Source organism: Neorhizobium sp. JUb45 (assembly GCF_004343585.1).
Classification (GTDB): Bacteria; Pseudomonadota; Alphaproteobacteria; order Rhizobiales; family Rhizobiaceae; genus Neorhizobium.
Map to the genome: position 1 here is coordinate 1 of NZ_SLYW01000009.1, position 57,671 is coordinate 57,671.

Below are 57,671 nucleotides of genomic sequence, written 5' to 3' on the forward strand. Positions count from 1 at the left end.
GAGGAAGATGGCCTATTCTACTGGTTCAGCCATGAGGATGGCAAGCACAAGCTGCATGTCGCCGACACCGCCAATGGCTGGCTTGGACCGTCACCGTCCGCGCAGGGCGAGGGCAGGGTGCGCCTGGCTCAAGGATCGTCCGACCGCAACCACATTAACGAATGGGCACGACAGTTTTCTTACGTGCCGGGCCAGCGCGCCGGCGCCGACTGGAATTTTGAAACACCCCGTATGGTGCCGGGCACGATGACACCCTCGTTGGTGCAGATGCCGGATGCGACAAAGCGCGAGCTTTACGAATATCCGGCGCGTATTTCCTCGGTCGCCGAAGCCGAGCGTGCGCAAAAACTGCGGTCGCAGGCGTCGGAAGCGGATCATGACCGGGTTTATGGTGCCTCTACATCCCGCATCATCGAAACCGGCCGCCGGTTCACACCGTATGAAGTCGCCCATCCTGATCATGCCTATGACGAACATGTCGTCATCAAGTCGGTGCAGACGGTGGTGGATCGCTCTTATGAGACCAACAGCAACGAACCGGAATATCGCAACGAGTTCGAAGCGGTCCCCTCACGTGTGCCGATGACACCACATCGGGAAACGAAGCGCCCGCGTATCGAGGGCACGCAGGTGGCGATTGTCGCCGGGCCGGAAGGCGAAGAGATCCATCCGGACCAGTATGGCCGCATCAAAGTGTGGTTCCCGTGGGACCGCAAGGCCAAGAAGGATGGATCGGATACGTGCTGGGTACGTGTGGCGCAAAGCTGGGGTGGTGGCACATGGGGTGCTCAGGTCATTCCGCGTATCGGCATGGAAGTGATGATTGCTTATGTCGACGGCGACCCGGATCGGCCGCTTGTGACCGGCGTTGTGCCCAACCCCAGCAATTCTGTTCCTTATGACCTTCCGGCCAATAAGACGCGTATGGTCATGCGCTCGAACACGCACAAGGGGCAGGGCTTCAACGAAATGACGTTTGAAGACGAGGCCGGCAAGGAGAACATGTTCTTTCATGCCCAGAAGGACCAGACGACCCGCGTGCTCAACGACCGCACCAAGCGTATCGATCGTCATGAAGTGTCAGCCATCGGCTCGAATCGCACGGTTGAAGTCGGCGGCAACCAGAAACACGAAGTCGGCGGCTCGATGAACACTGTCGTCGGCGGCACCGGGCCGATGGCCATGGCACTGATGGGGGCCGTACAGGGAATGGCTGGCCAGACTTCGGGACTTTTGGGGCAGGTAGCCCAGATCGCCGGCGCCAGCAATCCAAGTGTTGCAGCTTTCGCCGGCACTTTGGCGCAATCGGCGCTCGGGTTCCTTGGAGAAAGTGGATTGGGCAGCCGTCAGGGTGTGGTGGCTGGCTCCAGTCCTCGTGCCGATGCTGGCACAGCACTTGCGGGATCGGGTTCAGGTGTCGGCAATGCAGCCGCAAGCCTGTTTCCGCTGCCCGGCATCATGAACACTATCGTCGGTTCGTTCAAATCCGATACCGTCGGCATAGCCCGTGTCGAGCAGATCGGTGTGTCGAAGGTGACCAATGTCGGTCAGACCGCGATCGAGAACGTCGGCAAATTCAAGAAGGTCATTGTTGGCGAAGAGTTCGTCATCGAGTGCGGCGCTTCAAAATTCATCATGCGCAAGGATGGCACGGTGATCATTCTCGGCACGCATTTCAATTTTACGGCGTCTGGGCCCACGCAGATCAATGGCAGCGTTGTCGATCTCAATAAGCCTGGCGGAGGTTTCTCGGAGGCAGCACCTACATCTTCGGATATAGCAGCGAAGGGCTGAGGCTCTAATGTCAGTTGATAACCAAACTCCATTTCCGGCTTTAGCCTTTCGCCACTACAACTTGAAAGGTGAATTGCTCGGTGTCGTTGTATCGCGGGGAACGTTCAGATTGAGTAACGGGGGACCGTTACAGATTGACCCCGTTCAGCGCCCATTGGTGATGGCTGACACTTATGACGGCGACCCTCATCAGACGCCGCAGATGGCTTCCACAGATCTTGCTCCCTTCAAGCCGGGAACTGACGTCACGTTCATAGGAGCTGCATTTCCTCCAGGCGGTGAAGCAACTCCGTCTTGGACTTGCGGCTTAAAAGTAGCAGCGCTGGAGAAGCGGCTGCGGGTCTATGGACCGCGCGCATGGAAGGCGAAGACACGGAAGACGTGGCTTGGGCTTTTAGATCGTGAAAAGGAAGATGCGCTTGACGGCTGGGAACTGACACAGCCAGAGCCGGTTACTCACGTACCAATCGACTGGCGCCTAGCGTTCGGAGGTCAAATTGAGGGCCGTGAGACGATTGAAAGAAATCCTATCGGACGCGGACTTGTTGATGAATCTCTTTTCCGCGAGAGACCGGAGTGGCCAGCGCCCCAAATCGAGGACGAAAATCAACCAATCCGTCATGTGTACGATCGGCCGCCACCGGCTGGACTAGGCCCCATCTCCCCGTTTTGGCAGGACCGCATTGAGCGAGCGGGAACATATGATGACCACTGGTTAAACGAGCGGCACCCATTATTGCCGAAAGATTTCGATTTCGCATTTTGGCAGGCAGCCCATCCCGATTTAACCGCTGCAACATGGCTTGAGGGGAATGAGCCGTTTGAACTTGATAACCTGCTGCCTCAACGAGAAAAACTCATCGGAACGTTGCCATCAATAAAGCTAGAAGTTGTTCTCGATCAGGGCGATGGTCCGGCGCTCGGTCCTATGGTCCTCGATGGTATTCACTTCGACTTTCGACCAAACATAGGACGTGTTTTTCTAACGTGGCGAACAGGATTCCCTTGGCCGAAACGGCAAGGGTTACCGACCTTGCGGTATCGCACTAACGACAACGGTGCGGCATGACCGACGGCTCGCTGCACCTGGGTACAATCAACGTAAACTCGTATAGTTATAGTCCGACGCCCAACGCTGCCTTGGCCGCGGAACTTGGTATGCCTAGCTCAACTCTGTTTTTCAAACCGGATAGGGCGGGGGGGTACGTCGACTACAGAGCGACTACTGGAGCGGATACCCAAACAGCATGGTTTGATGACGGTGATGACAGTGGTGGATCAACACCCGCCCCTACAGCAGCGGATCCAGCCCCGCCCGAGATTATCAACGATGACAGTGAAGCCATAGCAATTTGCCTGTCACCAGACGTTTGTCGTGCGCCGAATAAGCCTACACCATTCATGACTTATGGGACCGCCAACAATGACTTCAACTACTCACCCGACGTGTTTTCAAATGGCTTACGAGTAAAACATCAGCAGTCAAAATTTTCATGTTGCTTTGGTGACGAGGCGGGGATTGGCCTTGGATGCAAATCGAATACGCTTGGAGATGTTGTCGAGCCTGTAACGTCATCGCAAATCGTATTCGTGAACGGGATGCCGGTTCAACGACATGGCGACCAATGCACCTTGAATGCTGGAAACACTGTAGGGGAATATTGTTACGTCGGCGCCACAGACGTAGCAGAAGCACCTCCTGCTTCAGATGAGCAGGATAAAGCTTGGTATGAAAACGCATGGGATTGGACGGGCGAGAAACTCAACGAAGCAGGACAGGCTATCAGCGAGTTTGATCAGAACAATGGTCGGATCGTCACTAGGTCTGTAGGCGGCCTACAGGCAATCGGAGGCGCAGCTGAAACGCTTGCCGGAGCAGCGCTTGCAGGTGTCGGCGGTGTGGCAACGGGTACCGGGGTAGGTGCTGCGCCGGGTGTGCCAGCGATGATTGGTGGCGGGCTACTCGTTGTAAATGGCGCTGATAATTTTCAAGCTGGGTTGCGTCAAGCGTGGACTGGTGAATCGACTGCCACCGCTATTGCCAGTGCTTCAGGCGATGTCGCAAGACTTGCCGGCGCATCCGAGCAGACAGCTCAGACGGTGGAGAACACCGTTGGTATGGTGCAAGGGGTTGCAGGCGGCACTGGTGCATTGGCAGCGGGAATGCGAGTTACTGGTCGTACGGCAGCGACTGCAGGTGCGGGTGGGATGCTCAATCCTTCTTCTAAGACTGTCGGGCGCGCAGTTGCAGAAAGCGGCGAGCAGGGAGCGAGGAGCACAAACGCACTTGGTGAGGCGCACAACGCCGCAATTTACGCCCGATATAGAGAACTCTTAAATGTAACGGAGCAAGCAAATCCGCTGGTTGAGAGCTTGCGTAACACTGGGAAGCTTCCGCCAAATTACGTTACAAAAGCAGACGCCGCAAAGGCTGGCTGGGCTCCGGGCAAGGCGGTTGGAAATTATGTGCCGGGAGGCCAGATTGGCGGAGATGTTTTCGACAATACAACCAATATCTTGCCCCCGGCAGCCGGCCGAACTTGGCAAGAAGCTGATGTAGGGCTTGTCAATACAATGTCTCGTAAAAAGCAGCCTGGAACTCGACTTCTTTATTCAAATGACGGCTTATTGTATGTGACCAGCGATCACTATGATACTGTCACATCAATCGGTACGTGGAAATGAGGTATCCAAATGAAAATGAGTATCGACGGAACTGAAATCCGCGAATTAGGTGATTTTTATCAACAATTCTACGATTTGATCGACGTTAACCCGAAACAGGGCCGCAATTTGAATGCGCTTTGGGATCACATGAGCGGTTCCGTCGATCGCCCCCTGCATCTTGTTTGGGTCAACTCCGAGAACTCGAAGAAAAACCTAGGCCCTGAATTTGAAAAGCTTATCGAAGTGTTCGAGCGCACCCGTGCTCAGGACATCGCGTGGGGCCTTGAAGAAAAGTTCACGTACGAATTGGAGTAGCGCCAAGCAGGCGAGGGCTTTGTCCAGAAGCGATCAAAAATGATGCTGATGAGATGCGCGCAAACGTGAATAAGCACAGCGCCGCCTTATCACCGATAAGAGGTACTTATCGATGGTCAGGACACCATCTGGCGATCATACCATGTGAGGAACCCAAACTTAACGATAGCGTTCCTGTAGGACTTCGTTTACCATAAAATCAATGGCTTACGATTTCGGCAAACTGAAAATTTCGAACATTTTAGAACCGGCGTTTCGCGCCGGCATCGCCCTCACGCGTCTCGACGAGCGCATCGCCCGCTCGCCGGTCGGGCAGGGCTGGATCGCGCGTACCCACTTCACCGACGCCTGCGCTTCGCTGTGGATCGACGGCGAACTCGTGCACCTCGAAGACCTCGTCCTGCACGACGCCACGAAGGATATTCGCACGCCCACCCATGAACTGACAATCGCCCGCGACGTCCTTCGCACTCGTCGGCGCATATCCGGCCAGTCCGCTGACTGGGCTTTGTCGGCGGATGGTATCCGAACTTTGCGACAGACGTCGGACATCAACGCGGTAGGCCCCGAGGCGTCGACGGCAGACGTCATCCCGCGCGCGGTCCCGGCGGATCCGGAAGGGGAGGGGGAGGAAGACGACGCGGAAAACCTGCCCGGTGTCGACTATGCCGCGATCGATGCGGTGCTGGCCCGGTCGGAAGCGGCGATCGCGAACGCAAGGCGGCCCGGGCGTGGCAGCGGCCAAGACAAAGATCCGATGATCTACGATCTCGACTGGGACGAGGATGCACGGCTGGACGAATGGCGCGGCGTATTGCGGCAGGTGCAAGACCTGCCGGCGGTGCTGCAGGCGATCGTTGCCCTCGATGCCTGGAACGAGCTTTCCGTGCTACAGCACGGCCCTTGGCTCGGTCGGCTGCTGGCCGCCTCTATCCTTCGCGAAGCCGGCATCACCACCGGCGCGCATCTTGCCGCCATCAACCTTGGCCTGAAAACCATTTCGGTCGATCGGCGCCGGCATCGTGATCGGGAGACCAGATTACTCGCCATTGCTCACGGCCTGATCGCGGCCGCCGAGATAGGACTCAAAGAACATGACCGGCTGACGTTGGCAAAAACGATGATGGATCGAAAACTGGAGGGGCGGCGGACGTCGTCCAGACTGCCGGAGCTGGTCGAGCTGGTGATGGCAAAGCCGCTGGTCTCGGCAAAGATGGTGGCGAAGACGCTGGAGGTGACGCCGCAGGCGGCGCGGCGGATTGTTTTGGAACTGGGCCTCAGAGAGATGACGGGGAGGGGGAGGTTTCGGGCGTGGGGCGTGATTTAGCTGGCCTGTCGGCGATCGCCCAAGGTGCCGTGCTGAGGGTCTGAGACGGTCGGATTTTAGAAGGTGTACTGGGTTAAAGGAGCAAGCGCTCTATGCGCTGTAGCCAATCCCGCCGCTTGAGAAAAGCTGCATGCAGGCCTGCAGATCCAGAACGAATGATTTAAGAAAGCCGGATCAGAGCGTGGTGAGGGGGCATGCAAGCACATCTTTGGACAGGACGTCCTCCGGCCGAAAGAAGCCTTTTTCCAGGACGGCCGCCCTCGCGACATCGACGTCGGGCGCGAACCATACGACGGCGAGATCCAGAACGGCTCGTGAGCAGCAGACATAGAATAGGCGCCGCGTCCGCTCGATTGCAGAATCCTTGCCTATCGCGATGTTCTCAATGTCTGTAGGCGACAAGTCGGTGATGCCGAAGTACTTCCCGTAGGAAAACGACCTCATTGCCTCTCCCTCCTCGTCGTCGAGGAGGACCATGACCCTGTCGAACTGGGCGCCCTTCACACCTTGCTGAGTGGAGAAAGGAGAGAGGTCGTCGAGGTAGTTCCGGTAGCCAAAGAATTCCTTTGCCGGACAAGCCAGGAAGGCGAGCAGAGGCGGATACTCGGGATCGTGCTCGAGGTCGGGGGCAACTGGCAACGCCAAATGTTTCGCCAATCGTTCATCGACGGTCATCAACGACGTTGCGACGGCGTGTTCAAGCACCTGCCGGACCGTCACATTAGGATCTGTAAACAGGCGCTTCAATTCGGTCGTCGCCGCGTGTAGGCGCTTCAGGCTGTCTACAAAGCTCTCGCCGTCAGGCTGCCCTGGGAGAGCGTTCCCGCCCTTCAGAATCGATACGATCTCAAATTCGTCGCCGTCGCTTAGTGCATTGGCTAGAGGTAGGAGATAGTTCAGGAACGGCCGGAGCGGCCAGGCCGTGCCGTCTGCCAAGCCTTCCTTGAGGCTTTCGGTCGATCTGTCGTGCAAAGCCGAATATAGGCTCGGGAAGCCCAACCGGCTTGCGGCAGCACGATGCAGCAGAACAAGCATCCGAACGTCCGCGTCCTTTTCATCGCTCTTCCAATGCGGATCTGCATTCTTACGACTGAGGTATTCGCGGACGTCTCCTATGCGCGCCGTACGGTGCTCATCAGCGGGAAGGATGAAGATTCTCGCTGTCCCAGCCATGGGTATGTCGCCGTCGCCCGACCGCTCGGTCCTGCCGCCTGTCTGGACGAGCCGGTCGTCTTCGGCTCGTATGGCGTTGATGACCTTAAGTACGGCCTGGGGACACCGGAAATTTTCCGGCTTCTTGATCTCGATCCAGCCGTCTTCGAGCGAAACTGCGCCGGCTCCTGTGGAAAAGATCTTCTGCATTGGGTCGCCGAAAAAACCAAGGCAGAACTCATGATTCACGGTAAGGGTCACCGTTCGAAGCGCTTCTATAAATGCCGGCATGGTATCCTGGCTCTCGTCGACGAACAGGACTGGATACTTCGCGGCGAGAAGATCTCGGAGAAGCTGCTTCTCCCCAAGCAAGGTGGGCACGAGCTTGAGAATGTCTGCGTGCCCGAGGATGCCGTGCCCGTAGTCGCTGCCGGTACCGTAGGTGAACCTCTCCAGATAGGAAACCACTTCCTTCTGCTGGCGTAATCTCGTCATAGTGGCTTCTATCTTAGGCCGAGAGGCGGCCCGAGTTCTAGGATTTGCTTGGCGCGCTTCCTCCTCGGCGATCTTCTCGTCGATTCGAACGAGGACCCAGTCACGGATGTCCGACTGGAAAGGCTGGATCAGCGACCACAGGAAGCTATGGATCGTCGAGATGCGGCAAAGCGGGTCGTCGCCGACGTCGCTTCGAATCTCGTTCACCGCCACTTCGGTGTAGGTGATACAAGCGATATGCTGCCCGCGCATCCGCAGTTGATCGCCCCGCGTCTCAGAAACATACCCCAGCGCCTTGATCAGCGACGTGGTCTTTCCCGACCCCGCGCCTGCGACCATCACGAAGTGCTTTGGAGGCCGGGCGCTCAACGCGTTGCGAAGTTCAACGTCGGCCTGGGTGTCCGGCTTGCCGCTCCTGCTCGTCATACCAATAGTCCTAGATTGTCCGCTTCCGGTTCCGCACCGTCGTTCCCGATGTCGCCAACGGCAGGAGCCGGCGTGAGCTCGCTCTCGAGCCACCGGAGACCCTCGGCGATGTATGTGGGGACCTTCCATTCCTTCGGATCCTGCTCCAGAAGCGACAAAGCAAAGTCGGTCTTGCGGAACCCTGATGCTGCAATCTTCTTGTTGAGCCTTTCCGAAATGGCAGCCAGATCAAGGTTCGCAGAACCGTTCATCTTGAGCCTGAGCGCCTTGCGAGCCTTGTCCTGAGACCAGACGAGATTCTCCAGCGCGAAGGCCTCTTCCAACGTCCGTCCGGCGATGGGTGCTACTTCCCCCCTCCATGAGACTTCTACTACGGTCTGGTAGGAGACACGTATTTGCGCGTCGTGCGGCGCGACCCTTGCCTGCACGCACTCATCGGTATCGGCAGCGAGAAGGTCGGCGATGAGGGTCTTGCCGGGCAGCCATTTAATGAGCGTTTGGTTCGAGGTCACAGCTCCCGGATGGCTAACGATGCAGGCAGTCCCAGGTCCGGGCTCGTCATCGTCGTCTTCCGGCTCCTCCTCCGCAGCCTCTGGGACTACCTCTGCTGCGGCTTCCACGTCACCGATCAGGTCTTCAAAGATTCCATCTGCGACCGGTGCGACGTCTGCTTCGATTTCGTCCTCCGGTTCAGGCGCCGCGCCCGGCAGAACACTATCGATGTCGGTTATGACGAGCGTGGTGATGCCCAGGAATTCCACCAGTTTCCGGAAGCGATGGCCGAAGGCGCCGCCGATCTCAAGCACGCTGAGATACGCGGCTTGCAACCCCGGAGCCGCCTTCGCGATCATTGCAGGCAGCAGGAGGCGCTCGACGTTGCCCTCGACGAGAACCGCGGCGTCTGCGAAGAACAGATCGCAGTGCGTGAGCTTTAGGTAGCGTTCTAGAAAGAGCCGGGTCCGTGGCTTAGTGTCCCGATAGAACTCAGACAGGTTAAGGACCTGCGAGGTCTGCGACGCGCCCGGCATGCGTCGGAAGTAACGGATCGGGCGGAAACCCCTCTCGTACAGGATATGGGACGAATGCGTGGAGACCACGAGCTGGCTGGTGTAGTGCGCTGCCTCCGGGCCCTCGATCTTGAGGATGTCGAGCACCTTCCGCACGAACACCTGCTGGAGCTGGACATGCAGATGGGCCTCCGGTTCCTCGATGAAGACGAGATGGACAGGCGGCCTGCTCTCCTCCACCTCCATCCACCTTGCATGAAGGTCCAGCAGTTCCACGACCATGTATATCAGGTTCTTGAAGCCCAGCCCATTGTATCGGTCGGGCAGTGTCGGAAAGACGCCGTGCTGGTCGGCTTCTCCTAGCGCGTAATGCACCCTTGTTCCGTCCTGCGAGCTCATGATCGCAGCAGGATTCAACGCGGTCTTGATAAGCAGGCGCGGGTTGCCCAGACCCGGGTATCCAAGCTGGGACAGACGATCGAGAGTGGGTCCGAAAACCCTACCGAGGTGATCGTTGAGCATCGTTTCGGAATCTGCCAGGGCCCGCTGGGCGTCGAAGTCCTCGGTACGCTGCTCCAGGTTCCGCTGGTAGAACCGTCCAAGAACTCTCGACAGTTCTTCGGAACGGGTCCCGCCTGATGAATCCGAGAGATGCCGCTGCGCGTGCAGGAAGTCGACCTTTACGAGTCCAGCCAGAATCTCCCTTCCGCCGCGTCCGTTGTCTGAGGAGATGAGACGCGGCACGTATCCTGGCAGATCGCGGAACTCGCCGTCGAAGCGCGCCTTGTCCAAGACATAATAGCGAAGGTCGAATCCTTTCCGCAGCCGCGCGCCTCCATCGTCGCGAAGGTAGTCACAGAGTGTTCGTGGCGAGGGATGGTAGGCGGGCACTCCATCCGCCGCGGGGCGTGCGTTTGCTGCAGCGGCAGCATGAGCAGCCTGATATTCGTGGCGCAGCGTGGCGGCGTCGATCGCCGCGAACTCCACACGGATGCCGACCGTGCTGCCGGTGAAGGAGAGGTTCGGTAGGAGATCTGCTACCCGATGAAGATTCCCAGGTTCGACCTCAAACCAGATGTCCATGGAAATCGTCGGAAGCACGCTGTCTGGCAGGCCGGCTCCAAAGTTGTCGATGGAATCCCAGCAGTCCGAGCTGAAGTCATGGATCGAAAACCGTTCCCGCGACGCCGCGATGAAGAGTTGCAGCGCGTGCGTCGCCGACGTCTTTCCACTGTTGTTCGCCCCGACGAAGATCGAGATATCCGAGGCCAGATCGATACGGGCGTCTTTCAAGCGTCGGAAGTTACGGATACGAAGAGTTTCAATATGCATCAAACAATCCAGCATCAGTGCCATTCTGGATTGCACAATAGTCATTGATTAGTTGATTCGTCACCGTTCTGCTGCCATCGCCGCTAACGAATTCCGACTTTCGATCCAGTGCTTGGGAAAGTCTTCCAGAAAAGATCCAGGCTATGCAAAAGGCTGCGCATGCCGTCACCTGACAAAAATGCCAGATTGACTTCATACGCTGCGGCTGACGCTGTTGCGTCAATCCTCTAATTCGGGCAGTAGGCTCCCAAGAGCAACCCACGGCGGTAGCGGTGAAATTCGTCAAGCGGGCGTTCCGAGACCATCAAAGGAAGGGGGGGCCCTGCGAGTGCTTCGCCAATGATTTCCGCATCAGGCCCATACTTTGATATTCCGGAACGTGGCGGTCGCAGGCAGCGCGCGGTCGTTCATGACACCCGCGAGGGCCTCAGATCGAGGGGCCCACAAGTTGGCGTGGAGGCGCATGGGCAGATGAGGAAGCGGCGTCGGATCCCATCCGACTCGCTGGTGGATTGCCTTACCGTCCACCGACCACGTTATGCAGCCCGGGCGCCAGTCTATCGCATACAGATGGAAGTCGGAGGTTGCATCGAACCCGAGGTCGATCCGACAGGGCGAGCCGCGATAACCAAATCCGATCGCTGCGCCGTCGTCGCCCGGATTGAAGTATACATTCAACAGCATGCGTCGCGGATCGTCGCCCGTCAGCTCGATATCAATCTCCTGCCGTGGCAAAGCCCGATGCAGAAAGAAGCCGGTAACAAGCCCGGCTCCGCAGGCCGGCCTGATCTCGGCTTCGAACCGACCGTGTTCAAAAGACCGCACCGAGGCGAAGGCTCCCGAGCGATATTTTCTATTGCCGCTTTCAACCTTGCTCAGCACGAGCTGGGCGCCGTCGGCGTTCTGCAACAGACCATCGGGATTGAACGCAGCACGATTGCCGGGAAATGTCTCGGTCGCGGCTGGAAGTATAGGCGTGGGTTTAGTCATCGCCTCGTTTATGAGGCAGTCGCCCACAGGGTGGATGCTTCGCGCGGAGGCTGTCCGGGTCGGCCAGGCCCGGTCAGGAACCAAGGCCCAAGCAGAGTCGTCTGTCAGACGCTCGGGACGGATGCCGTTGACTTGTCTCACGGGCTCGTGCCGATCGTCGCGCAGGATCCGCCATGACCTAGGAGCACCCGCGGGAAATGCATAAGGCGGTGGTGCGAGACCGAGCAAAGCGCACAACGGTTGCCACATTGCGTCGCTGGGTTCCCGGGCGTCGAATGCGACAGTGCGTGATGGCGGCAGTATTTTGCGGTTTTGCTGGCGATCCAGCCTTGGAGCCCCTTCGAGCACGAACCTGGAGTCGGACCGCGCTGTCGATGCAGCGAACGCCTTTGCCGAGAGTGGCGCATCCACGAGCGCGTCGAATGTTGTCAGTATGGATGCCAGATCTTCTTCACCCAGCTCTTTCTCATCGCCGTCGAATACCCGAACTCGGAGCCCAAGCATTGAGAGGGCCATGGCCAGCCCTTCGCGCTCGCGTTTGCCGGTCCACGCAAAAACCGGCCCTGCTGCACTTCTCTTGGGGACCGGCGTTGAGTTCGCGTCAACGATCCCGGCACGCGCCAGATAAGGGAGGATGGAATGGGAATTGTCTGAGCCTCCATCATCTCGCTGGAGGACAACAGGAGAAGAGAGCGCAAGCGCCCGCAGCTTTTCGAGGCGGTAGTTGATCCACATGTCAACCGGCCCGACAACGGGCATTGACTCCAGCAGGGTCCGCGCACCTCTGCGGGACAGAACGTAGCCTGACAGGAACCACAAACCACGCAGCGGACGAAAAACGGCGTCGCAAGCATCCAAGCGCGCGGCCGTGCCGCCGGCGTCCTCGTAGGAGAAGTAGAGAAGGTCTGGTCCTCCGTGCCCCCCCAGACGCTGCCATGATGCGCGCCATCCTCGATCGATGGCCGCAGCAGCACCGCGCGCGAACCATATATCGTCTTCTAGGACTAGAACGTGTTCCTGCTGACCAGAGGCAATCGCCTTCCATGTTTCTATGTGCGACCGTGCGACGGCCACTTCCTGTCGGGTCATCCGGACTGGTTCTGAGGGGTCGAAGCACTCTTCAAGCCTTGTGTCCGGTTGGACGAAGAGCTGATGCGCCAGCCGGTAAGTCTGATCAACGTCGGAGGTGGATGCAACTTCACGACCGTCTCGTGCGTCAATGGCGGGAAGCCTGTGCGATATCGTACACAGCGGGAGACCGTCGAAGTTCTTGTACCGGTTCAGCTCGCGCATCGTCCGGCGGAGTCTTCTTGGCTGCCGATCAAGGTTTATGATCATAACCATTCCGATCCTGCCCGCTCCAGTACCGAATGCTGAGATCTGACCGGCCGGAATGACGCTCCACAATACGCGAGAGACACGGAAAGCTAGCGCCCGCATTGGACCGAAGACGTCCTTGAATCCTTTTGTAGACCTCATCGCTGACTGACCTCAGCAACCATATACGTTGCGCCAATTGCGAGAGTCGCCTCGGTAGGAGAGATCCCATCTCATTTCCGCTATCGCGTTCCAATTACGCAGGAGCTCAAAATCAAAGGGAAGGCCGGCTTGCTCGAGCTCCCAGGCGTGAATCACTAGAGCGATGGTGAAATTACCGGGCCCCGTCGTTGCTTGGATTTCTGGATCATCTTCTGCGCCAAGGAGCTTGGACGTCGCACGGTCAAGAGCTCGATGCAGGATCGGGTGGCCGGATGGCGAGGCGATGGGGTCGTTGTTGACGTAAAAATTCCTGCTACCCTCCGGCAGCTCTGGACGCCAGATATCGGCTGCAGGCATCATTCCCCCGGCCGTGATATCGTAGCAAAGGGGCTGTATCTTGAGCTTGTCGTTGCGAAAGATCTGCCGCCACTCGTCTCCCAGTAGGACATCGTCTGCGTCGACGTAAAAGCCGCCCTCGGCCAGTATGAAGCACATGCGGAAATAGTCGCAACGCATTGCAGGATGGCTGCAACGCGCAAACGCCTGCCGCTCTCTCTCGCTATAGGTATCGGCAATGTAACAAGCGGCGCTGGCATCGTCGAACAGATGGAAATCAAATCCCTCGTCGGCAAGGCGGTCCCAGCTCTGGAGGCAGGCATTGACGTCTTCCGGAAGGTCGGTCAGATCGTGCCAGTATCTCAGCAGCCGCCTGGGAATAAGCGGCGCGCTGCTGGCGGGTCTTTCGTCGCTTCCGGCCGGAATCTCAACCTGCCGCAGCATCAGGTTTCTAATGGCGGCGGAACGGGCAGGCTCGTCCTTCTCCAGAGTTCGTGGGTCGAAGTCCATTTCTCGCGAATCCGTCTTCACATAGTTCGATTTGGGTTGTGCATCGCATTCGTTCCCGTCGTCGGCGCTCCAGCATCCAGGTATGCTAGATAACGTGGCGAGTCCTTCAGCAGATACGCTCGTCCGTCGACCACGAATCCATCCAGTCCGTGTTCGACGGCGTAGGCATCAAGATCAACCATGTTGTTGATGAATCCCTTGCCGTTGAAATTAAGAGACGTGTTGCAAAGCACTCCGTAACCGGTGCGCGATCGGAATGCTTCCAGCAGGCTGCACAGTTCCATGTTGCTGGACGGCGTCACCGTTTGGAGGCGAGCCGTCCCGTTGACGTGGGTGACAGCCGAGAGAGCATCGGTGGTTGCACGGTAGGTGTAGAGCATATGAGGGCTTTCACGGTCGCATCCGAACCACTTCTCGGCCTCGTCCTGCAGGCAGATAGGGGCAATTGGTCGGAACTGTTCGCGCTGTTTGATCTCGTTCAGGCGAACCCTTGTCGCATCTCGAAACGGAGCTGCCAAGATTGATCTGTTCCCCAGCGCGCGAGGTCCGATCTCATAGCGGCCATGCGCCCATCCGAGGATAAGGTCGTTAGCCAGCATTGCCGCAACCCGGCTATCATCTTTCTCATAGATGTCGTACCTGCTCGGGTCGATCGGACTGTCCGTCCGGAAATCACGACCCGAGTATACGCTCCAGTCGATCTTGGGATTGCCAGTAAAGTAGAACTGCGCATCGATAGCGGTGCCGATCGCCGATCCCGAGTCGTTGGCGACGGGGGGAACGAAGATCTCAGAAAAGAGATTGGTGTCCCTCCATTTGGAATTCCAGTCGCAGTTTAGACCGCAGCCGCCAGCGATCAAGAGTGGCAGCCCGCCCCTCAGATTCTCCCTAGCAAACCTGTGAAAGCGGTCGAAGATCGCATCGCTGTATATGCCTGCGAAGTTCCGGAACTCCGCGTCGTCGAGTCCAACATTGAGGTGCGGCGCGTCTGCAATCCGGTCGTAATCGCTGAGCTTTCGATAGGGATCGCGCAACAGGAAGCTCATCAGTCGCTGCTCCTCCGCCGTGGGGACGTCGCGTGTCGAGAACGATGCGATCGCCATCAACTTGCCGGCGTCAGAGGCGCGGGGGTAGGGCCCGTCCTTCGGAAAGGTGGGATCAGCCAGCCCGTAGAGAAGTCCGTACCGGTTTCCGGGCTGTGTGAGCGCATCGCCGATCAGCGTGATGTTGAGCTCCGGATCGATCTCGTAAAAGGAGCCCACCTCTCCTTCCCAAACGAGCGCGTAGCATGCAGTGCCCTTCGGGAAAGGTGACATGCCGAAGGCGCAAAGAATATGCGATCGCTCGTGCGACGAAGAGAAGTAGTCGACCCTGCCTCGAAGCAACCGTCCCTTGTCCACGATGGTGCTCGAGCCCGAGACGCCCCGATAGCCCGAGTTACTGTGCGATCCGTGAAGATACTCGTGATGGTCGCGGGGCCACCACCCTCCCATGCATATGACATCCGGCAAATCATCAAGCTCGCCAATGGCGTCGAGGATGTCGGCTACTGACACATACGAGTATCGGTAACCGGAGTCCTTCTCCGCCTCGATCGAAAACATCAATCGGGAGTCCCGGAGATATGCGATCGCGCCGTCGTGGCCAGGATTGTATGAGAGAATTTTCATCTTGAGTCTTGATCGTTGAACCGCCATGACATCACGCGGCCAGGTGCAAAATTGCAACCGCTCTTAGAGCGGATCGGCACTAAAGTTGTGATGCGACAGCTTTAAGCTGTGGATGGCGACAATGCTTGTGGGAGGCGGGGATATTTGCGCTGGCTGGCGAAGTGCAGACGTTTTTAAACGGCGGCCGTCCAGCTCGTCTTGATGCACGCCACGTATAGTGACTCGGATCGAGACCTAGAGGAAGGATGTCAGCTTGCGCATTTGGACGAACTCGCCTCTGTGATACGTGCGGCGGATTCCGACGTGCTCGAAATGGTGGAAATACTCGATGCCGCCGGCACCTTTGCACTTCCCTATGCCGGCAATCGAGAGGTCATCCTTGTAGGATGTGTCCTTTGTTAGCATGGCGTCGGTTTGATCATCGCCAAAGCCGCAGCCACTATCGGTACAAGCGATCGAGATCCCGGCCTCGTCGCTAAAGACCGGATGCAGTAACTTCGACCTCTATGGAAACTTCGAGGCTGCGCTTCGTGGGATCGAGTTCTGTCTTATCAAAAAAGCATTGATCGAGTTGAAAATCAGCTCTTAAAGGATGATTTAACGGCCCGAATTCGTCTTGGAGTTGTTCAAACTTCCGCGAATGTCGAGCGTCATTCGAATTCTGTTGGAAGTTTCGTCTCGGGCAAAGATTCCTGGCTTCGGATCTCCTTCGAAGTCACGAATATTTGCGACGGAACTGCTCTCCAACGTGGGTGTCTCAGCCCAACTGCCGGATAAATGCAACAATCCACTGAGACCGGTCCAGTGGGGCGATCTCTCGATCTGAAACGGTTTCCTGAGTATACAACACAATTACATGTGGAATGCCGAGGTTGGCGGGTTAGCCGTCGCGAGTCTATAGCTATCATCTGCAGATTCGCTTCCGACGCCATAGTGGATATTAGAGAGTAAGTATCTGGCCGTGTTTGGAATATTTCACGCTGGTGTAGCCAATGAATGACGGGGCCTGCTGTTCGACAGCGCTTCTGCATATCCTCAAAGCCGACGCTAGTTCATGTTGTCTTTGTCTACATGACAGGTAAATACTGCCAGCCTGCGACCAACCTCTTTCGGGCTGGTACAGGCACGTCTCCGACCATTGCTCGAAAGCGTGATCAACTGTCTATCAAGGGGTATCGAGACGGCAGTGATCTCAAACGCCAACGAGAAACTTCACTCCCCATGCTCAGGCCGTTTACATCTGAGGCTCCTGCCGGAAACAGATTCTGTGGAAAGTTCGAAATTGGTTCTGACGCGAATTGATCCATCACAACAACTTTATGTAATTTATAATGATCTCAAAAAGGGACGGCAGCGTGTTTAAAGAACATGAATATGCCTTGTTAGGCGGATTGAACCGATCCAACGTTGGCCGGCATTTGGGGAGACTTGCTGCCTTGATTTCCGCCGGTATCGTTTTCCTCCTCCTGTCGGCAGTCGATATCGCTGCCCGCTACGGCCTCCCTGTGAATCTGCCACCTACAGTGCTGTCTCTTGTCGGTGCAAGCATGGTATTTGGAGCACTGTATTGGTTTTTTGATCGCTTTCTGTGGCGTTGGCCCATTCTTGGGCGAATATTGAAAGTCCCGGATATCAGCGGCAAATGGGACTGCGAAGGACGCACATTCAACCGAGCGGACGGCACATTCCGAAACGACTGGGAAGGGAAGATTACCATTGTGCAGTCATGGGATAAGCTGTTTGTCCGCCTCAAAGGCCCTCAGTCAGGCTCCCATAGCATCGCCGCAGCGATAACATGTGACCCGATAGAAGGATATCACCTGCTCTACAACTATGTGAATGAGCCCAAAGCAGGCGAAGCCGATCTGAAGTCCCATCGGGGTTTCGCGCAGATTACATTCGCGGGCGATCGCCAATCGGCCGAAGGTGAATACTTCAACGGCTTTTCGAGAGATACCTTCGGAACCCTCAAACTGACGAGGGCTGAGAATGGCTCGTGATGTAAATAAACGGCTCGAACAGCTCGCGAAGCGCCGCAAAGGGACTGATCGTCTCGGAGAGCTTAATTATGCTGAGCAAGCAGAGGTCCTCAATAAGAGCATTCTGGACGAATCTTGGCAGAAACGCGCTCTGGACAAGCCCAATACGCGTTACGCCTTGGGGGCCATGCAGGCCGTTGATCCAGAGTACACCCGTATCAGTTTGGATACGGCAGAGCGCGTAGGCAATCAACTTCTTACCAGACTGGAAAATCACGGGCTTTTTGTAGAATTCCGGATCCAGGGGTCTGTCGCGCTGGATGTACATATCCGCGGCGTGAGCGACGTCGATCTGCTGACGTTGGACAGATATTTCTATTCCTACAATCGATTGGGACCGAAAGGCGGCAGCTACAGCGGCCTAGGGACCACAGAGTCCTCCCAAGAACGCCTGATGAAAATCAGGTTGAAATCGGAGGTAGCGCTAAAAGACGCCTTCCCAGCCGCAACGGTCGATAAATCCGGCGGCAAGGCAATTGCCGTTTTTGGAGGATCGTTGGCACGGCCGGTAGATGTCGTCCCTTCCCATTGGTACGATACGGCGGAATACCAGACGTCGGGCCGCGAAGCGGACCGAGCCGTGACCATTTTGGACAAGAATGTTCCTACAACCATCGACAACTGGCCTTTTCTTCACATCCAGAAAATCCATGATCGAGATTGCTCAGTAGCAGGGGGGGTGAAGAAAGCCATCCGCCTTGCCAAGAATGTAAAAAACGACGCTGAAACGGAAGGCACTACGATCGCCCTACCCAGTTTTGACATCGCCTCTATCATGTATCATGCCGACCTCCAGGTGCTCTCGCGAGGGAGCATTTACGAGCTTTCTGTACTGGCTGAGGCCCAACGGCACCTCAATTTTCTTTCCAATAATCAGAGCTACGCACTGACACTCGAGGTGCCCGATGGTTCACGGAAAATCATCGACAAGGTCGAGAAGTTCAACGCATTACAAAAGTTATCATTTGAATTTGATGACTTGGTGCGCGAGGTAGCTAGAGAACAGGGTAGGAATTTAGGTCTTATTCCTAGCCTTCAGGAACAGCGCAACATCCTACAAGACAGCTATATTTTGTAGTTAGACGCGAACACGGGTGGGTTTCGGCGTGACGTTTGACCTCACCATCGGCGCCGAAGGTTGAACGTCGCCAAGCCGAAGAAACCGCAATTTGATCAGCGTGTTAACCTGGCCGGATCGGAGGCTCTCTTCCACGGCGCAAGGTCACAAGGGTTGACTGCTACTTGCTGAACTGTCCCATGAACCTCTCCATGCCCCCTTTGAGGGGTAGCAGACGGCGTGATACTACTAGTCGGATCGGCTTTTTGCAGGGCCAGACTACTCAGGCGTCGCTTGCATGATCACGTCCAGATTGCTGACTGAATTTCGTTTCTAATTCAACGACAAGTTTCGACCAGCATTCCATGCAGTCTTCCGCAAGCTGAAGAGCATCTACGGAACCATTGGAAGTGACGATCACGTACTTTGCTCGAAGTACCTCACCACCCTCGGAGCCGGTAAGCCAGGTTGACGCCTCGTATGTCTTGCCAGAGACGTGAGGTTGACTTCCGCTTCTAGTTGCTCGGTCGAGTTTGCAATGCTTGGTTCCATTACATAAATCAGCACAGAGTTGAAGACATCGATTTGTGTTGATGAAGTTGTCAACCTCCCCTGCCGTCAAACCAACTCTGTTTAGACGAATAATCCAATCTCGTATGTGATAGCAATGCATGAAGAACGAAAGCAAATCGTCTTCGTACAGATCGCGATTATGAGACTGGGCGAAGGTGCCGGTGTAAATTGCGCGAATCCTTGCGAGGTACCGTTCGGCGCGCTTCAGTTGCTCCATGAGAATCCCTCTTGTATTGCCGTGAGTCTGTCATAGAAGCGATATCCCTGCAGATCGAGAAGATCAAAGGTCGGCTCAGCTAGGGAGCAGGAACAGCAGCTATCGCTTAGCCCGTTTACAAACGGTCTGTCTGGAATCGGCCCCATATCCGTCGTTCCTCGGAAGACCAGCCCGCGCCCAATGCAGAGTAATCTCAGCGCGCTAGCTCTATTCAAGCAACTGGGTCGAAGGTTCATATCCGTTCACATCAGCCGGTACGCAATGGAGCTCAAGCATCAGCCGCATGTGCTGGATACACATCTGACGCGTGATGAATTCCTTGCCTTCGAGACTTATCCACATCTGTTGCGGTGGTACCGCGCCATCACAGCACGGCTGTCCGTGGCGCACGGTTGTCAGCCGCATATCGGGCGCATCCGGCGAGGTCCTGCTGACGCGGGTGACGCGCTTAGATTGGGTATTATTCCCCCAGCAATTTCTCTTGAAGAGAAACATTCTCCGCCTATTTTTGGCACTTGAAGATCGATTTCAACTGTATTTTTTACGTTATTAAAAAAGCTGCCGGGGACGGATGCGGGAACTCATAAGCGCTCAGCTGTGGCGTCTGCTCACGGAATTGTTCTTGCGCGGCTGTCATCTCTTCGTTGGGCTGCGGCATCACCTGACAAAGCATGACTGAAACACCGGAACGCTGTTACGGCCGCGACGCGGGTTGAGGAGTATTGATGAAGTTCGTTGAAGGTTTGAAAAAGATCATGGGTGGTGGCCGGTCCGAGACGGCAGCGATCATGTCGGCGGAAAGCGGGCTGACAGTCAATGACAGGCAGGCGATCATCGAAGATTTTGCGGCGTTCGAAGAGGTCGAGAAAGGGCTAGGGGCGGCGCTTGCGCGTTATGTCGTTGCCGGAACCGATGAAGCCATGGTGCTGCATGTCGTCAACCTGATGAACAGCGGCAAGGATGATGTGGTCTCAAAGCTGCACGCCACCTTTAACGGTTATGATCATCGTGACGACCGCAAGGCGGAAAACCAGCGTCGACGGGAGGCGCGGCAGGCGGTCCTCGTTCGCCCCGAAGGCTTCGATGCCGCGGCGATGCTTCGCTACATGACCGTGCATGGCAAATATCAGGGTCAGCACAGATGGTCGCGCCTTCCGGGCAGCGACAGCGCGCCCTTCTGGCTGCGCACCGCTGTCCAGATGATAGACAACAATGTGTATCATAAAGACGGCGGATCCGCTTTCCTGACGGCGCAACGTGCCTTCGACATGATGACTGCCGCCGGCATCCAGCCGAGTGTCGGCACCCTCATCGACTGCGCCTTCATGGACAAGGAAACCACCTACGGACAGAGCACCCAGCGCATGCTGGGCCTCCCCGGCCTTGACGAGGCGATGCTGGCCATGCCGGCCGATGCGATTGCGATGATCGGTACGCTGACGGCTGGGGCGCGCGAAATCATGGTGCGTTTCGTCGGGCAGGCCGGCCTAGTCGATCACGACCTGCAATTTTTCGATTTCGCCTTCGCCATGGCGTCCGATGGGTCCAAGGCGGTGCGCGAAGCCGCCGCGATCGCCCTCAAATCGGGTGAGACGGCGAAGGTGCAGGCGCGTGCGGAGGAACTGCTGGCCTCACGCAAGGCCGGCGAACGGCTGGCCGGTGTCAATATTCTGGCGGCGCTGTTGCGCGAAAAGGCACTGCCGGTGCTCGATAAACATGAGGCGGGGGAAAAATCCAGCGCGGTCCTGGCGGCGATCGCCACCACGCGCGCGACCTATGCGGCGGCAGGCGGACAGTCTGCCGCAAGCGACGACGGCCGCGTCGACGGGCCGGATGGTTACGTCGCCTTCGACGGTCGTTTTGTGCCGGTTCCGGCCTTCTCTATGGACGAGGACGCTCTGCCGGAGGATCTGGAAGCGGCCTTCCGGGATGTGCTGACCAAGGCCAATGCCGAGGCACGTGTCGATTACGACCGGACGCCGCCGGGCAAGGACTGGAACCAGCGGCCGGCCAAGCCGTTCGTGGCGCCCTTCGATCCGGCCGTCGCCAAAAATATCGTCGCCGCCATGCGTGGCGATACGCTGGATCAGGCGAAAACGAGGGCCGTCTGGGAAGCCATTGACGCCAACAGCCCCGATCACTGGATGCGACAGACCCGAAAGGCAATGGAAGCCGGGTTCAAGACCATTTTTGCCCGCAGCGACGTGCCGTTCCCGGCGCTTGCCCGTCTGTTGTTCTGCGCCTCCGACGGCCGGAGCTGGGTGCATATCCTGCGTGTTTTGCTGGGAGGCTCGGAATATTGGCTGCGCGGACCGGACAAGGAAATCATGGCGCGGCTGAAGGCCGGCACGGATATTCGTGTTCTGGCGCAGGTGGCCGATCAGGCGGGCGTGCCTGATGTGTCGCGGAACCTCAATGCCGTGGCGGAGCGGACCTATATCAACCTTGGCGAAATGATCGACGAGCCTGTCCCGTCCACACTATGGATGCTGCTGGCCGACGATTTCGCAGCGCTCGACGCAGCACTGGCGGGCGACGGCATGCAGGAACGCTGGACCGAGGATTTTGTCTATTCCTGGCTGCGGACGTTCCCGCACTTGCCGCGAAGGTATTTTCCACTCGTTGCCGATCGCGCCCTTCAGGCGGGCGTGCGCCAGCGTGATTTTTCGCGCTACCTTTTGCGTGAGGTCGCGGATCTGACACCGCTGATCGTGCCGATGCTGACATCGGGCCCGGAAACAAAACGCCTTGCCGCGGCGCGCTGGCTGGCCGAGCGTCGTGATGCCAGCGCCATCGCCCCGCTGCGCGAGGCGTTGAAGAAGGAAAAATCCGTGGCGGTGCGCGCCGCCGCCATGACGGCACTGGCCGCCTGCGGTGACGACACGTCGGATTTCTTCTCCAAAAAGACGCTGCTGGCCGAGGCCGAAAAGGGACTAGCATCCACCAAGGCGGATTATTCGGCTCTGTTCGATGCGGAAAACCTGCCGGTCCTGCATTGGGCGGATGGGCGCGAAGTTTCGCCAATTCTGGTGCGCTGGTGGTTCGCCCGCTCGCACAAGCTGAAACTTCCAGGCGGTGACCCGATGATCCACATGGCCCTGGAAAGGCTGGACCGCAAGGATGCCGAAAAGCTCGGCGCCGCGATCTTTTCCGCCTTCATTTCCTGCGACACGCAGCGACCGACCAGCGAGGAAGCTAATGCCTATGCTTCGGCTGGGGCCAAGCAGCGTTACAACTACACGAAACAGTGGCGCAAGGATTTTACCGAGGAACTTGCCTTTGCCGAACTGCGCCGCGAAAAGCTGGCAATCTATCTCAACAGCGCGCTCGACCATCGCGGCCTGCTGGCGCTGGCACGGTATGCGCCGCCGGCCGAAACCACGATCCTAGTCAAACGCTTCCTGAAGGATCACGGCAAGCGCCCGAACCAATGCCGTGCGCTGCTGGATGCGTTGATGGCCAATCCGGTGCCGCAGGTCTTGCAGCTCATGCTCACCGCCTCGCAGCGCCACAAACAGCCAGGTCTGCGCAAATATGCAGGTGAGGTGGTGACCGCATTTGCCGAAAGCCGTGGTTGGACACCGGCCGAGCTTGGCGATCGCACCATTCCTTCGGCCGGTATCGATGAGGATGGTATTCTCGAACTGCCTATTGGCGAGCGTACTTACCGCGCGCGGCTGACCGTTGAACGTGCCAAGAATGGCAAGGAAGAGATGAAGCTGGCTCTGGAAAATCCGGACGGCAAAACGATCGCTTCGCTGCCGAGCCCGACCGATCCGCAGGAAGCGGAAGAGGCAAAGGACGCCAAGAAGCTGCTTTCCAGCGCCAAGAAGGAATTGAAGCAGACGGCCGAACTTCAGGCCGGTCGTCTTTACGAAGCCATGTGTGCGGCCCGCATCTGGCCGCGTGAGGATTTTGAAGCCTTCCTGCTCAACCAGCCGATTGTCGGACGGCTGCTGCGGCGTCTGGTGCTGAGCGGATCTGACGAGCAGGGCAAGCTGGTCACCAGCTTCCGGGCGCTTGATGATGGTTCGTTTACCGATGCCAATGACGATCCGGTCGACATTACCAGTTTCGCCGGCATTGCCATCGCACATCGCGTCAAGCTCGGCGAGGAAGCGGCCAAGGCCTGGCTCACGCATATCGAGGATTACGAAGTCAAACCGCTGTTCGAACAGCTCGATCGACCAGTTCTTGCCGATGGCAAGCCGGACGCCACCGTGATCGACGACCGCCGTGGCTGGATGATCGATAACCTGACGTTACGCTCGGCCGCCGAAGGCCTCGGTTATATCCGGGGCCCCGTCGAGGACGGCGCCGGTTTCTACACCTATGAAAAGTCCTTTGCGGATTGTGGCTTTGCGGCCGTGATCGAATTCACCGGCAGTTATATCGGGGAAAATGACCGCGTCCTGAAAGCGCTGCAGGACATGCGATTTGCCCGCATCCTGCCAGGTGGCCGCGTGGTCTATGGTGGTGAAACGACGCTGTCGAAAGTGCCTGAAGTGCTGCTCAGCGAAACCTGGAACGATCTGCGCGCAATCGCCGACAAAGGCACCGGCTTTGATGCCGAATGGGAGAAAAAGGCATCATGGTAAGCACGGATCAGGCAGTTCTCAGACCCGCACCGGAAAGCCAGCACAAGGTGGAACTCGCAAAGCTCCTGGCGGCGGATACCGGGTTGAAGCCGCCGGGCTGGCGGCTTTCGGCCCGTTCCGTGCGGGCATTCATTCTCGGCGATGTGTCGCTTGGCATCACTCGAAAATTCTATGGCGACGATGCGCTTGTCGAACGGGCAATCGTCAGCCTGATGGGCGAACAAGGGCTGATGCTTGTCGGCGAGCCGGGTACGGCGAAGTCGATGCTGGGTGAGCTGCTCTCGGCCGCGGTGACAGGTTCGACACGGCTCGTCGTGCAGGGATCGGCGGGAACCACCGAAGAACATCTGCGATATGGCTGGAATTATGCTCTGTTGATCGCCGAAGGGCCGAGCGAAAAGGCGCTGGTGCCATCGCCCGTCCTGCAGGCCATGCGAGCAGGGGTAATCGTGCGCATCGAGGAGTTGACGCGTTGCCCGCCGGAAATCCAGGACGGGCTGATTTCCATCCTGTCTGAAAAGATGATCGCCATTCCCGAACTCGGAGAAAACGCGATCGTTCGCGCCGCCCCGGGTTTCAACATCATCGGCACCGCCAACCTGCGCGACCGCGGCGTTAGCGAGATGTCGAGCGCTCTGAAGCGACGCTTCAATTTCGAAACGGTGCATCCGGTCACCGATCCGGCCTTCGAGCGTGAACTGATCCAGCGCCGTTTGGCCGACAGGCTTACGCCGTCGGGAATAACCCCGAACATGCCTGGCGCAGCGCTCGATATTCTCGTCGCCTGTTTCCAGGATCTGCGGGCAGGGCGCACGGCAGAGGGGATCACATTGCAGAAACCGACGGCCGTGATGTCGACGGCTGAAGCCGTCAATGTCGCGCATGCGGCGGCGCTCGAAGCGGCCTATCTGGGCGATGGCACGGTCACAGGCGCGCATCTGGCCCGCCAGATCGGCGGCGTGGTGCTGAAGGACGACCCCGAGGATGGACGCAAGTTCAAGTCCTATGTCGATCACATCATCAAGGACAGGGCGCGTTCGGGTGGCGACTGGCGATCCTTCTACGACGCTGCGCGCGGGCTGAGGCTCGACTGAATGGAAACGCAGGCGGCAGAACGCGACGGTTTCATCAAGTACGGTGAAAGGCTGACGGCGGGCGAAAACGGTTTCGTTTTTTTTCCAATCCGCCACCATAGTCCTGCCTGCGCACTCAATCTCGCCTCTGCTTTTGCGGAGATCCGACCGCGGGCCCTGGTGCTCGAGATGCCGTCAGATTTTGCACCGATTCTACCTTTGCTGTCGCATCCAGACATTCGCCTGCCGATCGCCATCGTGTCGGTGGCCGAGGGTGAAAAATCGACAGACGAGCGGCTGCCGGTCGGCTACTGGCCGTTTTCGGCAACCTCGCCGGAATGGGTGGCGATCCGGCTGGCGCAGGACATCGGCTGCCCCGTCATCCTCGCGGACCAGCACAGCGGTGCACGCATTGCGGCAATGCGGGCGGATGTGAAGCGCCGGGCGGACGATGCGGATGGTGACGAGACGGAAAAACAGGAAAAAGCCGATGACACCGCGCCGTCGCTTTTGACCGAAGAACGGCAGCTTGCCTACTCGGACTATGCCGAGGAAGTGGTGCGGCGGTTGGGCGTGCGCGATTTCAACGAAGCATGGGACCGTCTGTTCGAAACACGTGTGACCGACAGTGACTGGCGCGGTTTTTTCCGCGATGTCGGCATCCATTGCATGCTATCGCGGCTGGCGACACCGGAGACGGAGATCGCCGCGGATGACACGCTGGACCGCGAAAAGGATATGCGCAACGCGATGGCGCAAGCGGCGGCCATTGCCGGGGAAGGACCTGTTGCGGTTGTGACGGGCGGCTTTCATACTCCGGTGCTAATTGATCCACAGGCAGGATCGGGGTCGGACAGGCGCAAAGCTGCGATGCCGGTTCAGACGAAGCCTTATCTCGTGCGTTATACGCATGATCATCTCGATCGCATCAACGGCTACGGCGCTGGCATGCCTTCGCCGCGCTGGTACGAACGGCTGCATGACCGTGTGCGTGATGGTGCCATCGATCCGTTTACCGAAGCGGCGACCGACATCGTGCTCGACCTCTCGGCACGGCTGCGCGGTGACCGGCCGAATTTCACGCCGCCATTGCCGGCGCTTTCCGCTACCCTGCAACATGCACAGGCGCTTGCAGACCTGCGCGGATTGCCGGGGCCAGGGAGGGCCGAAATTCTCGATGCGGCGCGTTCCTGCCTGCTGAAGGGCGAGGATCCACGTTACGGTTCGCCGCTCTTGGACGCGCTTCTGTCCGAATTGACCGGTGAAGGCATCGGCGAGGTGCCGCGCAGTGCAGGTGCGCCACCGCTGGTGGAGGCCGTTCGCAACCGTGCGCGCGCGCTGGGTTTCAAGATCGATGACGGTACCGAACGCAATCGTCTCCTCGATATCCACCGTAAGCCGCGGCATCTGGCGGCCAGCCGTTTCCTGCATGCGATGACTTTGCTCGGCAGCGGTTTCGGCCGCTGCGTGCGTGGACCGGACTGGGCGAGCGGCGCCTCCACCGATGTCCTGTTCGAGGAATGGGTCTATCGCTGGTCTCCGGCCGTTGAAAGCCGATTGGTGGCGCTGTCCGTTGATGGCGATACCGTCGAGCGGGCGGCGCAGGCGATTCTGTCACGCAAGCGGAGGGAACTGGGGGAGGACGGGAAAGATCGCAATGCCGTGGCTGCGATCCAGCTTCTTATCGTCGCGGCACAGGCAGGACTTGCTCGTTCCTGCGGGGCACTGATCGCTGCCATCGTGCCGGCGGTTGCCACCGATCCCGATCTCGGTCGCGTTGCCATCTGCCTGTCCATGCTCGACAATCTGCAACGCGGTCGAAAGGTGCTGGGGCTGGCCGGGATCAGTGGACCAGAGGAATTGCGCCTTGCTGCCTATCGCCGGGCTATAGACCTGTTGCCAAATCTCGAAAACGCCAAGGAAGAAGATGTGCCGCGTTACGTAACGGCTTTAGCAACATTGAACGAAATCGCCGAAGCCGGAGCGGGGGAGGGCGAACAACCGCTGGATCTTGATCTGTTGGATGAGGCCGTCGCCGCGTTGATGGAGGCGAATCTGGCGCCACGGGTTGCCGGCGCAATAACGGCGCTGGCACACCTGTCCGGCCGCGTTAGCGCCGAGGCGCTGGCGACGCGGGTGATCGGCCCGTTTCAGTTCAGTGTTGGCGAACCGCAGGAGCGCATTGAGCCTCTGACCGGCCTTTTGGCGGTGCAGCCGGCACTTCTCAAGCGTACCCCTCTTTTTCTGCAAAAGCTGGATCAGGCTCTGGCCACACTCGATGAGAGCACGTTCATCGAGGCGCTGCCGGCCCTGCGTTATGCGTTCACGGCGCTGGCGCCGAATGAAACCGATGCTTTGGCTGCCGTTATCGCTGATGCCAAGGGCGGCAAGCTGGACCTTGCCCCCCGACTGGCCGGTAGCCTGACAGAGGCGGAGATGCTCGCCAATATTCGGCTCAATGCCGGTTTCGCTGAACTTATGCAGGAAAACGGACTTGGTTCTTGGCTTGGGGAGGAAGATCGATGAGCGACCGGAAAGGCTCTGAAGAAAGCCTTCGCCGTTGGCGGCTGGTGTTAGGCCGCTTCGCCGAACAGCAGCTTTCGGGTGCCTGCTCGGCCGACGATCTGCGCCGTGATGCTGCCCTCGACCGGATCTATGGCGAATCCTATCGTCGCCGGGGTATCCGCACCGGTGGCCCGCAGGCCAAGGCGAAGAACCGCAAAGGCGGCACGGAACCGCCGCAGATGACCATGCCGGAATGGTATGGCGAGATGCGGTCATTGTTTCCGCGCTCAGTCCTTGAGCAGGTCGAAAAAGATGCGCTCGGACGGTTCGGCATGACCGAGCTTCTCAATGACCCCAAGGCATTGGCAGAACTGACACCCGATCCTTCCCTCCTGGCGGCGCTTTTGTCCCACCGTGGGCGCTCTGACCCTGTCGTGGCCGAAAAAATCCGGCAGGTGGCAAAACGTGTTGTAGAGGAACTGACCAAGCGGTTGCGGCTGCAGTTGAGCCGCGCCATGTCGGGTGCGCGGCGCCGTGGTGAAACCACAGCGCGCCGATCGACTGCCCGCGACATCGCCTGGAATGATACGATCCGCAGGAACCTGAAAAATTGGGATAGGGAGAGGCAGGTTCTGATCGCCGAACATTTGCGTTTTCACGCATCTGCGCGCCGTCATTTGCCATGGCGCATCGTGTTGTGCATCGACCAGTCGGGCTCGATGGCAACATCGCTGATCTATAGCGCAGTGATGGCCTCCATCCTTTCCACCCTCCCGGCGGTGACCGTCAAGCTCGTTTTGTTTGATACCACGATTGTCGATCTTAGCGACGAGATCGGCGATCCGGTCGATGTGCTGATGTCGGTCCAGTTGGGCGGCGGAACCGATATCGGCAAGGCTGTCGCCTATTGCGAGGCAACCCATATCGCCCAGCCGGAGCGGACAGTCTTCGTACTCGTGTCGGATTTCTGCGAAGGCGCGCCAGCCCGTAATCTGTTTGCGGCAGTGCGCAGGCTTGCCGCCTCGCGCGTGAAGCTTCTCGGACTGGCCGCATTGGATGACGCGGCCCAGCCTGCCTATGACCGCGATACGGCTGCGCGTCTGGCGGACGCCGGCATGGAGATCGCGGCCCTGACGCCGGAACATTTTGCCGATTGGGTTGCGGGGCATATGCGGTGAGCAAAGCCAAGATGGACACATCGGTGATGTTCGATGCCACGCCCCTGAGCGACGAGGTGCTCGAAGCCGCGTCTTCCAGAGGCTTGTTGCGTCGTGCCCGTCGTGACGTTGAAGCCGGGTTGGTGCGGATTACCGGACGAGACGGCGGAACCATTTTGACGGAGGCCGATGGCGAGACGGTACAGTTGCCTGCCGGCCCGCTTTCGGCGGCGCGTTGCAGTTGCCCCGCGAGCGGCCTTTGTCGCCATATCCTCGCCAGCATCGTGTTTATTCGCGAGGCGGAGGAGGTAAACGCTTCTCCAGCCGCTGAAGAGGAGATTACGCACACACAGGTCGGGCCGGGTGAGCCACTTTCCTCGGCGCCGGTTGTGGCCGCGGCGGAAAACGAACCGGGCGAGCCGGACCCCAAGCCGGACATCCCCGCGGAGATACGGGCGCTCGGCGATGCCACGATCGTCAAGGCATTCGGTCGTGCTGCCCATATCCGTGCGCAGGCGCTGATCGCCGCGCTCGAGCCCAACGATATCCGCATGGAAGCGAACGGCAACACTCTGCGTATCGAACTCGGCACGCATCCGGTCGTCCATTATCTTGCCGGCGGCGGACCGGCCGGAATGATTTCTAAATCGACCAGTTCGGAACGTATGGTGTTGCATGCGGCCGCGCTGGTGGCCGTCCTTGGTCCGGCAAATGACCGTAAGGCTGACGATCCGACAGAGGTGGCGTCGGATGTGGCGCCTGGCCTCGGGGCGGCGGTGTCCGCGGACAGTCTGGCCGATGCCACGCTTTTGCTTCGGCATGCGGCGCGGCTTGCTCTTTCGAAGGCACCAATTGGCCTCGAAGAGCGAACAGCCGACCTGACGCTGTCGTCGCGGGCGGAATCCATTCCCCGTCTCGCCGCCGAATTGCGCACGATTGCCGCGATGATCCGGCGGCGGCGTGAGCGGCTGGATGGGGCGGAACCCGCCGACCTTTTGCGCATGCTGGCGCGCAGTTATGCCTTGATCGAGGCACTGAAAACCCGACCTTCCGACCCTCTGCTGAGTGGTTTCGGTGGTGAGGCGCCACAGAAACGGGCGGCAATCGATCTTGTCGGCTGCGGTCTGCAGCTATGGCAGACAGACAGTGGTGCACGTGGAGTGACGGGTTATTACATCTCCGCCGAAGGTGAAAATTTTAATGCGACGCTGGCGCGTGGTGCCGGCAGTGATACGTCTTTTTCGCCAAGTGGAGCGGCAACCGGCGACCCCGTCTTCGGGCATTCGTTAGCGGCTTTGGCCGGACGAGCATTCCGTCTTGATGGTGGTGCTGCTACCAGCACCGGCCGCCTGCAGGTCGGCGGCGGTCGGGCACATGTCGATGACAGGGGCTGGGCTGCGTCGATTGGGGCGATTGATGGTGCCGTCCTTGACGATTGGCAGCAATGCGCCGCCCGGCTTGTCGCAAATTTCAGGCCTAAACTGGCAATGACGCCGCGCCGCGCCGTGCCACTGGTGTTGAAGCCTACGAGGCTTGGCGCCCTGCGTTTCGATGAGGTGTCGCAGGTTGGGTACTGGCCGATCGGCGACATGCATGGTGCGTGGCTGGAATTGGAAATCGATGGTGACGACCGCATGGATGCGAAATTCGAACTGCTTGGTGCGCTTGATGCACGCAAGCCGCCCTTGATTGTGGTTCTGGCGGAAGAACGCGGCGCCGAGATCCTGATGACACCACTGGGGTTCGGATCGGATGCCCTGACCTTGCTCGACCTGCCGCCTATTGCCGATAGACCGCCGGAGCAGAAGGCCAGCCTGCTTTCCCGTCTCGCCAAAGGTCTTTCGTTTTCCGGCACGTCGCGTCACGGCGGCGATGACAGTCTCCGCTTTGAAGCCATGTCGCTGCCGCGGGCGAAAAGCATGCGGCTGGTATCGGGCGCCTTCGACGGACTGTTGGCGCTGGCCGAATTGGGTGGGCGGATGGAAGACGCCGATCGCCTGCAAGCAATGGAACAATCGGGACAAGCTATGGAGGAGGCGGGTCTTATGTTGGCAGGACGATTGGTGGCAAACGTGGCTACCGCTCCAAGCGCGGAGAGGCCGGACCGCCTGCTGCGCGCAGCCTATGCCCTTGATCTCTTGACAAGGACTGAGCCGCGGCTGCCCTTCGTCAGGCCATTGCCTTGATTGTTCGTTTTCGTCTGATCTGCTTTTGCATTTTGGCGTGATCCGCTTCCAGCGAGAAAAATATGGGTTCGTCAACATCTTGAACAGACTTAGGTTGCCCAGTGCAAGATGGAAAAGCGGGTTAAAATCTAGTGGAATTCAACAGTCAGTCTTCATAAGGCCAAGCATGCCAGGATATCCTGCGGCAATCACTTCCTTCGCACTTGAGGCGTAAGTGCCAATAACAAAGACTACGGTGGACGGCCTGCTGTTTTTTCGCGAAACATGTAAACTTTCAGATGTTTATCGATATCGCATTGCGTGTTGGCGGTTCGAGTCCCTTCAAGGCGAAGGCGCCCGCCGGGCAAATGGCTTAAACTTCTCTGGAGTTCACGCTGAACGGTGGCTTTTCACCTCGACCCCAGCTGTACACGCCGTCGTTTGCCTTTCCTGAGCGGTCATCATTCTCGGCGAAGTCTCGTCGGCTTCGCACCAGAATCAGACGCTCGGCGTCTGTATAGAGCGCTCGGGTGGCTACGTCAGATCGTGGAGGTCTTTACCCAAAGCCCGCCCGAATCGCCACTCACTAAATCTCACCTCCAAACCTGCACGCTCTGGAGTGCAGCACATTGGGCCAACCAGGTAATGATCCGCTTCTGGGAATGGGCAGAGGCGGACCAATGGCCAAGCTTGCCCATCGTATGAGGCTTGTATTCTCAGAACGCCGCTCTGGACTGTCACCCTGATCCAAAAATCTGATGGGTCGCCGTCATATCGCCCCGTTGCCCAGTCGGAGGTTTCATTGGTTAGCACACTGCCGAGCAAGCCATATCCGTCCGAGAACTCGATCCCGGTCTTGACCCACCGTCTTTCGTCGAGCCTGACCATGAGGCCAGCTTGGTCGTAAAGATGTTTGAAATGTGCCTGGATCCGAACCTGGGCGGTGAAATCGCGTTGGGCCTGGAATGCGTAGAAGTGGCCGCTGTCGCGCACAAAGCCATAGTGTGTCTCTCGCCAAAAGTCCGTGTTGGCGTCGGTCGTTACGGAAAGTTCAGTATTCGAAGCTTCTGCTTTTGTGGGCTCATTGAGCCACCGTCCATTTTCAAGACTCTGCAACGGTGTCTCCTTATGACGACTAGCGGACTTGCTCAGCACATCCCCTGCAAAGCGGTTAGTTCCTAGAGAGCCCAATTGCTGCCAACAGGCAAGCTCTGAGAAGGCATCTTACGCTCTGGGCGGCCAAGGCGGTCTGAACCGCCGCGAGCAACTTGAAAGCGGGCTTCGTGTCGACGGGAGTTTGTCCCGTTCGCGGTATGAGCGGCGGCTGAGTCGGTCGGCCTCAAATTTTGGAAGAGGGCACGCCAGACCATAGCCTCGGATGTCGGTTAAGGGTCTTCGTCATCGCGCCATGGCGAAACAACGGGAACACTTCGATCATGACCGAAGCTTCTGGTCGTTGAGCCTGCGATAAGGGCTAATGACCAATGGAACACTTTCATGACATCTAAAGCCTCATCATTTTTCGGCTGGCATGTGGTCGCTGCCACTTTCCTCGTCGCTATGTTTGGCTGGGGGGTCGGTTTTTACGGACCGCCCATCTATTTGCAGATGGTGGTTCAGCGGACTGGATGGCCCTTCGCGCTCGTATCCGCCGCTGTCACGCTGCATTTTCTCATTGGAGCGGTCGTCGTCGCAAACCTGCCTCGACTTTATCGGCGTTGGGGCGTTCCAGTGACAACGTCTGCCGGAGCGGTTGTGCTTGCCATCGGTGTCGGCGGGTGGTCACTGGCCAGCCATCCTTGGCACCTTTTTGCAGCTGCTCTTCTGAGTGGGGCAGGTTGGGTTGCCATGGGAGCTGCGGCGGTGAATGCAATTATCGCTCCATGGTTTGTCCGCAAACGTCCGGCAGCACTGTCCATGGCATACAATGGAGCGAGCGTGGGTGGCGTAGTTTTTTCGCCCTTGTGGGTCGTTCTCATCGCTTGGAGCGGGTTTTCACAGGCTGCGATGATTGTCGGGATTTCCATGACCGCCACAGTCGCGGTCCTGTCTGCTCTGGTGTTTTCCAAATCGCCAGAAGCCTTGAGGCAGTCTCCAGACGGAGCGAAGTCAAACCAAGTGCAGACGATGGCAGCGTCTTCGCCGGCTCCATCCCTGGCACGCGGTTTGCTGTGGCGCGATCGTCGCTTCATAACGCTCTCAGCGGGTATGGCCGCCGGACTGTTTGCGCAGATAGGACTGTTGGCACATATGTTTTCGATCGTTGTTCCTTTCTTTGGTCCGCAAGGCGCGGGCGTACTGATGGGTGGCGCAACCGCTGCTGCAGTTGCGGGGCGCACTGGCATGGGCTGGTTTATGCCGGTTTCGGCGGACCGCCGTCTTATCGCTTCCGCAAGTTACGGCGTCCAGGTCATCGGCTCCGTCACGCTTCTGCTGGCAGGTGGAGACCATGCGGCTGCAATGATAGCCGGGGTCCTCCTTTTCGGCCTGGGCATTGGCAACGCTACGTCGCTCCCGCCTCTCATCGCACAGGTGGAATTTGACAAGGCCGATGTTTCACGAGTCGTGCCGCTGATCGTGGCTCTTAGTCAAGCGACGTATGCCCTTGCACCCGCCGTGTTCGGCATCGTCAGGACAATCTCCGAACCTGGCGTTTTTATACTGGCGGCGGCGATCCAACTTGTTGCGGTAGCGACCTTTGTTTACGGCCGCCAAAAATGACCGATTCGAGTCCAGTCCCGACCCCGGCGGCAAGAACCCTAATGTCCGTTTCTCTGTCAACGTGCCCTGGGAACGCGCGGTCGGCAATCTGGCTCAGATCGGTCGTTCTCCATACGGCGTACCGGCGTTTTCCGCTAAGCAGCTTCCGTGCGTTAGTTCTCGCATAACAGGGTCGGAAGTTCGAATCCTATCAAGACGTAAGACCTGCAGTAGCAGTGAATAGCTTAGCGGCTGCAGCAGGACGGCGCTGTCAATGCGGCATAATGGTGCCATTCGTTAGTGTCGTTTAGCGCGGCAGTAAGTGCTTGCGGCACCACCACCGACAACTACCTTGAATAAGGCACCAATGAGTGCCCGCTGCCTCTAAGTCGGCACGGGACAGTTTGGTCCCCGAAAAAGTAGCTTCAGGCCATCCGTCCAGATGCCGTAAGCCGGATCTTATGCGGGTATAATCAGCCAAGTTTTTCAGCTGACAAACGGATATCCAAATCCAGCAATAATTTGGATTTTCGATATTTTTTTATGCTAATTCACTCATATAGATTCGGGCGGGAAATGGCTAATCGATGAGTACAGGTGCGGGATTGTGGAAATGCTCGAACCAATGCGACAGCAACCAGCGTTTTAGCCGCCTTTCACTGGTTCAAATGCTCATTTCGTTCGTCGTGGCATTGTTAGCTGTCGGTGCGACTGGCTTTTCGCCCGCCTACGCTTTGTCTGCCGCATGCAGCACCTTGAATAACCAGAGTGGGACGACGTCGTACACCGGCCGATTTGCGGCTTCTGCCTTTGACACGGGCGAAACGATCACTGTGTCGTTTACTGATAACGGGACGGATCCCAAAACTAATCAAACTGCTTCTGCTAATATTCGACTTTCGACTTACGACCTTGCCGCAGTTTATGTCTACTCAAGTTATTCAGGCTCTCAAGGACAGCAGTCCGGCACCAACAACTCTCTAAGTACCTCAGGGCTTTATATTGCTTTGAACGCACGGACCTACCTCAGCGCTTTCTCCATCGTTTGCTCGGGCCAGCTATCCACACCAAGTGTGATATCTGTGAACCCCAACGCTGGCACGACGGCCGGCGGTACTTTGGTAACGATCACCGGGACCAACTTTACCGGTGCGACAGGCGTGACCTTCGGTGGGACGGCTGCGACCAGTTATACGGTCAACAGCGCCACCTCGGTCACCGCGGCAACCCCAGCGCACGCTGCAGGCTCCGTCGATGTCGTGGTGACCACGGCTAACGGAACGGCAACGCTTTCTAGCGGATATAGCTATACGGCGGCGAACCTGAGCCTGATGCCTCCTTCTGGAGCACTAAACTCAGGCACCGTCGGCACGGTCTTTTCTCAGACCATTACGGTTTCAGGTGGGAGCTTGCCCTATTCCTACTCTGTCAATTCAGGTGCGCTTCCAGCGGGCGTGACGCTCAACACTGCGACTGGTGCCATCGTCGGGACGCCGACGACGGCTGGCAGCTACAGCTTTGCTGTCACAGCAACGGATGCAAACAACACTGCAGCATCGGCAAGTTATACGCTGGCCATAGCTGCCATATCGGTGCCACTCACAGTCTCGCCGAGCTCGGGCGCTTTGACAACCGGGACAGTTGGAACGGCTTACAGCGAGGCCGTTTCGGTTTCGGGGGGTACATCACCCTATAGCTATGCCGTAACCTCCGGATCGCTTCCTGCGGGTCTGGCGCTGAATACCTCAACAGGGGTGATCTCAGGCACCCCGACGACAGGTGGATACGCCGCCTTCACTGTGGCGGCCACCGATGCCAACAGCGCAACGGGCAGTGCGAGCTATACGCTCGCCATTGCAGCCGTGGTTCCCGGCGCTCCAACGATCGGGGCAGCAACGGCAGGCGATGGCGGGGCGACTGTGTCCTTCACCGCACCGTCCGCCAATGGCGGAGCCGCGATCACCGGATATACCTTCACGGCCAGCCCCGGCGGCGCAACCGCGACCGGTGCGGCGAGCCCGATCACAGTGACCGGCCTGACCAATGGCACGGCCTATACCTTCACCGTCGTCGCTACCAACAGCGTCGGTTCAAGCGCCGCATCCGCTGCATCCAATTCGGTGACCCCGGCGGCGGCCGTTCAGCTTCCTGTTGCCAACAATGTCAGCGCGACGGTTGCGGCCAATTCGTTGGCCAATCCGATTGCCCTCAACATTACCGGTGGCGCTGCAAACTCTGTTGCCATCGCATCGAACCCCGCCCACGGCACGGCGAGCATCGCCGGAACATCGATCACCTACACGCCGACGGCTGGTTACTCCGGAGCTGACAGTTTCACTTATACCGCGACCAACACGGCCGGAACCTCGACGGCCGCAACTGTCAGCATCACGGTATCGGCCCCAACCTTTGCCTTCTCGCCAGCGGCTGGCACGCTGACGGGCGCAACGGTCGGAACGGCTTACAGCCAGACTGTTGCAGCCTCCGGGGGCGCTTCGCCCTACACTTATGCCGTAAGTTCCGGATCGCTTCCTGCGGGCCTGACGCTGGATATGTCGACAGGGGTGATCTCCGGCACACTGACGACGGCTGGAAACGCAAGCTTCACCGTGACGGCAACCGATGCCAACAATGCAGCAGGCAGTTCGGCCTATGCGCTCGCAGTGACGTCGCAAGCTGTAACACTCACCGTCTCGCCAGCATCTGGTGCCTTGACGTCTGGAACAGTCGGAACCGCCTATTCCGGCTCCGTCAGTGCAACGGGTGGGACCGCACCTTACACCTATGACGCTACCGGACTGCCGGCGGGCCTTACTCTCAACGCCTCAACCGGTACGATATCTGGTACTCCGACGGCAGCTGGCAATTCCTCTGTCGTGGTAACGGTCAACGATAGCAGCACTCCGGCCAATACCGGTGATGCGAATTACACACTGGCGATCGCGGCTGCTCCGGCCGTTTCCTTCACCTTCTCCCCCTCCGGCGGTGCGCTGACGGAGGCGATGGCTGGCGAAGACTATAGTCAGGCCATCTCAGCCACAGGCGGCGCAGCGCCGCTGATCTACAGCCTCTCGTCTGGAAGTTTACCGAACGGCGTGGTTCTCAATGTCTCGACAGGTGAACTCACTGGCCCGCTGGCCGCTGGATCCGAAGGAGACTACAGCTTTACCATCCAGGCGCGCGACAACAACGGTGATATAGGCACGGCTAGCTATACCTTGAAAGTTGCGCCTCGTGCCGTCACCGTCGATGACAAGGTCGTATCGGTTCCAGCTGGCTCTTCACCTGCAAACGTCAATCTGGCGGGAGGGGCGACAGGGGGGCCCTTTGTTTCAGGCGATCTGACGTTTGTGGAGCCAGCAAACGCCGGCACGGTCAGTATCGTCAATGGCGAGTTTGCCCAAGCAGGTGGCCCAACGCCGACCGGCTGGTACCTGAAGTTCATTCCCAACCCTGCATATGCGGGTCAGGTCCGCATCGGCTTCCGTCTCACCAGCGCGCTCGGAGTCTCAAATACTGGCACGGTCACCTACAATATTGGCTTTAGCCCAACTCAGGTCGCCGAGGATATCGACAATCTGGTGCGTGGTTTCGTGCAGACACGGCAAAACATGATAGCCTCGTCCATCAAGGTTCCCGGCCTGATGGAACGACGCCGTATGGCAACAGCAACCGATCCGGTCACGGCCCGCATGATGCCATCTGCAGAGGGTATGACACTCGGCTTCTCTACCAGCCTTGCACAGTTGGAGTCTGCAAGAGATGCCGTCGATGGTGGGGCAGGGGGATACTTCTCTTCGTTCAACATCTGGATCGATGGAACCTTCTTCGCCCATAATCGCGAGGAAAACGGAAACAAGTGGGGTAACTTTGCAATGGTTTCCGCCGGGGCGGATTACCTGCTTTCCGATAAGGCGCTGCTAGGAGTCTCTTTCCACTACGACCGGATGACGGATCCAACCAATGAGGATACGACCCTGACCGGCAACGGCTGGCTCGCCGGCCCCTACGCTTCATTCGAAATTGGCAAGAATGTCTTCTGGGATACGAGTCTGCTTTACGGCGGCTCTGCCAACGATATCGATACCCGGTTCTGGGACGGCACATTCGATACCAGTCGCTGGCTGTTCGACACCTCCATCAAGGGGCAGTGGAACCTTGATGAGGTCACGGTGCTCACGCCCAAGCTTCGTGCGGTCTACATGTCGGAAACGGTTGACGATTATTCCGTTACGAACGGCGCGGGTGATATCCTTGATCTCGACGGCTTCACCAGCGAGCAATTACGCGCCAGCCTTGGTGCAGAAATATCGCGGCAGGTCACGCTGGACAACGACCTCGTGTTGACACCGAAGATCGGCGCCACAGCTGGCTTCTCTGGGATGGATGGCGCCGGTGCATTCGCGCAGGTGTCCGCCGGATTGTCGATGCAGACGAGCCAGGAGTTCGATGTCGATTTCGGCTTGCTGTTCAACATCGAAGGCGATGGCGAGCAATCGGCTGGTGCAAGAGTGGGAATCAGTGGGCGGTTCTAGAAGGGTGCCATGCGTCCGAGCGACGACCACTGCTCAACCGTGCGGCGAGCTGTGCTTACCGTACGCTTGCCGCGACACCAAAATTCAGAGGGCAATCCTTCTCAACAATCATCGTGCTGCGTCAGTTTCTTCGCACAGACTGCTTGAGCTAGATACTTCGGCTGAATCAAAGGAACAACGCATTGACCTGCCTACATTTTTTAGCACGCAAATAAACAGGTCGACGGTTCAGATCCTATCAACGCGTTCAGATCACCGGAAACGCATTTACTCACGTTCGATTTTGATGGTGACCTTGCCGGGACGGTCAAAAACCGAGACATCTCCTTGGACTTCACCAAGAATGACGATACCCGGCTGAGGAACGCGTCCATCACGGTAGTAGATGACGAAATCGCCGGAACTCCAGAGACCAAGCGTTCCAGCAGAGAATTCGCGCTGTCGCGAAGCGGCCGGTAGTGCAGCGGGCAGGTTGCCTGTCTTTTCCTGGCGCAGATGATCGTCCATCTCGATCGTCAACGGCAGCATGTCGGCAAGTGCGCGAGCAGCCGCGTTGTCGGCCAGCTCGGCCGTGATGTTGCCCCAGTTGGATGAAATTGAAATGCGGTCCTGCGCCAAGGCGGCTCCTCCAAGCGTTAGTGTGAGCAAAGCGACGGCAATCATCGATGTTTCTGCGGGACGTTTCATGTTCCACCATTCTGTAACTAAGAACGAAGCTTTCCGGCTGACCTCAAACCAGCCAACGCGTAGTGTGAAAGTACCGCGACACCTGTGACGACCGCAGTCCAGTGCGCGAAAAACGGAGCTACGGAGGCAGTAAAATCCCAGAACTCAATGCTGTAACCGAACATCAGCTTCGTTGAGACGCCGAGCACAACGAAACTCCAGGCGCCAAGAGCTACGAAGATCACCGCAACAAGTCTGAACATGCCGGTCCTGATCCGCGAGTGAGTTAGATTGAATATTGTCCCGGCCGTCGCCATCACACGTGTCCAATGGCTGCCGACATGAACGGCGATGATCATCGCCACCCAGTGGGCCGAGAACCAGTGGAGTTCGATGACGCTGATACTGTCCGTGAACTGGATGAAGCTCAGCACCGAGCGGGATATCAGCACGCTGGTCGCCAACAGCACCGCCATGTTGATCACGAGCCAGAAATGTACCACCGCGACTGCCCAGCGGCGGGCGTCATAACGCCTGATACGAAGTTTCAAGAACCAGCGCCTATTGGTGTAGAGGTGCCATGCCAAAAGTCCGAACATGGCTGTCCCAAAAATCTCATGGGGGCCATTGTCGAGCCACCAGTAGGCGAGCGATAGCAACAAGAGTGCTGCCATACTGGCGGGAAGAAAAAGACGGTTGGTCGCTAGTCGCAGCGGCACGCCACTGACATCAAAGCGCATCGTCATCGGAGATCGCTCCATCAAACGTAAACATGAACTGTTCGGATTGCTTTGACCGGTGGCAGGAATAACAGCGAGCGACATTCTCGTCCGCTTTGACGATCTGATCGGGCCAGAACCACTGGTATTCCCACTGATCGGCGCCATCACTGATTTTCTGTCCGACGAGATACCGCGTGAGAACATCGCTCTGATAGTCGACAAGAACCATATGTGTGCCGGTGGGAACAGGCTGCCCGGCCTTGAGCGCGGCCAGCGCCTCGGGGCTTGTCAGCATGTGCTCGCGGGTGATTCCCCTCCGAACCGTCGTATAATGTTCGAGCTGATCGAGAGGCGGGAATGTCACCGAGTTCGACGCCGCGAGTGCTGTGGTCGGCGTCAGCTCGGTTTCGACCAGAAAATAGCCTGCCAGAACGATCACGAAGGGTAGGGCCATCAAGCCGAACCAGCGAAAGATCTTCATAGTGTTCATCCCTTATGCCCATCGATTAGCGGCCGCCGCACTCTCTGCCTCGCACTGCGTACGCAATTGTCGAGCTGGCAAATACAGATGGAAGGACTGAGGCCACGAGCACCGCCCGCAGCCCCATTCCGCTTACCGGTCAAGCGAGGTGTTGATCGAAGAAGCCTTTCAGCTTGTCGAACGGGATCAAATCGACACGGTCGTAGAGATCAACGTGACCGGCGCCCTTCACCCAGACCAATTCTTTCGGCTCGGAAGCACGCTTGTAGGCATCCTCACTAAATACCTTCGAATGCGCCTGGTCGCCGGAGATAAACAGCATCGGCCGCGGCGAGATCGTCTCGATATCGTTGAACGGGTAGAAGTTTGCGAACTTGACCACGCTGCTCATCGTCGGCTTGGTGGTCGTCTGCTTCGTTGCACCAGCTGGGGTGAACTCGCCGCGCGGCGTCCGGTAGAAGTCGAAGAACTCGCGCTGCACTGGATCTGTATCGGCTGTCAGTTCCAGAGTGGTGCCGCCGACATATTGGACAGGGGCGCCATCTGCTTCTGCCCAGCGCTGTTCCGCTGCTGCGGCGATGAACGCCTTGCGCTGCTCGACGCTCTGAGAGTGGTTGAGTGCATCACGGAAGGCCGAGCCCATATCGTACATGCTGACGGTTGCGACCGCCTTGATACGGGGGTCGATCTTGGCCGCGCTGACGACGAAGCTGCCACTGCCGCAGACACCAATTGCACCGATGTTGGCGCGGTCAACGAAAGCATTTGAACCAAGGAAATCGACACCGGCGCTGAACGCCTCGGAATAAACTTCCGGGGAAACCAGGTTACGCGATTGCCCTTCGCTCTCGCCCCAGAAGGGCAAATCTATGGACATCGTGACAAAGCCCTGTTCCGCCATTTTGGTGGCGTAGAGATTAGCGCTCTGCTCTTTCACCGCCCCCATCGGATGACCGACGATGATCGCCGGGTTCTTCGTCGCACGGTCCAGATCTTTGGGAAGATAGAGATTGCCGGCAACATTCGTTTCGTACTGGGTCTTGAACGTGACCTTCTGCAGGGTCACCCGGTCACTGGTGTAGAAATTTGACGCGCCATTGGACATGTCTTGAGCCTCTGCATTTGTGATGTTGAAAATGGACATCGCCCCAAGGGCAGCGACGCCGGCACCTGTCATCTTGAGAAGATGTCGGCGGTCGATACCGGTCGTCGAAGTCCTTTTGTCGTCTTGGTTTTGGTTGGTCATCTGCATGTCTCCGTGAGTGGTGATGAGATGGAAATTGAGCTGGCGGGAGTGACCGCCGCGTTTCATCGGCGTGTGAACCGCCAGGCGGCGATGGCGAAAATGAATGAGCCGACCAGCAGAACGGCTGCGAACAAGAAGGTGGTCCACCAGCCTGAGCCGTCGAACAGAACGCCGCCGATAGAAGCGCCAAGGGTGATTGCAAGCTGGATGGTCGCTACCTGCAGCCCGCCGCCTGCCTCCGTATCGTCGGGCATGGTCCGGCTAAGCCAGGTTCCCCAGCCGACAGGAGCGGCCGTGCTAAACAGGCCCCAGCCGATTAGGAGGATTGCGGTGATGGTCGAGGATGACCCGAATGCGATCAGCCCCAATGCAATGATGGCCATGATCAGCGGGATTGCAGCGAGAATGACGAACAATCGCTTTTGAAGCGAATGGCTGACGATCGTGGTCCCGGCTACACCCGCCAGGCCCATCAACAGGAGCAGGAGCGACAGAGTCGGTATCGACACCGAGGTCACGGTCTCCAGGAATGGGCGTAGGTATGTGAACAGCGCGAACTGGCCTATGAAGAGCAGCATGATCGAGACCATGCCGATCGCCACCGGGGGGCGGAGAAGCAACCGAAAAACATTCGGCGAGCCCTCGTTGCAACGCGGAGGCAGAGACGGAAGGCTGATCCACTGCCAGACGAGAGCCAAAAGCGCCAGCGGGACGACGGCGAAGAAAGCGCCCCGCCATCCGATATAGCTGCCGAGCAGGCTTCCGAGTGGTGCCGCGATCGTCGCGGCGATGGCATTGCCTGCGTTCAGCATCGCCAGGCCTTTAGGCACAGAGTTTTCCGGCACCAACCGCATGACGATCGAAGTCGACATCGACCAGAAGCCGCCGATGGCGATACCGAGCAGGGCGCGCCCGATCATCAGCACGAGATAGTTCGGGGCAAATGTCACGATCGTTCCCGAGATCACCAGGATCAGCGAGAATGACGCAAGAACCAGTCGCCTGTCTAATCTACGTGTTAGCCCCGCCACCAAAATACTGGTGACAACGGCGAAGATACCGGAGATCGAGATCGCCTGGCCGGCTCGACCCTCACTCACGCCCAACTCAGCCGCGATCGGCGAGAGAAGGCTGACGGGCATAAACTCTGATGCAATCAGGACGGCTACGCACAAGGCCATCGAGATGACTGCGCCCCAGGCAGCAACCGGTACTGCCGAGGTTGGAGTTCTCCCGACCGCAGCTTTGATGTCGCCATGGTTGAAGTCAGATCGTGTGAGAGCGTGTTGTGTCATGGCGGCAATATATGCCGAGGGGAGTCCGAAGATTAGTCATTGCAATTCGCTTGGACTTATCGGTCTATGACATCAATCAATGACGCTTGGAGGTAACCATGAAGCGGGAAGATCTCAACGACATGCTCTGGTTCCTGGCAGTGGCTGAGGAGCGGAGTTTCACCAAAGCGGCCGCGAAACTCGGGACGTCGCAATCAACCATCAGCCATACGATCAAGAAGCTCGAAGCCCGGATGGGGCTGCGCCTTTTGACGCGCACCACCCGCAGTGTCGTTCCGACGGAGGCGGGCGAGAGGCTGATCCGCTCATTGGCACCGCGTATCGAAGAGCTCGAAACCGAGATCGACGAGTTGATGGCAATCCGGGACAAGCCATCCGGCCTGGTTCGGATAACCCTCTCGGATTTCGCACTGGAGCGTTTCGTCTGGCCAAAACTGCGATCGGTTCTCAGGGACTACCCCGATATCAAGGTCGAACTCATCACCGACAACGGTCTCAATAATATCGTGGAGGAAAAGTTCGATGCTGGAGTGCGGCTTGGCGAAAGCCTGGACAAGGACATGATAGCAGTCCGGATCGGTCGTGACTGGCGTCTGGTCGCTGTCGGGTCACCCGGATATTTCGCATCCAACTCCACCCCGGTGACACCCCAGGAGCTCGTGGGTCACAACTGCATCAACCACCGGCAGTCCAGTGCCGGGGGCCTCTACGCCTGGGAATTTGAAAAGGATGGTCGAGAGCTCCGGGTTCGTGTCGAGGGACAACTGACGTTCAACACCTCGTACGCTATGATCGATGCAGCCGTAAACCACTATGGGATCGCATATGTACCTGAGGATCTCGTTGAACCGCAGCTTGCCTCGGGACATTTGGTGCAGGTCCTGGATGACTGGACGCCGCTGTTTTCGGGCTATTACCTCTATTATCCAAGCAGACGGCAGAATTCGCCGGCCTTCAAGGTCGTTGTGGAGGCGCTACGTGTATGATTCCGCAGCCCACGGCGATGGATGCTTTTAGGTTCGACATTCCAGATCTGTCAACGACTTCCGTGTTTCGGTAAGGGCGTCGATGGTTCCGATCCCATCAAGGCGAAGTTGTTCTTCCCCTCGAATCGCCCGTGGCCGCCATGCAGAGCCTGGGCATCAGGATTTCAAACCGCTTGCGATTGGATGGCGCGGGTGTTGACCTCCAAACCGGCGAATGCGTCCATCAGTAGAACATCCTTATCCCTTCAGTCTTGCGGTCAACATATCCACGAATGCTGAGACTTTGGGCGGTCTGAAGCGGGCTGCCGGGTATACCGTGTAGACACCGCCTGAGGGCAGATGCCAGTCCGGCAGGACATGAACCAGGCGTCCGCTCGCTATGTCATTGGCCGCCAGAAAATCCGGCAGGACCGACAGCCCGCCGCCTTGCCTCACTGCCTCCATGACCGCTGGCGTTGTGTTTATCGCGATGTCGGACCTGAAACGCACGGTGCGCGTCTCGCCTCTTTCCTTGCGGGTAAACGTCCATTCCAAGGGTTCTTTGAGCGCATTGTTGGCGACGAAGGGAAGCGATGGCAAATCGCTCGGTCCATTAAGTTCGGCGACCTTGCTCGCGAGATGGGGCGGGCTTACCAAATATTGGCGAAACGTGCCGATCCGACGTGCCTGCAAGCTTGAATCAGCCAGCCAGCCGACGCGAATGGCAAGATCCATATTGTCAGCGACGAGATCGACCATTCTGTCGCTGAGGCTCAACTCGACCTTGCATTCCGCATAGCGGGCAGTGAAGGCGGTCATCAGGGGAACGACCACCGAGGTGCCATAGTCGTACGGTGCCGTGATCCTCAGCAGACCCTTTGGCTCTGTCCGGGCTTGAGCCAATTCTCTCAAGGCATCCTCGGCCTCGCGCAAGACAAAGACGCAGCGAAGGTGAAACATTCGCCCCGCCTCGGTCGGCTGGAGACGTCGTGTCGTGCGCATCAATAGCGTGGTGCCGACTTCTTCTTCAAGTTTTGCCACCTGCTGGCTGACGACAGCCTTGGTGATGCCGAGATATTCGGCTGCGCGCGTAAACGAACCCGCATCGACGACAGCGACGAAATAGGCCAGCCGATTGAGATTGGTCGATTCCTGCACGCACACGCTCCCTATTGATTGTTTGCTTTTAGCATACATTCTGTCGCGTTCGACGGACTTCTCGCTTCAATCCTCTCATGCCATCTATAACTTCATAAGGAGCAAGACATGAGCGACAAGGCCCACATCACCTACTTATTTGATCCCCTCTGCGGTTGGTGCTATGGCGCGTCGCCATTGCTCGCACAACTCGCTGCGCTTCCAAACCTCATCGTCACACTGGCGCCGACGGGACTGTTCTCGGGGACGGGCACGCGGCCGGTGGATGAACAATTTGCCGCCTTTGCCTGGTCCAACGATGTTCGCATCGCGAGCTTAACGGGGCAGCGGTTCACCGAAGATTATCACGTGCAGGTGCTAGGCGGCGGTGGAATGCTGGACTCTGGCCCAGCGACGCTGGCAGTCACAGCCGTTTCTCTGACAGAGCCTTCTCGCGAAATCGATGCGCTCAAGCTCATTCAAGAAGCGCGTTATGATTCCGGTCTCAACATTACCGATCTGCCGGAGCTGCGCGCAATTCTGGAGCATGCCGGCCTTAAGGCCGCTTCGGACCGCCTTGCAACACCGGATGCGGAACTGCTCGCGGCAAATCGCAAGCGCATCGAGCGGGCCCGGTTGCTCATGCGGGAGTTCGAGGCCGGTGGCGTGCCAGCGCTGATTGTCGATGACGGACAGCGTCGCGCTCTGGTCAAGGCACATGAACTGTTCGGCAGTGCCGCCGATCTTGTGGCCAGGCTTTCCGCCATCGGCAGCTCCCGGCCCCTCAATATCCGCCAGAACAAAACCTGAGGGAGGAAACGATCATGACGATGGAACGAATGACCCATGTCCCTCTTACCGTGTCGATGCCAAGCGTTTGTCCAGAGCATGCCGCCCTATGGCGCGCCGATCACACTTAAGCGTACCAAACAGGCTGTAGCTGCCGCCGTCGTCGATTCCGGCAGCAACCTTGCCTACCTGGAGCGCTCGGATCAGGCCGGCATTGGCACGATCGATGCCGCGATCGGCAAGGCCAAGGCGGCAAACTGCATTAAGACGCCGACCAAGGCGATCGAGGACATGATCGTCAATCGAAACCAAAACAACCTGCTTGCCGTGTCAGGTGCATTCTCCCTCGAAGGCGGTGTGCCGATCATTGTCGATGACAAGGTCATCGGCGCCATTGGTGCCAGCGCTGGCATGCCTGCCGACGATGGCGCGGTTGCCAATGCTGGAGCGAAGGATCGGCAGCCTTGAGACGAGGCGGATGATCCAACACCCTTTCCCAAAACCCTAAACCAGGAGAAAATCATGTTCACGAGGAGAACCATCATGAAAACCACTCTCGCCGCTGGCGTCACCGCCGTATTCGCCCCCGCTGATCTCGGCCACGCCGCCGGAAGCCTCACCTGGAAACATTTCCCCGCTGGGCAGAATGGCTTCTTCCGCGCACCTGTTCTAATCTCCGGCGCCACGGAAGCCGTGCTGATCGACGGCGGCTTCACGCTTCCCGATGGCAAGGCCGTGGCCGAGGCGATCAAGGCAACGGGCAAGACACTGACCAGCATCTATATCAGCCAATCCGACCCGGATTATTACTTCAGCCTCGGTCCGATCAAGGCTGCTTTCCCCGACGCTAAGGTGATCGCTGCCTCGGCCACGGTCGATGCAATCAAGGCCAGCGTTGAGAAGAAGCTCGCCGTTTGGGGACCGCAGCTCAAGGAAAATGGCCCGCTGGCGTTGGCCGACGTTGTGATGCCGGAAGTCTTTGATGAAAAGACACTGACCGTTGACGGCGAAGCGATCGAAATCGTCGAAGCAGAAGGCCTCGCCAACCGGCGTTATCTGTTCGTTCCATCCCTGAATGCCGTGTTCGGCGGCGTGATGATCTTCAACGGCGTGCACGTCTGGACGGCGGACACCAACAGTGCCGAACTGAGGGCCGCTTGGGTCGCAAATCTCGAAAAGATCGCGGCGCGCAAGCCGGCTGTTGTCGTGGCTGGACACATGGTGCCCGACGCCAAGACCGATCTTTCAGGCGTCGAGCATACCATTGCCTACCTGAAGGCATTCGACGAAGAACTGGCCAAGCATAAGGACTCCGCCTCGCTCAAGGTCGCGATGGAAGCACGCTTCCCGGGCCTTGGCATGGGTGTCGCCCTTGACATCGGCTCCAAGGTCGCCACCGGCGAAATGAAGTGGGGCTGATCGCCATGGGTGCCAATCTCGATCTTGTCAGGGCCACCTATGAAGGCTCATCGGAAGACAACGGCCGCAACTTAGCTGCGGCCCTGGCACCCGATGCGACATGGACGGAAGCCGAAGGCTTTCCATATGCCGGCACCTATATTGGCCCAGACGCTATTGTCGCTGGGGTCTTCCACAGGCTCGGCACGGAGTGGATCGGCTACAGTGCCAAGGTCCACACATTCATGGAGGATGGCGATCGCGTCGCGGCGTTCGGTGTCTACTCCGGCACCTACAAGGCGACGGGCAAGTCGATGACGGCGCACTTCGCTCATCTCTATGAGGTCCGAAACGGTAAGATCGGCACCATGGTCCAATATGTCGACAGCCATATGGTGATGCAGGCGCTGAGTGCTGCAGAATAGGATTATGACCGTGAATAACCTGACATGGTTTCCTTACGGGATTCGATGTCAGGTTTCCGATCGTTTTACGCACAAGCAATGCGGAATCTAAGGATTGCGTGCGGGCCTAAAGCCTGACTTCTGAAAGGGCACGTCTTAGGGGAGCATCCGAAATCTGGATCGTGCTGTGGAAAGGGATGTCCATATCCAGGACCAGATAGAACGCTGTTGCGATCAGGCCGGCACCAACAACAAACGATGTGACCACGACTAAGTTTGCAGGCGCCCGGTAGCCAAAACTGGCAAAGGTGAGTGTGAGCCACGCAGCCACCAGAGCGATCAACGGCCTTGGTATCGCGCCTTCAGCGTTTTCGACGATCCCACATCTCTGCTCTACCAGTCGGTGATACTGCTGGCGGATATCCACGAGAAGATCGCTGTGAAACTGATCTGACGCGGCCATCGATAGAAGCACGTTGCCAACCGCATCGAGCGCGCGTCCTGCCGCGTCTGGCTGCGACAGATCGGCTCTCGCAGGATTGGAAATCGCATACTCCAGAAACTCTTGGAGTTTGCCACGAGCTTCGTTACCAGCAAGACCGTAAGTTTTTAATGACCTGTCCAGCAGGATGATGTTCGTCGCAAAGGCGTGGAGGCTGGTGTCGATGTTCTCATAGGTATTCTTTGCGGAGTTAATCATCAGGCCAAATACGAGAGAAGACATTACCACGAAGATGTTGGCGATGAGCCGGATGTCTCCGGTTCTGACAGCGTTTTGGCTCTTGTCACTAAGGCCAGATGACCTAGAACCCATCAAGCAGCTTGAGCAGGAAATCCTCGGAACGATGCCGGAGGTGCTAGGTTTGGCTGATGGAATTGAACAGGAATGGTGTTTAGGCATAAAGGCAATTTCGATGGGGCAGCATCAACCAACTGATAAGGCCGTCGTCCTTGTGGTTGAGGATGAGCCGTTGATACGGTTTCTCGCGGTCGAGTTTATTCAGGAAGCTGGTTTCGATGTCGTCGAGGCTGCAAACGCGGATGAAGCCATTGGCATCCTGGAAGCGCGTACCGACATCCGCATTGTATTCACGGATATCGACATGCCAGGCGGCATGGATGGCATGAAACTCGCCGCAGCGGTGCGCGATCGCTGGCCGCCCATTGAAATCATCATCGTCTCGGGCCTTAAGCGCCACCGTGACGACGAGCTGCCGCCACGAGCGGTCTTCTTTTCCAAACCGTACGACCTTGAAGCCGTCACAGCTACTCTCAGGTATATGGTGGCGGCCATTTGAGCGCAGTCATCCGTACCAGATGCGAATGATCGCGTCCTCCAACTGCTCTTCGGTCAATTGGAAGTGGAAACGATAACCGTCCTGTCCCTCGATGTCATAGGTCGCCGGAGGGTCGCGACGGACCTGGCCGACGACTTTTATGGCCGCTTCTTTCGGGTCATCGGCTTCAACCGCGATCGTGCAGCTGACTTTGAATGTTGGCATTGGCGTTACTCATGATGGCCTGCAACGCACCCATGAGCTGTTAGCTGCATGGTGGGTCAATTTGCCGGACAACAGGATGTGATCTCCAGCTGGGGAACGACTTTGCCCAGATGTCCGTTGTCGCGGCCGCAAGAAATCTCGCTGCGTGATGGAGACTTCTGATGGGTAGCACCGCTGACAAAGTGTCGGGAATGGCCAACGAACTCGCTGGCAAAGCCAAGCAGGGTATTGGCAAGGTGATCGATAACAAGGAGATGCAGGCCGAAGGCCTGGCTCAGGAAGCCAAGGGCGATGCCCAGCAGGCCAAGGGTAAGGCCAAGGACACCGTCAAGAATATCGTCGATCGGGCGTGATCGCCTCGCTGTCCGTGTAGAGGCCCGTTGCTGAAAGTGGCGGGCCAAAACGGCAGATCAGAATGAACGCAGGGTCTGGGGCAAGGCAAATATCTCTTCAAGAACCTTCAATAGGCCCATCACTTCTTCTGATTGGCTGGAATAATAGATCGTCTGGGCATCTCTGCGGGTTGTCACTAGACCCTCGCTGCGCAGCTTCGCCAGATGTTGCGACAAAGCTGATTGGCGAATCCCGACCGCCTTCGCGAGAGCTCCAACAACGACCTCCTGCTGGGTAATCAGCACCAGGATCTCAATCCGTTTGGCGTTCGACATTGCCACGAGCAGGGCACTGGCTTTTTCCAGGCTCGCTTCGTCCGGATCCGACTTCAACATGAATGACCTTGGGGACAGTAACGCGCATTTTTAACGGCGCGCCGTCCACGGTGACGCGGCATTACAGACGGAACTTGGCGGTCGCGATATCGACCTCATTGCGCATTGCGTCCAATGAGCCCCGGATAACGCGTATGTCGGCGCTCATTGCGGGCGCCGCGTCCTGCTCTTCCCAGAAGAGAAGGGTATTGTGCCATCCGGTGAAAGTTTCTAGCAGGCCGCGCGCACGTTGCAAGACCCTCTCATCTACGGGGGTTGCAGCACGCTCTGCATTGCCTGCCAGCTCAATCAGGTCGTTGGCTTCGACGCCCCAGATAGGCATTGCCGTGCGAAGCTTTTCCATCTGCTTGTGAATGTCGTCGGTCTGATTGTTTTCCATGAATGCGATATGGGCTCATATCGCCATAAGTCGAGAGCAACCATAAAACTAAAAGTTGAGATGGTGTATTTGCATCTATTTTTAGTTTCGCCTGAAGAGCTCGTGACCATAGGAAGTTAGGAGTGGACGAGACTGTAGAAAAGGCCGCCGACGCCCGCCAGCCACACCAGGCAAACTGTCGATATAATATCGGTGAACACGACACGGTTCATCGGCTCGGTCAGGCTTGCTTCGCAGGAGGCCGGTAACGAAAGCGTCCTGTCCATCGGCTCCTGCAAGCTGCGAAGGCTAGAGCGAAATCGCGAACCGTCCGAGCCATTCGGCCAACGTGCCAGAAGCGACGCGGTGCGCGTGGCCAGATGCCGCTCATCGGCACGCACCCATGCGGCTCCGGCGACCGCACGATGTCGTGTTCGCGCCCTCACTTTCGCAGGACGACAAACGCGCGATCCTGGCCGCGTGGGCGTCCGATTTCTACGCGGTCGATTCGAAACCGGCTCGTCGTAAGTTGCCCGGAACGAATGAGCCTGTCGTAATCGACGAGATCCAGTCTGCGCTTAAAGAACTCGATCGGCAGGGTCCTTCGTAGCAATCTCGATGCGGCGGGCTGGGTCGTCGAACTGGCAGATCATTTCTCGGTTCGAGCGGCCCAGTCTGTCCACTCGCCTGGCGTTGAGTACGACGTCCGTGACGAAGCAGACCGACAAAATTGTCCCATAGTCTGGTTCGATCAGGGCGGTCAGTACCCTCTCAAGCACTTTGAGCGGAGTGGCTTCCTTGCATGTGACGCGGGTTGGCTGCATCGCCACTACGGGTCGTGGCAATTCGCCGATTGTGCTCGAGAAATTACAACCAGAGGATCAAGCCTGCGGATATTTCAAAACTAAACGTTGACCTTTGGCTATCATTCCCCTAATAACAGGTAATCGATCTTTTGCTTGCCGAGCTTTGTCTACCGCGCGATTGGCACCGCGCTTTAAGCGAACTTCCCTTTCAAAAATATTCGGTTTTCATCTGCGCGGCACGAGCCTCGCGGTTCCTTACTCTATGCTTTGAAAGGGTTCATCATGACCACTGGCACAGTAAAATGGTTTAATTCCACCAAGGGCTTCGGCTTTATCCAGCCTGACAATGGCGGCGCTGACGCCTTCGTGCATATTTCTGCTGTCGAGCGCGCTGGCATGCGCGAAATCGTCGAAGGCCAGAAGATTGGCTACGATCTCGAGCGCGACAACAAGTCGGGCAAGATGTCGGCCTGCAATCTGCAGAACGCTTAATAGATATCTGCTTCCCTTTGACCACGGATGTACTGGCATCGCCGGAAGCAATTATCAGTTTGAGGCCAGGCAGTTCGCCTGGCCTTTTTCGTTTTGGCCTCACAGCCAAGATTGAGGACACTCAATGACAGAGACATATAGTAAATCTCGCCAGCAGGCCGAGACCGCCTTCGGCAGTCTTCAGACCGAGTTCTTCGCCAAGAACAACGCGGCGGAAGAGCTCCAATCCGTGGCTCAGGCGCGCGATGCCAAAACTGTCAGGCTGCGCGAAGCGCGGCTCGCTAAGGAGCAAGCCGACCAGACGTCTGCAACATCCGCGCTGCTTGCCAAACGATCCAATGCCGGCTGACCATCCCAAACACGAATACCAGGATAAACATTTGAGACACGCCAGAAACAACGAACTTACCGACCGACGCTCCGCTGCTGCGGAGGCCAAGGCATCTCTTCTCACGGCCTACCGAGCAGCAAAGACGGCGGCCGAGCCGTCACAAGCCAGCAGACAGGCTGAGCGCATCTCCCTTGTTGACGCGCGCGAGGCGCGCCGTGCGGAAAGGGAACGACTAAAGCATGAGGAGCGCACTCGGGTCGAGACCTCTGCGGCTCAAGAGCATGCGGCCATGGAGGCAGCCGCCGTAGCCGAGATCGAGGCACGACATTCGGCCGAGAATGCGCGGATATCGCGGGTCGTTCAAGATGAGGCCGCTCGCAAGGCTGAACGAGACAGACGTTACGCCGCCCGCAAATCACGGCAGGCCTAAGAGTCAGGCGCCAGCCCTTCAATTGGATGGGTCCGTGGAATAGATCAGGGCGCGACACCGTCATGCCCGAACTTACTCATTTCTAAGGAGCCAAACATGGCACTCGATACGAATGAAATACAGGCAATCAACACGTCCTGGCAAATTGCGATTCAGGAAATCCTGCGCATGGTCATTAGAGACATGTATCATGCCGGCGGTGAGGCGTCATTTAACAAGCATATCAAGCGGATCGAAGAAGCCGCAGTGGACAGCATTTACACGGATCTGAGGCTTCGCGGCACTGACGAGTGGACGGAGGTGCTGGTCAAGGAAAGGGCTAGCAATTTCGTGACGACCTTGCTGACTTCATTTACCTACGACCGTGCCTGATTACGATTGGCGGTCATACGAGCCGCTAATCTCTGAGTAAGAGATACCGTGCCTAAACTTCTTTTGGTTTGCGAGGTTGATCTGTCAGGCTGCTGCCTAGATCACACCGAAGTAAGCAGCAGGAAGCCAAGCGGTCGGGCATGGATGAACACATCGCAGAACGCCTTGCAGCCATCGTCGAGTCCTCCTTCGATGCGATCATAAGTAAGGATCTTTCCGGGACGATCGTCAGCTGGAATAAAGCCGCCGAGCGCATGTTCGGCTATGCGGCAACCGAGGTGGTCGGAAAGCCGATCTATCTGCTCATACCGGACGACAAACGGGAAGCGGAGGCGGACATCCTGCGCCGGCTGAAACTGGGGGAGCGCATTGAACCGTTCCAGACGACGCGCCGCCACCAAGACGGCCGGATAGTCCCGATCTCGATCACTATTTCCCCAATCAAAAGTAGGACTGGGACCCTTGTCGGTGCATCGAGCGGGACATCTCGGAGACACGCGAAAGCGATCGCCGGCTCCGCCTTTTGATGCGCGAAATCAATCATCGCATCAAAAATCAGTATGTCATCGTCCTTGCCGTTATCCGGCAGACGGCGACACGCTCCCGTTCAATCGAAGATTTCGAGAAGCGGCTCCGCGAAAGTATCATGGCGCTTTCTCATTCACACGATCTGCTGTCGCAGGTCGATTGGGCGGGGGTGAGGCTTGCCGATCTCGTGGCGCATCAACTAAAACCCTTTGAGGCGCTACTGCCGGTCCAGATTCAAGGCCCTGAGATCGTCCTTGACGCCAACGCTGTCCTTAATCTTGGCATGGCCTTCCTGGAACTGATCATGAATGCGATGCGCTTTGGGGTCACGGATGTGGGCGGAATATCCGTCACATGGGGACTGATGGGCGAAGAGGGCGGCGACATATGCAGAGAGCCCCTGCATCGTGCAGGGCATCGTCACGAAATCCGCCAGATCTGAGAGCAATGGCGCCTATTCCACACGCCTTTGCCGCCTGGATATCGTATGGCGTATCACCGACCACGAGCGCGTCCGAGGCTTCACACCTGACAGCTTTGCCAAACGATGGTCCCCGCTGTGGAATTTCAGCGCGTTAGCTCTATTCAAATAAGAGGATCGTGGGTTCGAACCCTTTCAAGAGCTTATCTAAACACAATTGGTTTGCAGTCGCCCCGAAGCAGTCATCCCGTATCGCCCCTTTGCCCAGGCTACTCTCACGTCGCCATGTGCAGATCCCATATCTGCATCAGTGCTGTCACAGCTTCGTTGATATCGCCGCCATCAGCACCGTCCCGTGCTTCAAATGCGATACCCATCAGAAAGGTATGAAACAGGGTCGCCAACCCACGTACATTCGTGGTGCTGACAAGCTCTCCTGCATCGACTGCACGCCTGATGCAGGTTTCGATGCCCGTACGATTTCGCATCCGATCCGCTGCGAGCACATTATCTACGTGGCGATTGTCGGGCGTGCAGTTGCTGGCCCCGAGGATCATCAAGCATCCCGGCGGGTGCGTCTTGTCGGTTTGCATCTTTGCTGAAAGCCTCAGAGCCGTCTCGATAGCCTCGCGTGGTGGCAGTGCCTCATCCTTCAGGCTCGCGGTTACGCGCCCGTAGGAGGACTGATAGCGCAGGACGACCTCGTCGAAGAGGGCTTCCTTAGACCCGAAGGCCGCATAAAAACTTGCCGGAGAAATGTCTCCCATCGCGGCTTTCAGTTGATTGAGAGAGGTCGGTTCATAGCCCTGCTCCCAGAATAGGATCATCGCGGCATCCAGTGCCTTCTCCCTGTCAAACGCCCTGGGCCGCCCAGTTCGAGCCATATCGTGCCTCCGTAAACTTATTCTGTACTATTCGATCCAGAATGTGTTGCCAAGCGTATTTGGCGCAGATATGTGGACCGCTCGATCCATATATAGAGGTGCATGAACTCAATGAAAACTGCCGAACATCAAAACGATACCGAACGATTGCCCGTTGCTGGCCTACTCGCACTGGCGATGACTGGCTTTATCTGCATTCTCACAGAGACGCTTCCCGCGGGGCTGCTGCCGCAGATCACTGAGGGGTTGGGCGTTTCTCCATCCCTCGCTGGCCAGATGGTGACTGTCTACGCCCTCGGTTCGCTGCTAGCGGCGATACCTTTGACCATTGCCACAAGCAGTTGGCGGCGCAGGACAGTTCTGCTGTCCACCATCTTTGGGTTTCTGATCTTCAACTCTGTTACAGCGATTTCGTCCAATTATACGCTTACCTTGGTCGCACGTTTCTTTGCCGGCGTTGCAGCTGGTCTGGCCTGGAGCCTATTAGCGGGCTATGCGCGACGCATGGTCCCTTCACATCAACAGGGGAAGGCGATGGCGATCGCTATGGTAGGCACGCCGATCGCGCTGTCGCTCGGCGTACCCATGGGGACGTGGCTTGGTGCGCAAGTCGGCTGGCGAACTGCCTTCTGGATCATGTCGATATTGACATTGGTCCTGATCGGCTGGGTCGTGATGAAAGTGCCGGATTATCCAGGCCAGAAGAAGGGCGATCGACTGCCTCTGCTTCGGGTATTTTCAACCCCCGGCGTTCGACCGGTCCTTTCCGTCGTCGTTGCATGGATGCTCGCTCACAACATTCTCTACACCTACATCGCACCATTCGTTGAGTCGGCTGGGATGCAGGATCGGGTCGACCTTGTTCTCCTGGTCTTTGGATTGGCTGCGCTCGTCGGCATCTGGATGGCGGGAAAGCTGGTCGACCGTCACCTGCGAGCAACCGTGCTGACCAGTCTAGCCGCCTTCGGACTGGTATCCCTGCTTTTCGGGATCGTTTCGATGTCGCCTTGGGTGATATATGGTGGCGTTGCCATTTGGGGCCTGACATTCGGCGGCGCCGCAACGCTCTTGCAAACCGCCCTGGCAGACACCGCGGGTAATGGTGCAGACGTTGCACTGTCGATGAACGTCGTCGCCTGGAATGGCGCCATCGCAGGTGGCGGAATCATGGGCGGTATTCTTTTGGATGCGTATGGACCCACGGCGTTTCCCTGGGCGCTGACCGTTCTGCTCGTCATTGCCCTTCTGATCGTTTGGTCCGGACGGGTGCGCGGATTTACGCCAGGTGCACGTAGCTCCAACGTAAAGGTGGGGGGACACTGACGCCTCACGAAGACAATCATCGGTCCTGTCGTTGCGGCGATGGGGCCGAAACACGACCGCGACCGAAATGCGGAGCCATGTCTCCCATTGGCGCGTAGTAACAACGGGTCAGCGGTTCGTATCGGTTCAAGAGCTTAAAATCCATTCCGTTCTGGTCCAGGCGATCTCCGGCGTCCTCAGCCATGGCGAAGGGGACCCATATCCGAAGTGAGTTTTTGCGCACGGGTGTCGAAGCTAACATTGTTCCTCGGTTCCCGGGAGTTGGAGCCCCGACTACATAAGCTGCGGTACGTTGCGGGTGCTGAAAAATGCTTTACCCTACGTCTTCGAAAAGCCAGAGAACGGGTTTGCTGTAATGAAGTTTTTTGTGGCGACAGAACTAGGGAAGGGCAGTAGGGATTTGCTCGGTGACAAGCATAGCCCGAAATTGGTCATGCGGAATTTAACGATTATTGCCAGTGCCATCATCTTCACGTGTTCGGTTCCTGCAAAGGCTGATCGACTTGTTTGTTCCGAGTCTGAGCATGCGCGTTACATGACAGTGGTCGGCGAGGTCGGCGAAATGGGTATCGACCTCAATCCTGTGGGGCAGGATCGTGCAACTTTTGAGAGGTTGACCGCAGCATATGAAAAAATCGACCCGAAGGGGCCGGAGACGGCACTTTTCGTTGCGCATGTTCCCACCGGTCAATTTTACAGTCAGGCATGTGCGGACGAGCGCTGCACGATGATGGAAATGTCAGCGCCAGAGCAAGCATGCCTCATCGAGCATATGAATCAGTGCAGCTATGTTGCACTCCGCTTCCGTGGCGAGGAGTTCTGCTTACTTCGTTCGCCGAAAGATTAGGTGTTTGATTGTGGTATCGACGCGGAATAAAGCCCGTTTTGCAGTGAACACCAAGACCTGCTCCAACGCTGCGGTGGTACAGCGGCCCACTCGTACCCATATCACTGCGTATGGAAAACAACCATTCTCGAGCTGCCGCAATTCTCGCATCGATCTGCCTTGCAATGTGCGTCGTCGTTTACGGCACTAAGCTGTGGATGACCGACGACACAGGGATTGTCGACACTAAAGGCAGCATTACTGAACCGCCGAGATGACATCCAGCCGGAGCCGTTACTCTGCCCTCGGCCTGTGGTGCGCTCGCGGCGCCCCTAGATCTGACTTGCAGCCCACGATTAGTCCTGCGAATGACGTCAAAGACCGAAGATACCGCGGGAATATCCGCGATGGCGTCGATGTCAGCTTGAAACTCGTGCGGCAATAATCCTGTCCGGTCTCGACGGTTCACTGGCAATTATCGAAACGGACAGGGAGCCGCTTGCTGTCCGAATCCTGATATCATCAACTTAATCGCACAATTCTCTGATCGTCGTCAAAACAAGTTCTTGATTGATCGGTTTGTTGAGGAAACGAGCGCGTGTCGGAAGAGCGCCTTCTTCGGGTATGACAGCGCCAGAGGCGACGATGATCGAGATATCTGGCCAGTGTTCGCCGACGTAATTGGCCAGCTCGATCCCGTTGAGGCGGCCGGGCATCTGCACATCCGTGACAATCAGCTTCAAGGTATTGTGTTGTTTTAGGAGGGCGAGGGCCTCATCGGCCGTGCGGGCCTCGATAACGTGGTAGCCGGCCTCGCTCACCATATCCGCCGTATCCATCAGTATGAGCGGCTCATCATCGACGACGAGAGCGATCGGGTGAGGTAATCCAGCGAATGTTTGTTTATCCATGCTTCACAACCCGCCGAAGGTGGTTCAGTTCCTAGGACTCCTCCTTTCGTCCAGGGTGCGCGGTTCAGCCCCTGTCAATCCTATCAGTCTCAGCGATAAGATTTACTGAAAAGCCCAAGTCCGGCTTGCTAAGAGAAGTCGCCTAACCTCCCAGACTGGAAGACGATTTCAGGTTCACCTTCCTCTCCAACGACTGGATCGCCCTCTCGCTTCCAAACGACCACGCCGGCATGCCGCTCAGCTAAATCTCGGGCTTCCTCTATGGCTGCCTCTTCGGTCGCCGCAGGGCGCGGATCGAAAGCTCTAAGGGGCTGTCCGCGCTCATCGAGATCGAATGCTAGGACATAGATAGACACAAAGGTTCCGGGCATTGAGACTTCTCCTAACGGCGCACGAACGTCGCCCCGACCACTTCCGTTTGCCAGACCGCGGGCTCTGGCCGGCTTACTTAGTCATCTTCCGTCAGTCTCTGCTGCCGGTTCACATGGGTCATCGCGTTCTGCTGGTCGAGGAGATATCGCTCCACGTCACCGCCAC

General features: G+C 57.8%; 50 protein-coding genes and 1 pseudogene (1 of these 51 running past the window's edge). 30 read left to right on the forward strand and 21 right to left on the reverse strand.

Going from position 1 to position 57,671, the window contains the following annotated elements; genetic code table 11:
• From tssI to EDF70_RS24275, 5 genes are all read left to right on the forward strand, one after another.
• A partial coding sequence (gene tssI, locus EDF70_RS24255) for a type VI secretion system tip protein TssI/VgrG (RefSeq protein ID WP_132278913.1) occupies positions 1 to 1,794 on the forward strand: 1,794 nt, incomplete at its 5' end.
• Positions 1,795 to 1,801: 7 nt separating this feature from the next.
• Positions 1,802 to 2,863 (forward strand): DUF2169 domain-containing protein, encoded by a 1,062-nt coding sequence (locus EDF70_RS24260; RefSeq protein ID WP_132278916.1) that lies wholly within the window; start codon positions 1,802 to 1,804, stop codon positions 2,861 to 2,863.
• Complete coding sequence (locus EDF70_RS24265) at positions 2,860 to 4,479, forward strand: PAAR-like domain-containing protein (protein ID WP_132278919.1); 1,620 nt, start codon at positions 2,860 to 2,862, stop codon at positions 4,477 to 4,479. The genes EDF70_RS24260 and EDF70_RS24265 overlap by 4 nt, the downstream gene beginning before the upstream one ends.
• A gap of 9 nt (positions 4,480 to 4,488) precedes the next feature.
• A complete protein-coding gene (locus tag EDF70_RS24270) occupies positions 4,489 to 4,776 on the forward strand; it encodes a barstar family protein (RefSeq protein ID WP_207908312.1) in 288 nt (95 codons plus the stop codon).
• A gap of 202 nt (positions 4,777 to 4,978) precedes the next feature.
• Positions 4,979 to 6,103, forward strand: a complete 1,125-nt coding sequence (locus EDF70_RS24275) for an RHE_PE00001 family protein (protein WP_132278922.1) — start codon at positions 4,979 to 4,981, stop codon at positions 6,101 to 6,103.
• Between the two features lie 174 nt (positions 6,104 to 6,277).
• Here EDF70_RS24275 and EDF70_RS24280 read toward each other — a convergent pair whose 3' ends face one another.
• The 5 genes from EDF70_RS24280 to EDF70_RS24300 form a co-directional block, all read right to left on the reverse strand.
• Positions 6,278 to 8,176, reverse strand: a complete 1,899-nt coding sequence (locus EDF70_RS24280; protein WP_132278925.1) for a UvrD-helicase domain-containing protein — start codon at positions 8,174 to 8,176, stop codon at positions 6,278 to 6,280.
• Positions 8,173 to 10,539 (reverse strand): ATP-dependent endonuclease, encoded by a 2,367-nt coding sequence (locus EDF70_RS24285; RefSeq protein ID WP_245519320.1) that lies wholly within the window; start codon positions 10,537 to 10,539, stop codon positions 8,173 to 8,175. The genes EDF70_RS24280 and EDF70_RS24285 overlap by 4 nt, the downstream gene beginning before the upstream one ends.
• A 327-nt stretch (positions 10,540 to 10,866) precedes the next feature.
• The gene (locus EDF70_RS24290; protein ID WP_132278928.1) at positions 10,867 to 12,984 is read right to left on the reverse strand and encodes a family 16 glycosylhydrolase; all 2,118 of its coding nucleotides are present in this window, start codon (positions 12,982 to 12,984) and stop codon (positions 10,867 to 10,869) included.
• A 12-nt stretch (positions 12,985 to 12,996) separates the two neighbouring features.
• Complete coding sequence (locus tag EDF70_RS24295) at positions 12,997 to 13,830, reverse strand: glycosyltransferase (protein WP_132278931.1); 834 nt, start codon at positions 13,828 to 13,830, stop codon at positions 12,997 to 12,999.
• Positions 13,831 to 13,847: 17 nt separating this feature from the next.
• Entirely contained in the window at positions 13,848 to 15,434 is a 1,587-nt protein-coding gene (locus EDF70_RS24300) for a carbamoyltransferase C-terminal domain-containing protein (RefSeq protein ID WP_245519322.1), read from the reverse strand.
• 1,421 nt (positions 15,435 to 16,855) lie between these two features.
• On the opposite strand from EDF70_RS24300, the gene EDF70_RS24305 reads away from it, so the two are divergent.
• Both EDF70_RS24305 and EDF70_RS24310 read left to right on the forward strand, forming a co-directional pair.
• Entirely contained in the window at positions 16,856 to 17,500 is a 645-nt protein-coding gene (locus EDF70_RS24305) for a hypothetical protein (RefSeq protein WP_245519323.1), read from the forward strand.
• Entirely contained in the window at positions 17,490 to 18,617 is a 1,128-nt protein-coding gene (locus tag EDF70_RS24310; RefSeq protein WP_132278936.1) for a hypothetical protein, read from the forward strand. The genes EDF70_RS24305 and EDF70_RS24310 overlap by 11 nt, the downstream gene beginning before the upstream one ends.
• A gap of 262 nt (positions 18,618 to 18,879) precedes the next feature.
• Here the strand turns inward: EDF70_RS24310 and EDF70_RS24315 are convergent, their stop codons facing one another.
• Positions 18,880 to 19,386: a hypothetical protein gene (locus EDF70_RS24315; protein ID WP_132278939.1), complete on the reverse strand. Its 507-nt coding sequence runs from the start codon at positions 19,384 to 19,386 to the stop codon at positions 18,880 to 18,882.
• Between the two features lie 725 nt (positions 19,387 to 20,111).
• On the opposite strand from EDF70_RS24315, the gene EDF70_RS24320 reads away from it, so the two are divergent.
• The 5 genes from EDF70_RS24320 to EDF70_RS24340 are packed head-to-tail and all read left to right on the forward strand — an operon-like array spanning position 20,112 to position 30,905.
• Complete coding sequence (locus tag EDF70_RS24320; RefSeq protein WP_132278942.1) at positions 20,112 to 23,984, forward strand: DUF4132 domain-containing protein; 3,873 nt, start codon at positions 20,112 to 20,114, stop codon at positions 23,982 to 23,984.
• Positions 23,978 to 25,078 (forward strand): AAA family ATPase, encoded by a 1,101-nt coding sequence (locus EDF70_RS24325; protein ID WP_132278945.1) that lies wholly within the window; start codon positions 23,978 to 23,980, stop codon positions 25,076 to 25,078. Before EDF70_RS24320 ends, EDF70_RS24325 begins: the two co-directional genes overlap by 7 nt.
• Positions 25,079 to 27,583 (forward strand): DUF5682 family protein, encoded by a 2,505-nt coding sequence (locus tag EDF70_RS24330; protein ID WP_281033634.1) that lies wholly within the window; start codon positions 25,079 to 25,081, stop codon positions 27,581 to 27,583.
• Complete coding sequence (locus tag EDF70_RS24335; RefSeq protein ID WP_132278952.1) at positions 27,580 to 28,740, forward strand: VWA domain-containing protein; 1,161 nt, start codon at positions 27,580 to 27,582, stop codon at positions 28,738 to 28,740. The genes EDF70_RS24330 and EDF70_RS24335 overlap by 4 nt, the downstream gene beginning before the upstream one ends.
• Entirely contained in the window at positions 28,737 to 30,905 is a 2,169-nt protein-coding gene (locus EDF70_RS24340; protein WP_132278955.1) for an SWIM zinc finger family protein, read from the forward strand. Before EDF70_RS24335 ends, EDF70_RS24340 begins: the two co-directional genes overlap by 4 nt.
• A 513-nt stretch (positions 30,906 to 31,418) precedes the next feature.
• Here EDF70_RS24340 and EDF70_RS24345 read toward each other — a convergent pair.
• A complete protein-coding gene (locus EDF70_RS24345) occupies positions 31,419 to 32,000 on the reverse strand; it encodes a DUF1349 domain-containing protein (protein ID WP_132278957.1) in 582 nt (193 codons plus the stop codon).
• A gap of 381 nt (positions 32,001 to 32,381) precedes the next feature.
• Between EDF70_RS24345 and EDF70_RS24350 the strand changes: the two genes are divergently transcribed.
• Together EDF70_RS24350 and EDF70_RS24355 are read left to right on the forward strand one after the other, a co-directional pair.
• Complete coding sequence (locus EDF70_RS24350; RefSeq protein WP_132278960.1) at positions 32,382 to 33,605, forward strand: MFS transporter; 1,224 nt, start codon at positions 32,382 to 32,384, stop codon at positions 33,603 to 33,605.
• 566 nt (positions 33,606 to 34,171) lie between these two features.
• Positions 34,172 to 38,119: a putative Ig domain-containing protein gene (locus EDF70_RS24355; protein ID WP_132278963.1), complete on the forward strand. Its 3,948-nt coding sequence runs from the start codon at positions 34,172 to 34,174 to the stop codon at positions 38,117 to 38,119.
• A 267-nt stretch (positions 38,120 to 38,386) separates the two neighbouring features.
• Here the strand turns inward: EDF70_RS24355 and EDF70_RS24360 are convergent, their stop codons facing one another.
• The 5 genes from EDF70_RS24360 to EDF70_RS24380 form a co-directional block, all read right to left on the reverse strand.
• On the reverse strand, positions 38,387 to 38,806 hold the full coding sequence (locus tag EDF70_RS24360) for a cyclophilin-like fold protein (protein WP_165932119.1): 420 nt from the start codon (positions 38,804 to 38,806) through the stop codon (positions 38,387 to 38,389).
• A gap of 17 nt (positions 38,807 to 38,823) precedes the next feature.
• Positions 38,824 to 39,531 carry a hypothetical protein gene (locus tag EDF70_RS24365; RefSeq protein ID WP_245519324.1) on the reverse strand — a complete coding sequence of 236 codons (708 nt, stop codon included), beginning with the start codon at positions 39,529 to 39,531 and terminating at the stop codon, positions 38,824 to 38,826.
• A complete protein-coding gene (locus EDF70_RS24370) occupies positions 39,515 to 39,961 on the reverse strand; it encodes a cytochrome P460 family protein (RefSeq protein WP_245519339.1) in 447 nt (148 codons plus the stop codon). Before EDF70_RS24370 ends, EDF70_RS24365 begins: the two co-directional genes overlap by 17 nt.
• Before the next feature lie 166 nt (positions 39,962 to 40,127).
• Complete coding sequence (locus tag EDF70_RS24375; RefSeq protein ID WP_245519325.1) at positions 40,128 to 41,381, reverse strand: alpha/beta hydrolase; 1,254 nt, start codon at positions 41,379 to 41,381, stop codon at positions 40,128 to 40,130.
• Positions 41,297 to 42,484, reverse strand: a complete 1,188-nt coding sequence (locus EDF70_RS24380; RefSeq protein WP_245519340.1) for an MFS transporter — start codon at positions 42,482 to 42,484, stop codon at positions 41,297 to 41,299. The genes EDF70_RS24375 and EDF70_RS24380 overlap by 85 nt, the downstream gene beginning before the upstream one ends.
• Positions 42,485 to 42,627: 143 nt before the next feature.
• On the opposite strand from EDF70_RS24380, the gene EDF70_RS24385 reads away from it, so the two are divergent.
• Entirely contained in the window at positions 42,628 to 43,515 is an 888-nt protein-coding gene (locus EDF70_RS24385) for a LysR family transcriptional regulator (protein WP_132278975.1), read from the forward strand.
• Between the two features lie 237 nt (positions 43,516 to 43,752).
• On the opposite strand, the gene EDF70_RS24390 is transcribed toward EDF70_RS24385, so the two are convergent.
• Positions 43,753 to 44,652: a LysR family transcriptional regulator gene (locus tag EDF70_RS24390; protein ID WP_132279306.1), complete on the reverse strand. Its 900-nt coding sequence runs from the start codon at positions 44,650 to 44,652 to the stop codon at positions 43,753 to 43,755.
• A gap of 108 nt (positions 44,653 to 44,760) precedes the next feature.
• Between EDF70_RS24390 and EDF70_RS24395 the strand changes: the two genes are divergently transcribed.
• The 4 genes from EDF70_RS24395 to EDF70_RS24410 are packed head-to-tail and all read left to right on the forward strand — an operon-like array spanning position 44,761 to position 47,243.
• Entirely contained in the window at positions 44,761 to 45,441 is a 681-nt protein-coding gene (locus EDF70_RS24395) for a DsbA family protein (protein ID WP_132278978.1), read from the forward strand.
• 36 nt (positions 45,442 to 45,477) lie between these two features.
• Positions 45,478 to 45,888, forward strand: a complete 411-nt coding sequence (locus EDF70_RS24400) for a heme-binding protein (protein WP_245519326.1) — start codon at positions 45,478 to 45,480, stop codon at positions 45,886 to 45,888.
• A gap of 54 nt (positions 45,889 to 45,942) precedes the next feature.
• Positions 45,943 to 46,839: an MBL fold metallo-hydrolase gene (locus EDF70_RS24405; RefSeq protein WP_207908314.1), complete on the forward strand. Its 897-nt coding sequence runs from the start codon at positions 45,943 to 45,945 to the stop codon at positions 46,837 to 46,839.
• Positions 46,840 to 46,844: 5 nt separating this feature from the next.
• Complete coding sequence (locus EDF70_RS24410; RefSeq protein ID WP_132279312.1) at positions 46,845 to 47,243, forward strand: nuclear transport factor 2 family protein; 399 nt, start codon at positions 46,845 to 46,847, stop codon at positions 47,241 to 47,243.
• Between the two features lie 106 nt (positions 47,244 to 47,349).
• Here EDF70_RS24410 and EDF70_RS24415 read toward each other — a convergent pair whose 3' ends face one another.
• Entirely contained in the window at positions 47,350 to 47,946 is a 597-nt protein-coding gene (locus tag EDF70_RS24415) for a hypothetical protein (protein ID WP_132278984.1), read from the reverse strand.
• A gap of 190 nt (positions 47,947 to 48,136) precedes the next feature.
• On the opposite strand from EDF70_RS24415, the gene EDF70_RS24420 reads away from it, so the two are divergent.
• The gene (locus tag EDF70_RS24420) at positions 48,137 to 48,520 is read left to right on the forward strand and encodes a response regulator (RefSeq protein WP_132279315.1); all 384 of its coding nucleotides are present in this window, start codon (positions 48,137 to 48,139) and stop codon (positions 48,518 to 48,520) included.
• Between the two features lie 6 nt (positions 48,521 to 48,526).
• Here the strand turns inward: EDF70_RS24420 and EDF70_RS24425 are convergent, their stop codons facing one another.
• Positions 48,527 to 48,724 (reverse strand): hypothetical protein, encoded by a 198-nt coding sequence (locus tag EDF70_RS24425; RefSeq protein WP_132278987.1) that lies wholly within the window; start codon positions 48,722 to 48,724, stop codon positions 48,527 to 48,529.
• A gap of 161 nt (positions 48,725 to 48,885) precedes the next feature.
• Here EDF70_RS24425 and EDF70_RS24430 point away from each other — a divergent pair, with 161 nt between their 5' ends.
• The gene (locus EDF70_RS24430) at positions 48,886 to 49,077 is read left to right on the forward strand and encodes a CsbD family protein (RefSeq protein ID WP_132278990.1); all 192 of its coding nucleotides are present in this window, start codon (positions 48,886 to 48,888) and stop codon (positions 49,075 to 49,077) included.
• A 57-nt stretch (positions 49,078 to 49,134) separates the two neighbouring features.
• Here the strand turns inward: EDF70_RS24430 and EDF70_RS24435 are convergent, their stop codons facing one another.
• The 3 genes and pseudogenes from EDF70_RS24435 to EDF70_RS30410 form a co-directional block, all read right to left on the reverse strand.
• Entirely contained in the window at positions 49,135 to 49,452 is a 318-nt protein-coding gene (locus EDF70_RS24435; RefSeq protein ID WP_132278993.1) for a metalloregulator ArsR/SmtB family transcription factor, read from the reverse strand.
• Between the two features lie 61 nt (positions 49,453 to 49,513).
• On the reverse strand, positions 49,514 to 49,831 hold the full coding sequence (locus tag EDF70_RS24440) for a hypothetical protein (protein ID WP_132278996.1): 318 nt from the start codon (positions 49,829 to 49,831) through the stop codon (positions 49,514 to 49,516).
• 243 nt (positions 49,832 to 50,074) lie between these two features.
• A pseudogene (locus EDF70_RS30410) lies at positions 50,075 to 50,216 on the reverse strand (amidase); the annotation flags it as partial.
• Between EDF70_RS30410 and EDF70_RS30415 the strand changes: the two are divergent.
• From EDF70_RS30415 to EDF70_RS30425, 7 genes are all read left to right on the forward strand, one after another.
• Positions 50,214 to 50,420, forward strand: a complete 207-nt coding sequence (locus EDF70_RS30415) for a hypothetical protein (protein ID WP_132278999.1) — start codon at positions 50,214 to 50,216, stop codon at positions 50,418 to 50,420. The pseudogene EDF70_RS30410 and the gene EDF70_RS30415 sit on opposite strands and share 3 nt — an antisense overlap.
• Positions 50,421 to 50,898: 478 nt before the next feature.
• A complete protein-coding gene (locus tag EDF70_RS24450; protein ID WP_056540424.1) occupies positions 50,899 to 51,108 on the forward strand; it encodes a cold-shock protein in 210 nt (69 codons plus the stop codon).
• Positions 51,109 to 51,232: 124 nt separating this feature from the next.
• Positions 51,233 to 51,457, forward strand: coding sequence for a hypothetical protein (locus EDF70_RS24455; RefSeq protein ID WP_132279002.1), 225 nt, complete (start codon positions 51,233 to 51,235; stop codon positions 51,455 to 51,457).
• Between the two features lie 31 nt (positions 51,458 to 51,488).
• The gene (locus EDF70_RS24460) at positions 51,489 to 51,869 is read left to right on the forward strand and encodes a DUF6481 family protein (protein ID WP_132279005.1); all 381 of its coding nucleotides are present in this window, start codon (positions 51,489 to 51,491) and stop codon (positions 51,867 to 51,869) included.
• A gap of 96 nt (positions 51,870 to 51,965) precedes the next feature.
• Complete coding sequence (locus EDF70_RS24465; RefSeq protein ID WP_132279008.1) at positions 51,966 to 52,241, forward strand: hypothetical protein; 276 nt, start codon at positions 51,966 to 51,968, stop codon at positions 52,239 to 52,241.
• Positions 52,242 to 52,381: 140 nt separating this feature from the next.
• On the forward strand, positions 52,382 to 52,768 hold the full coding sequence (locus EDF70_RS30420; RefSeq protein WP_245519328.1) for a PAS domain S-box protein: 387 nt from the start codon (positions 52,382 to 52,384) through the stop codon (positions 52,766 to 52,768).
• Positions 52,768 to 53,211 carry a sensor histidine kinase gene (locus EDF70_RS30425; protein WP_245519329.1) on the forward strand — a complete coding sequence of 148 codons (444 nt, stop codon included), beginning with the start codon at positions 52,768 to 52,770 and terminating at the stop codon, positions 53,209 to 53,211. Before EDF70_RS30420 ends, EDF70_RS30425 begins: the two co-directional genes overlap by 1 nt.
• Before the next feature lie 254 nt (positions 53,212 to 53,465).
• On the opposite strand, the gene EDF70_RS24480 is transcribed toward EDF70_RS30425, so the two are convergent.
• Positions 53,466 to 54,017, reverse strand: a complete 552-nt coding sequence (locus EDF70_RS24480; protein ID WP_207908315.1) for a TetR/AcrR family transcriptional regulator — start codon at positions 54,015 to 54,017, stop codon at positions 53,466 to 53,468.
• Between the two features lie 168 nt (positions 54,018 to 54,185).
• Between EDF70_RS24480 and EDF70_RS24485 the strand changes: the two genes are divergently transcribed.
• A complete protein-coding gene (locus tag EDF70_RS24485) occupies positions 54,186 to 55,397 on the forward strand; it encodes an MFS transporter (protein WP_245519330.1) in 1,212 nt (403 codons plus the stop codon).
• A gap of 298 nt (positions 55,398 to 55,695) precedes the next feature.
• Complete coding sequence (locus tag EDF70_RS24490; protein WP_132279014.1) at positions 55,696 to 56,244, forward strand: hypothetical protein; 549 nt, start codon at positions 55,696 to 55,698, stop codon at positions 56,242 to 56,244.
• A 506-nt stretch (positions 56,245 to 56,750) separates the two neighbouring features.
• Here EDF70_RS24490 and EDF70_RS24495 read toward each other — a convergent pair.
• Both EDF70_RS24495 and EDF70_RS24505 read right to left on the reverse strand, forming a co-directional pair.
• The gene (locus EDF70_RS24495) at positions 56,751 to 57,134 is read right to left on the reverse strand and encodes a response regulator (RefSeq protein ID WP_132279017.1); all 384 of its coding nucleotides are present in this window, start codon (positions 57,132 to 57,134) and stop codon (positions 56,751 to 56,753) included.
• A gap of 448 nt (positions 57,135 to 57,582) precedes the next feature.
• Positions 57,583 to 57,671, reverse strand: the 3' portion of a protein-coding gene (locus EDF70_RS24505) for a hypothetical protein (RefSeq protein ID WP_132279023.1). The gene runs 157 nt beyond the window's last position; only the last 89 of its 246 coding nucleotides appear in the window; its start codon lies beyond the right edge, outside the window; it ends in the stop codon at positions 57,583 to 57,585.

Coding starts and splice junctions, on each gene's coding strand:
- EDF70_RS24260 (WP_132278916.1), top strand. CDS start 1,802: ATGTCAGTTGATAACCAAACTCCATTTCCGGCTTTAGCCTTTCGCCAC.
- EDF70_RS24265 (WP_132278919.1), top strand. CDS start 2,860: ATGACCGACGGCTCGCTGCACCTGGGTACAATCAACGTAAACTCGTAT.
- EDF70_RS24270 (WP_207908312.1), top strand. CDS start 4,489: ATGAAAATGAGTATCGACGGAACTGAAATCCGCGAATTAGGTGATTTT.
- EDF70_RS24275 (WP_132278922.1), top strand. CDS start 4,979: ATGGCTTACGATTTCGGCAAACTGAAAATTTCGAACATTTTAGAACCG.
- EDF70_RS24280 (WP_132278925.1), bottom strand. CDS start 8,176: ATGACGAGCAGGAGCGGCAAGCCGGACACCCAGGCCGACGTTGAACTT.
- EDF70_RS24285 (WP_245519320.1), bottom strand. CDS start 10,539: ATGGCACTGATGCTGGATTGTTTGATGCATATTGAAACTCTTCGTATC.
- EDF70_RS24290 (WP_132278928.1), bottom strand. CDS start 12,984: ATGAGGTCTACAAAAGGATTCAAGGACGTCTTCGGTCCAATGCGGGCG.
- EDF70_RS24295 (WP_132278931.1), bottom strand. CDS start 13,830: ATGGACTTCGACCCACGAACTCTGGAGAAGGACGAGCCTGCCCGTTCC.
- EDF70_RS24300 (WP_245519322.1), bottom strand. CDS start 15,434: ATGTTTTCGATCGAGGCGGAGAAGGACTCCGGTTACCGATACTCGTAT.
- EDF70_RS24310 (WP_132278936.1), top strand. CDS start 17,490: ATGGCTCGTGATGTAAATAAACGGCTCGAACAGCTCGCGAAGCGCCGC.
- EDF70_RS24315 (WP_132278939.1), bottom strand. CDS start 19,386: ATGGAGCAACTGAAGCGCGCCGAACGGTACCTCGCAAGGATTCGCGCA.
- EDF70_RS24320 (WP_132278942.1), top strand. CDS start 20,112: ATGAAGTTCGTTGAAGGTTTGAAAAAGATCATGGGTGGTGGCCGGTCC.
- EDF70_RS24325 (WP_132278945.1), top strand. CDS start 23,978: ATGGTAAGCACGGATCAGGCAGTTCTCAGACCCGCACCGGAAAGCCAG.
- EDF70_RS24330 (WP_281033634.1), top strand. CDS start 25,079: ATGGAAACGCAGGCGGCAGAACGCGACGGTTTCATCAAGTACGGTGAA.
- EDF70_RS24335 (WP_132278952.1), top strand. CDS start 27,580: ATGAGCGACCGGAAAGGCTCTGAAGAAAGCCTTCGCCGTTGGCGGCTG.
- EDF70_RS24350 (WP_132278960.1), top strand. CDS start 32,382: ATGACATCTAAAGCCTCATCATTTTTCGGCTGGCATGTGGTCGCTGCC.
- EDF70_RS24355 (WP_132278963.1), top strand. CDS start 34,172: ATGAGTACAGGTGCGGGATTGTGGAAATGCTCGAACCAATGCGACAGC.
- EDF70_RS24360 (WP_165932119.1), bottom strand. CDS start 38,806: ATGAAACGTCCCGCAGAAACATCGATGATTGCCGTCGCTTTGCTCACA.
- EDF70_RS24365 (WP_245519324.1), bottom strand. CDS start 39,531: ATGACGATGCGCTTTGATGTCAGTGGCGTGCCGCTGCGACTAGCGACC.
- EDF70_RS24370 (WP_245519339.1), bottom strand. CDS start 39,961: ATGGCCCTACCCTTCGTGATCGTTCTGGCAGGCTATTTTCTGGTCGAA.
- EDF70_RS24385 (WP_132278975.1), top strand. CDS start 42,628: ATGAAGCGGGAAGATCTCAACGACATGCTCTGGTTCCTGGCAGTGGCT.
- EDF70_RS24395 (WP_132278978.1), top strand. CDS start 44,761: ATGAGCGACAAGGCCCACATCACCTACTTATTTGATCCCCTCTGCGGT.
- EDF70_RS24400 (WP_245519326.1), top strand. CDS start 45,478: ATGTCCCTCTTACCGTGTCGATGCCAAGCGTTTGTCCAGAGCATGCCG.
- EDF70_RS24405 (WP_207908314.1), top strand. CDS start 45,943: ATGTTCACGAGGAGAACCATCATGAAAACCACTCTCGCCGCTGGCGTC.
- EDF70_RS24410 (WP_132279312.1), top strand. CDS start 46,845: ATGGGTGCCAATCTCGATCTTGTCAGGGCCACCTATGAAGGCTCATCG.
- EDF70_RS24415 (WP_132278984.1), bottom strand. CDS start 47,946: ATGTCTTCTCTCGTATTTGGCCTGATGATTAACTCCGCAAAGAATACC.
- EDF70_RS24420 (WP_132279315.1), top strand. CDS start 48,137: ATGGGGCAGCATCAACCAACTGATAAGGCCGTCGTCCTTGTGGTTGAG.
- EDF70_RS24425 (WP_132278987.1), bottom strand. CDS start 48,724: ATGCCAACATTCAAAGTCAGCTGCACGATCGCGGTTGAAGCCGATGAC.
- EDF70_RS24430 (WP_132278990.1), top strand. CDS start 48,886: ATGGGTAGCACCGCTGACAAAGTGTCGGGAATGGCCAACGAACTCGCT.
- EDF70_RS24435 (WP_132278993.1), bottom strand. CDS start 49,452: ATGTTGAAGTCGGATCCGGACGAAGCGAGCCTGGAAAAAGCCAGTGCC.
- EDF70_RS24440 (WP_132278996.1), bottom strand. CDS start 49,831: ATGGAAAACAATCAGACCGACGACATTCACAAGCAGATGGAAAAGCTT.
- EDF70_RS30415 (WP_132278999.1), top strand. CDS start 50,214: ATGCGGCTCCGGCGACCGCACGATGTCGTGTTCGCGCCCTCACTTTCG.
- EDF70_RS24450 (WP_056540424.1), top strand. CDS start 50,899: ATGACCACTGGCACAGTAAAATGGTTTAATTCCACCAAGGGCTTCGGC.
- EDF70_RS24455 (WP_132279002.1), top strand. CDS start 51,233: ATGACAGAGACATATAGTAAATCTCGCCAGCAGGCCGAGACCGCCTTC.
- EDF70_RS24465 (WP_132279008.1), top strand. CDS start 51,966: ATGGCACTCGATACGAATGAAATACAGGCAATCAACACGTCCTGGCAA.
- EDF70_RS30420 (WP_245519328.1), top strand. CDS start 52,382: ATGGATGAACACATCGCAGAACGCCTTGCAGCCATCGTCGAGTCCTCC.
- EDF70_RS30425 (WP_245519329.1), top strand. CDS start 52,768: ATGCGCGAAATCAATCATCGCATCAAAAATCAGTATGTCATCGTCCTT.
- EDF70_RS24480 (WP_207908315.1), bottom strand. CDS start 54,017: ATGATCCTATTCTGGGAGCAGGGCTATGAACCGACCTCTCTCAATCAA.
- EDF70_RS24485 (WP_245519330.1), top strand. CDS start 54,186: ATGAAAACTGCCGAACATCAAAACGATACCGAACGATTGCCCGTTGCT.
- EDF70_RS24495 (WP_132279017.1), bottom strand. CDS start 57,134: ATGGATAAACAAACATTCGCTGGATTACCTCACCCGATCGCTCTCGTC.